Origin of the sequence: Halomonas sp. NPDC076908 (assembly GCF_050269715.1) — a bacterium.
GTDB lineage: Bacteria > Pseudomonadota > Gammaproteobacteria > Pseudomonadales > Halomonadaceae > Vreelandella.
Map to the genome: position 1 here is coordinate 1 of NZ_JBNNIW010000006.1, position 57,671 is coordinate 57,671.

Below are 57,671 nucleotides of genomic sequence, written 5' to 3' on the forward strand. Positions count from 1 at the left end.
CTTCCGCAGTTGCGCTTCGCTTCGTTCGCTGTGGCCAGCTTACGGGAGGACTTGCACCTCCAGGAGTGCGCCCGTGCCGGGCGCACAAAAAAACCGCCCACATTAAGTGGGCGGTTTCATACAACACCTTACGGTGATACTGCTAGCGCATTACGGCAATATTAGGCAATCGCAGCTTGGTAACGACGCTCAACGTCTTCCCAATTAACAACGTTAAAGAACGCTGCAATATAGTCAGGACGCTTATTTTGGTACTTCAGGTAGTAGGCGTGCTCCCAAACGTCCAGACCTAGCAGCGGCGTATTGCCGTGCATCAGCGGGCTGTCTTGGTTCAGCGTGTTTTCTACTACTAATTTTTTCTCAGGGGTAACGGAGAGCCATGCCCAGCCGCTACCGAAACGACCTACGGCCGCTTTTTTGAACTCTTCCTGGAAGGTCTCAAGACCGCCAAGCTCAGCGTCGATCGCTTTGGCAACATCGCCCTGAGGCTTACCGCCACCGTTTGGCGACATCATCTGCCAAAACATGGAGTGGTTGGCATGGCCGCCACCGTTATTAATAACGGCTTGACGCTTGGCTTCTGGAACACGATCCAGATTAGCGACCAGCTCTTCAATGGGAACATCTTCCAACCCAGTGCCTTCAAGCGTGGCGTTTAGGTTGTTGATATAGGTTTGATGGTGACGCGAGTGGTGAATTTCCATCGTCATCGCATCGATATTTGGCTCGAGAGCGTCATATGCGTACGGCAGTTCGGGTAATGTATGTGCCATATCATCATCTCCTTGAGTGGCTTTCGTTGCTTTCACTTACCTATGTGCGGTCAGTCCGCAGCTTTTTCAACTGTCAGGGTATTTTTTCTTACCCTTTGCCCCAGTACTTTAGTCAACTATTGCCAGTTTACCTAATACACAAGATACAAAAAAGCCGACTTCTGGTGAAGCCGGCTCATTAGTCACTGTATTACTTACAGCTTACTCTCAAGCTCTGGCAGGATCTCAAACAGATCGCCCACCAGCCCGTAATCAGCGATCTGGAAGATCGGCGCTTCGTCATCTTTGTTGATCGCGACGATCACCTTGGAGTCCTTCATGCCCGCCAGGTGCTGGATGGCACCGGAGATACCCACGGCGATATACAGATCCGGGGCGACGATCTTGCCGGTCTGGCCGACCTGCATATCGTTGGGAACAAAGCCTGCGTCTACCGCGGCGCGGGAGGCACCAATCGCCGCACCCAGCTTGTCGGCAATGCCGTCGAGCAGCTTGAAGTTTTCGCCGTTGCCCATGCCGCGGCCGCCGGAGATGACGACCTTGGCGCCGCCCAGTTCGGGACGATCCGACTTCGCCAGCTCTTCTTTGACAAAGCGGGACTGGCTGTTGTCGACGACGACATCGACGGCTTCTATCGCCGCGCTGCCATTTGAGCCTACCGCGTCAAACCCGGTGGTGCGGATGGTGATAACCTTGAGTGCATCGTCACTTTTTACCGTGGCAATGGCATTACCGGCGTAGATCGGGCGCAGGAAGGTGTCGGCGCTCTCGACGGCGATAACGTCTGACAGCTGACTGACGTCTTTCAGCGCTGCCAGGCGCGGCAGCACGTTTTTGCCGGTGGTGGAGGCGCTGGCGAGGACGTGGGTGTAGCCATCGGCTAGCGCCACCAGCAGCGCGCCCATGGGCTCGGCCAGTTGGTGGGCGTAAACGGCATTATCCGCAACGCGCACTTTGCTGACGCCGTCGAGTTTCGCAGCAGCGTCGGCCGCCGCTTGAACGCCTTCACCGGCAACGAGAACATCAATATCGCCACCGATGGCCTTCGCTGCCGCCACGACGTGGGCAGTGGCGCCGGCCAGTTGGCCTTCATGCAGATCGGCAAGTACCAAAATGCTCATAAAATCAGCTCCTTTCAAAGCGCATACTTAACGTACGGGGGTAAATAACCGACCTTAAAGAACTTTGGCTTCGTTTTTGAGTTTGTCGATCAGCTCGTCGACCGAGGCCACCTTGATACCGCCCTTACGCTCGGCGGGGGATTCGACTTTCAGTAGGCTCACCTTGGAGGCCACCTCGACGCCGTAATCGGCGGGGGTTTTGACATCCAGCGGCTTTTTCTTGGCCTTCATGATATCGGGGAGCTTGGCATAGCGTGGCTCGTTCAAGCGCAGGTCGGTGGTCACTATCGCGGGCAGTGTGAGGGCGATGGTTTGCAGACCGCCGTCGATTTCCCGTGTCACATGAACCTTGTCACCGTCGACCGCCACTTCGGAGGCAAAGGTGCCCTGGGGCAGGCCGGTGAGGGCCGCTAACATTTGGCCGGTCTGGTTGTTGTCGGTGTCGATGGCCTGCTTGCCCAGAATCACCAGGCCGGGCTGCTCTTCCTCGACCACGTTGGCCAGTAGTTTAGCGACGGCCAGGGATTCGGCGCGTTCGTCAGTTTCGATATGAATGGCGCGATCCGCGCCCAGCGCCAGCGCGGTACGCAGCTGCTCTTGGGCGGCTTTGGGGCCCACCGACACGGCGATGACTTCCGTCGCGACGCCCTTCTCTTTCAGGCGTACCGCCTCTTCCACGGCAATTTCGCAGAAGGGGTTCATGGCCATTTTGACGTTGGTGAGATCGACGTCCGAGTGATCCGCTTTAACACGGATTTTGACGTTGTAGTCGATGACGCGTTTAACCGCGACGAGTACTTTCATAGGTTCCTCGCTTAGCTGGTAGTAAAAGCCGTTAACCTGAGAGGGCACCCGCCCTGCGGATACCTACTGCTAAAAATTATTTAAAGATATGTTGAGCCTAAGAATTTTGAGCCTAGACATCGCCAGCACAATGGCGACGTACTAAATTCATGCAAGCGTTTGATAGGTACGCTATGGAAAAACCTTACTAATTTGCCACAGCTGGCCTACTGGCAACAATAGCGAGTGACTAAGGCCTTGGTCGTATCGCTAAACGCGACTCGCCTGAACCCTTCACCAAGGCGCCCCACCAACGCCCCACACCAAGAAATGCCTTGATTGCCATCGTAGGCGTGACCTGACACGGGTATTATGCCTATCATGGGACATAACCAGAAGCAAACGACCGTTTTAAATTAAGGCCCGCTTTTTATAAGCTAATGCTCATAACAAAGACGTAGACTAGCTTTTATAAATAGTGGCGCTTAAGAGAATAAGGAGAAACCGGGTGGAAACTGTTGAACGCGATGTAATGGACTTTGACGTGGTGATTGTCGGTGCGGGCCCATCCGGGCTTGCAGCTGCCTGCCGACTCATGCAGCAAGCGAATGAAGCCGAGCAGGAACTCACTGTATGCGTGGTTGAGAAAAGCTCGGAAGTGGGCGCGCATATTTTGTCAGGAGCGGTCTTTGAGACCCGTGCGCTGACTGAACTATTTCCCGATTGGCAGGAGCGCGGCGCACCGCTTAATACCCCGGCTATTCGCGACGACGTTTTTTTGCTTAAAGATGCCGAAAAGGCTCAGAAAGTACCTAACGCACTCGTGCCGAAAAGCATGCATAACACTGGTGGCGACCAGCAGCGTTACGTGATCAGCGCGGGCAATTTGTGCCGCTGGCTTGGCGAACAGGCTGAATCGCTGGGTGTGGAGATTTTCCCTGGCTTTGCGGCCCAGGAAGTTATCGTTGAAGATGGTGCTGTGCGCGGTATCTTAATCGGCGACATGGGCGTCGCTGCCGATGGCACGCCTAAAGACGGTTATATGCCAGGCATGGAGCTGCGCGCCAAGTACACACTGTTCGCAGAAGGCGCACGCGGGCATCTTGGCAAACGCTTGATTAAAGATTTTTCGCTGGATGCAGGTCGCGACCCTCAGCATTATGGCATCGGCCTAAAAGAACTTTGGGATGTACCCGCTGACAAGCATGAACCTGGGCTTGTAGTGCACGGCTCTGGTTGGCCGTTAGATAAAAATACCCATGGCGGCTGGTTTTTATACCATGCGGAAAACCAGCAGGTGGTGGTCGGTTTAATTATGGATCTTGGCTATCAGAATCCTTGGCTCTCGCCGTTCGATGAGTTTCAGCGCATGAAGCATCATCCGGTCATTAGTCAATACCTTGAAGGCGGCAAACGCGTTGCTTACGGCGCCCGGGCGATTACCAAGGGTGGCTTTAACTGCCTACCCAAAATGACCTTCCCTGGTGGCCTATTGATTGGCTGTGATGCGGGCACGCTCAACTTTTCCAAAATAAAGGGCCTGCATACCGCCATGAAGTCAGGCATGGTGGCCGCAGAGAGCGTGTTTGAAGCGATTAAAGGCGGTGATGAAGGCGCACAAGAGCTGACGAGTTTTACGCAAAAGTGGCAAGCGAGCTGGGCGTATCAAGAGCTTAAAGAGAGCGCAAGCTTCGGTCCTGCCATTCACAAATATGGCACTATTGGTGGCGGCGCATACAATTTTGCCCATCAGCTACTGGGCAACAAACTGCCCAATGTGCATGACACCACTACCGACCACGGCGCCCTTAAGCCTGCGGCTGAATTTGAAAGGATCACTTATCCCAAGCCAGACGGAAAACTCTCTTTCGATAAGCTCTCCTCAGTGTTTCTGTCTAACACCAACCATGAAGAGAACCAGCCTTGCCATCTGCGTTTGGAAGACCCTGAGCTGCCGATTCGCGAAAACCTGCCGAAGTACGCAGAACCCGCCCAGCGCTACTGCCCTGCAGGCGTCTACGAAGTGGTGGAAGATAGCGCGGGACAGCCACGCTTTCAGATCAACTTCCAGAACTGCGTGCACTGCAAAACCTGTGATATCAAAGACCCGGCACAAAATATCACTTGGGTAGCACCGGAAGGCGGCGGCGGGCCAACATACCCCAATATGTAATCAGCGAGAGGCTTTTAACACTTTTTAAAATGCTGCCTCGCTACCGATACGGCCAGCCAAAAGCAATATCTAGGCTGGCCGTTAGAGCGGCACTCGTTGAGCACTTTCCAGCACTTCAATGGGTGCTCGGCGAGCAATTAATCGCCTTCGCCCAGCTTGATCAAAACGCACATCGATGACCGGGTCGTTAGGATTTCCTTCGACTGCAGCCACTTCACCCTCACCAAACACCGCATGATGAAGCCGCTGCCCAGGGTAAAAGCGAGTATCTGATGCATAACCCGCTTTGCCCTCTTCAACTTGGGCTGCCGCAAGCACAATATCGTTGCGCCCTAGTCGCGCCAGATAACGCTCAACTAGACTGACCGACGTTACCTGAAGCGCAGCCGACGGGGCATTGCCACTCGACAAGCAAGAGGCCACGCGCATACTGTCTTGCCAAGCACTTTCAGCGATAAAGCGACTGGGTCGATGCACACCGCCATCATGAAGCACTAACAGCTGCTCCTGAGCACGCGTAATCGCCACGTAGAACAGCCGCCGCTCCTCCTCCAGACGGTCATCGCTAAGCGGGTTATCGCGGCTATAGTGGGGGAAATCTTCCTCATTAACCCCAGCGACCGCTACGAGCGGCCACTCAAGTCCTTTTGCACCGTGTACAGTACTGATCAGCACGCCACCTGCCTGGTTCTCGACCGGACGCTCAAGCAGTTCAATGAAGGCATCGGGATCTTGCACGCTCTGCGCTTGCTCGATCAGTACGTCGAGCAAACGAACGTCTTCTTCGCCTTTATCTCGCCTTGCGGCGGCGCGTTTGAGCGTCTTTTCCGCTTCAATGCTCTCTACCACATGGCGTAGCAGCTTGGCAGGTGGCCACGCACTTAACTGAGGTAGCTCGCAAAGCAGCACCCAGCGCTTTTTAAGCGTGCGCCGCTGAATCGGCTTTAGATCCGTTAACATAGGATCATGGCGCTCGGGCCACTGTTGCGTCGTGGCCAGCTGTTGCGCTAAACGCTGCAAACGCTCCCGGGCAACGAACGGTGTCGGCTGGGAAAGCAGCAGCAATAGCTGCTGCGGATCGCGCAGCAGGTCTGGTCGACGTGACAGCTTTAAATAGCCCGCCAAGGCCTGCACCAGCGGCAAACGAAAGACAAAACGGTCCTCCCGCTGCAGGCGGAACGGAATCCCCGCCTGCAACAGGGCCAGCTGGAACGGTACCGAGAGCGCCCAACTGCGTACCAGTAGACTAACCTCGTTAAACGCACGCCCCTGCGCCTGCCAATCCATTAATGCATCGAGTAGCAAGCGACTACCTTGCCCCACTGAAACACGGGTCTCGGGATTATTGGCCGCGGCCAAGCACAGCTGGTTGGGCCGCCGCTGGTTAGCGGCGATGGCATGATTAGCGGCGAGCGCCAACGCATGACCATGGCGGAAAGTCGTTGATAATGGGTAGTCGATCGCTTCGCCAAAGGTGGCGGTAAAATTTTCCAGCATGGTGTCAGGTTTGGCACCGCGCCACTCATAAATACATTGATTGGCATCGCCTACCGCCATCACCTCGGCACGGCTGCCCACCAGTACGGATAAAAGCCGCTGCTGAGCGGCATTGATATCCTGGTATTCATCGATAATGACATGGTCCAGAAAACCCTCTACCCTCTCTCTTAGGGCAGCATCCGCTTCTAGCGCCTGCAGCGGGCGATAAAGCAGATCGGCATAAGTCATCACCCCTTCCGCTTCCAACAACCGCTCTGCCTCGATAAACGCTGCGGGAAAATAGTCGGTATCAGGGTCGAAATTGAGCCGCTCGTAAAGCGCTGCAGGCGTAATCATTTCTGCTTTTACTAAGCCACAAAAATGGGCTAAGGTTTCAAGCCGATCAGCTTCCAGAGCCGCGTCTTTACGCTCAACCTTATCACGCAGCACATTGAGACTCGCCTGACGCAACAGCCGTTCTAGCTGCCAATCTGCTGACAGCAGGCGTCGTGGTGCAAGTGCTCCCCAGCGACAAAGACTCTGGGTTAACCGATGCCCAAGGGAGTGAAAAGTGCGTACATCGGGCAGTGCTTGACCGGCGGGTGCCATGATCATTAAGCGGCGTTGGAAATCATCCTTAGCCGAGCGGTTAAACATCAGCACTAAAATGCGCTTTGGCGGCACATCACTGGCCAGTAAGTGCAGTACACGCGCCGCCATAGTAGTGGTTTTGCCTGCCCCCGCCACCGCTGCTACCCGCGCATGCCCCTCGCGGTGATTAACAACAGCCTGCTGTTCAGCGGTTAACTTCACGGCGCCTCGCCCGAGAGTTCATCATCAAGCTTTCCTAGGGCAAACCACTGCCCGGCGCTCATTAGCCCGACCTCATTAGTGCCATCACCTAGATCCCGGCTTTCGCAAGCCTCAACCAACTGGTAATACACATTGCGATGCAGCCGTGCAGCCAAACCGAAACGCACCGGCAGTTGCGGCACCGCATCACCCTGAGGAGTTAACGTCACAGTGAGTGGATGCTCGGCATCTAGGCGCACAACGTTATCAAACTGGGTAGTGAACCACCATGCATCGTCACGGAAGTCGGCTTCTACTACGACCAGTGGCAGATCTTCAACCTGGATGCGCCAGCGCTCAACCGGGGTGACCAAACAGTAACCGTCAGCATCAAGGCGCAGCAGCGTTGCTAATAGTCGCGCCACCTTGGGGCGGGCAAAGGGCTTACCTTCGTGCCACCAATGACCGTCAGTATCAATATTGATATTGATATCGCCTGAAAGCGCAGGCTGCCACTCATCTAAGGGGGGGATAGCACTGGCGCTTTCTCCACCCTGATTATGTTGCTGTAGCAATCGATCAATATTCATCTCGCCCACCTCGCTTGGTCATTGGTCGCGTTGTCGGACTATAGCAGTCCGGACTGCGCCAATGCTTCCTTGACGTGTACCGGCGCCTCGGGAGCCGCTGCACGGAACAGTTGATAAAAGTTGGCCGTGGTTTGCATGGCCACTTCATCAACACTGATGCCCCGCTCATTGGCAATACACTCTGCTACTTTCACTACCCAGGCTGGTTCATTAGGCTTACCGCGATAAGGCACCGGCGCAAGATAGGGGCTGTCGGTCTCTATCAGCAGTCGATCTAACGGCAACTGACGGGCAAGTTCTCTGAGCGGTGCAGCATTACGAAACGTAATTATCCCCGATAGCGAGATATAAAAACCAAGCCTTACTGCTTCACGAGCCATCGCTAAGTCTTCAGTGAAACAGTGTAATACACCGCCCACGCGCGGGTCGCTGTATTCACGCAGCAGCGCCAGGGTCTCCTGTTTGGCTTCACGGGTATGAACAATGACCGGAAGCTCCAACTCCTGCGCTGCAATCAAATGCCGTTTAAACCGCTCATGCTGTACGTCGACAGGAACACTGTCGCGGTAGTGATAATCCAGGCCGGTTTCGCCAATTGCTACCGCGCCAAACTGTTCAGCGGCATCTTTGATATCGGCAACGCTTGGCTCGCTCTCGGCGCTATCTTTTTCTGCAGGGCTATGCAAAGGGTGCAAACCAGCGGAAATCACCACATCGTGATGCGCGCGGGCAATAGCTGCCAATTGCGGCATCTCATCCAAAGTGACCGCTACGGCAAGAAATTGGCTGACGTGGGCAGCGCGCGCAGCTGCCAGGGTGGCGGCGATATCGCCTCCATGGGTCTGCTCTGACAGGCGATCTAAATGACAGTGTGAATCAACAAACATATAAGTCTCGACAACAGGTAGGCCATCACCACGATGAGAATGGCACTCAAGACGTAAGCGACGGTTTAATTCAGAGCGTGAACGACGGGGCTGCTTTATCTAACTGACCGGCTAGCAGGGTCTCAATACGATCACGGACAGGATAATCTTGTTGGCTGAAATGCAGGCCAATGCCAGGCATACGCCTTCCACTAACACCTTCAGGAGATACCCACACGACGCTTCCAGAGATCGAAAGACGTTCGCTTTCACCGGGCAGGGTGAGCAGTAAAAAAACTTGCTGGCCAAGCGCATAGGCCGTGTTCGTAGGGATAAAAATACCTCCACGATCCAAGAAAGGCATATAGGCGGAAAGCAGCGTCGGCACGTCAGGTACGGTGAGAGAGAGCGCTTTTTGAGCGGCCATGACAACCTCGCTGCTGTGCCGTGGAATAAATAAGTAAACGTAACGAACTAGGTAATGCAATTACCTATAAAAACTTATGTCTATAAAACTTATGTCTATAAAGCTTAGAGCTAAACACCTAGCTATGAACGCAACAGTGCCGCCCAGCGGACTAACCAAGCCTCTAACACTAACTGAGGGTTTGGGTTCGCCCCTACCGCCAATAGACGCCGCTGTTCACGGGCATAGTCCAGCAGGCGAAACCAATCCTGCACGCGTCCGTTCTTAACCGCCTGGCGGTAAAGCGGTTCAAGATCGGGATTGTGCAGTACCGCGGCTTCACCGGATAAGCCCAGGCGGATAAGGTCTTCCAGCCAGGCGATACCGTACCACAAGATGGCATCTATCGCTTGGCGATCCAGGCGTGCAGCTTCTGATACAGGCTCAGCGCCACGTACCAGCTGTTCAAAGCTATCGTGGATCTGGTGGCGCAACGCACGCTCTTCTGGCGCGGCAAGCTCTACCGCGAGCAGTGGCAAGCCTCCCGCTACTTGCCACCAAAAATAGGCTTCTTCAACGCTGTTAAGCTGCTCAATTAACCAACCACGGCAGGCGTCAAAGGCAACGCTTGGCAGTGACCACTGCTGGCATCGAGAGCGAATCGTCGCCAACATGCGTGAAGGCACATCGGACAATAGAATAAACAGCGTTTTATCACCAGGCTCTTCGAGGCTTTTGAGCAACGCATTAGCGGCGGCAATATTCATCGCCTCTGCGGGTGAAATCACAATCACTCGGTAGCCGCCCTGCTGAGCCGTTTGCGAGACAAACCGATTAACCTCGCGAATCGGATCAATGCGTATCTGACGCTTACCCTCTTCTGGCGAAACGCGCAGCAAATCAGGATGATAGCCAGATGCCAGCATGACGCAGCTATGGCAGTGGCCACAGGCTTGATCTTGGGGGCTGGCACAAAGCGTTCGCGCAATTAAGGCCTCAGCCAGTTGCTGCTTACCTACACCATGGGCACCATGCATTAACAACGCATGGGGCATGCGTCCGCTGTCGGCCAAGCGGATTAAATGCTGCCAGGTAGCCTGGTGCCACGGCATGACGCCGGTTAATGCCATGCGGCTACTCGCATGGATAAGGCTTGCTCAATTTGGGCTTGTACATCGTTTAGCGAGTGCTGAGCATCGATCACCGCAAACCGTTCTGGCGCCTCTACCGCTCGCGCCAAATAAGCCTCGCGCACCGCCTGAAAGAAGTCGCCCTGCTCCTGCTCAAAGCGATCCCTTTGCTCTTGGCGATCGCTCAAGCGTGATTCTAAACGCTGGGAGGCAGCCTCTTTAGGCATATCAAGCAGTAACGTTAAGTCTGGTGTAAGCCCTTTTTGGACAAAATCTTCCAGTACGGCAATACGCTGCTTTGCAATACCACGCCCGCCGCCTTGATAGGCAAAGGTGGCATCGGTAAAGCGATCGCACACCACCCATGCCCCCCGCGCTAAGGCAGGTAGAATTTTCTCCGCCAAGTGCTGGGCACGTGCGGCAAACATGAGTAGCAGCTCAGCATCAACATGCAGCAGCTCTTGAGGCGCAGGATCCAACAGCAGCCCACGAATGGCTTCTCCACGGGCGGTGCCACCCGGTTCGCGAGTGCGCACTACTTCCAACCCCTGAGCTTCTAGCCACTCGGCGACAAAACCCACGTTAGTGGATTTTCCCACGCCTTCACCGCCTTCCAGCGTAATGAAGCGTCCACGCTTACTCATCATGCTCCCTTATTTTGATAATGGCTGACTTCGACAGTTAGCCATTGGTGATGGGCCATGCTTATTAATGATTACGAATTAACGATTACGAATATAGCGATTAACGGCATTATTGTGCTCGCGTAGGGTACGCGAAAAGTGATGCGTGCCATCGCCACGAGAAACGAAATAGAGCGTTTCCCCAGGCAGTGGATTCACTGCCGCTTCTAACGAAGCACGCCCTGGCATGGCAATCGGCGTAGGCGGCATTCCGTCAATCACATAGGTATTGTACGGTGTTGCCTCGCGTATATCGGCACGGGTAATCCGGCCCTCATAACGCTCACCCATACCATAAATAATCGTTGGGTCTGTTTGCAGGCGCATGCCTTGCTCCATACGCCGCTTAAACACCCCGGCAATTTCGCGCCGTTCCTCAGGGGCCCCGGTTTCACGCTCAATCAATGAAGCCATAATCAGTGCTTCATAGGGGGAGTCGATGGTTAAACCCTCTACTCGCCCCTCCCACACCTCTTCAAGAATACGCTCCATACGACTCAAGGATTGGCGCAGGATATCAACGTCGCTCATTCCCAAGTGATAGCGATAGGTATCGGGGAAAAACCAGCCTTCAGGAAAAGTCCCTTCCCGATCAAGCAGCGCCATTATTTCTTCATCGCTCATCTCAGCCGTGCGATTATCCAACTTGGGAGCGGCGTTTAAAAGCTCACGCATTTGCCGGAAGGACCACCCTTCTGGAATGGTCAACGGATAGGTGACTACCCGGTCACTGCCCAGCAGCGCCATCATCTCAAGGCCACTCATATCCGGCTGTAGCTGGTACTCGCCGGTGCGTAACCGAGGCACGCGTTCAGGCTCAACTCGGGCTAACAAGCGAAACGCCCAGGCATCCTTAACGACACCCTGGGCCTCCAACTGCGCCACGACTTGGTTGAACCCTGCACCGGAGGGAACCTGATAGAGCATTGGCTCATTCAGGGCAAGCGGCGCCTCAAGGCGACTCTGCCAATAGAAATAGCCACCTGCGGCACCTGCCGCCCCGACAACCACTAACACCAATAACGCGATGAATAAACGTTTCAACATGACACCTCGAATAATGTCGCAGCAATAGCTAACAAGCCGGCGGCTCATAGCCTAGTAATTGATGCGCAACGCGCTGCAGTGGATCCGTCGTACTGACCGGCCAGCGCCCGAGTTGCGAGCCATCGGCCGCGAGCAGTGTGGTCACAGGCCATATGCCCTGCACTGAATTCCCCACCCAGCACTGCGCTACACTGGCCAACTGACTCACAGGCAACGATGCCTGACGCACCAAGCCTTGGTCGATTAACGCAGCACGCAGCGTACCTGCGACGCCACACTGGTCAAGTAAAGGTGTAAACACCTCTCCTGCCTGCTGCCAAAATACATTCATACTGGTAGCTTCAATCACCAACCCCTCACTATCGGCCAGCACACCTTCGGCAATACTGGCGTCACTCCACTCTTGACGTGCCAGTACGTTTTCAAGCCGATTAAGGTGTTTAATGCCTGCCAAACGCGGCTGATGGCCAAGACGCAAGTTGCAAATGCGCACGGTAACGCCCTGCTGCCAGCGATGGATCAAGGGTTTAAAAGGTGTTCGTTGGCTAAGTAACCGGGGGTTCACTACTTCCGGCTGCGCGTAGCCTCGCCCCCCGCTACCCCGGGTAAGCAAGATTTTTAGTACTTCCAGATCGGCCGTAGGCTTACCTTGCCAAGTCGCCTCAAGGGATGCTTGGCAAGGTAATGGAATACCTAAACGCTGACAGCCCAGCAACAACCGCGCAGCGTGATAATGCCACAGCACTGGTGCGCCAGCGCGCAACAGAACGGTTTCAAACACACCATCACCATACGCTAGTCCGCGGTCATCAAATGGCACTTGATGCTCTGCAGACATTGAGGGCTGGGCCATCATCTGCGACTAGATCTTTTTAAACAGCAGCGAACCGTTAGTACCGCCAAAACCGAACGAGTTAGAAAGTGCCATCTCAATGCGCATATCACGCGCCGTGTGCGGCACATAATCTAGGTTGCAGCCTTCCTGGGGATTGTCCAGGTTAATCGTCGGTGGCGCTACTTGATCGCGAATCGCCAAGATGCAAAATACCGCTTCAACCGCGCCCGCTGCACCCAATAGATGACCAATCATCGACTTAGTAGAACTTACCGCGACGCTATTGGCAGCGTCACCCAACACGCTTTCAATAGCACGGCTTTCGGCTAAATCACCTGCTGCCGTTGAGGTTCCGTGGGCATTGATATAATGCACATCAGACGCCTCTATCTGGGCATCTTTAATCGCATTGCGCATAGAGAGCGCTGCACCACGCCCATCTTCTGGGGGCGAGGTCATATGGAAGGCATCATCACTCATGCCGAACCCTACTAATTCAGCATAGATGTTAGCGCCACGGGCTTTTGCATGCTCATACTCTTCAAGCACCAAAATGCCAGCACCGTCGGATAAAACGAAACCGTCACGGTCTACATCCCATGGACGACTTGCGGCCTGCGGGTCATCATTGCGGGTAGAGAGCGCGCGTGCTGCCGAAAAGCCCCCCAAGCCCAGTGGGGTAGTGGCCATCTCAGCACCGCCACAGATCATCACATCAGCGTCGCCATAGGCAATCGTGCGCGCGCTGTAGCCGATGTTGTGAGTACCCGACGTACAGGCGGTCGTAATCGCAATATTGGGCCCTCTGAAGCCATGCTGAATGGCCATATTGCCTGAAATCATATTGATAATAGAGCCAGGTACAAAGAAAGGTGACACCTTCCGTGCACCGCCTTTATTCAGCGCATTGTGGTTATGCTCAATCATAGGTAATCCACCAATGCCTGAGCCAATAGCCACACCGATGCGGTCTGCATTCTCTTCGGTACATTCAATACCGGAATCTTCTATCGCTTGGGCACCCGCAGCCATCCCGTATTGAATAAATAGATCCATCTTGCGGGCATCTTTTGGTTTCAAATAGGGGCTGATATCAAAGTTTTTAATCGAACCACCAAAGCGCGTATTGAAGCCGCTGGTGTCAAAATGTTCAATCGCCGTAATGCCGCTTTGGCCTGCAACAATATTTGCCCACGACTCATCAACTTTATTGCCCACTGGGGTCACCAGGCCTAACCCAGTTACCACTACCCTTTTCCGTGCCATCTGCTTTCCTCCAGGCATCCATGGTGACGCGACCCACTTGGGTCATCTGCTGCTTAAATTTGGTCAACAGTATAACGGAGATTGAACGTTATAAGCATTGTGGCAGCAAAGCAAAAAAGCCGCCCTAGGAAAGGGCGGCTCTTAAGGCGGGTGACTAGCACCCCACCTTGGTTCGATGCATCGAGTCAGCCCTTACTGGTGGGCGTTCACGTAATCGATGGCTTCTTGAACCGTGGTGATCTTCTCAGCTTCTTCATCAGGAATTTCTGTATCAAATTCCTCTTCCAAAGCCATTACCAACTCAACAGTGTCGAGCGAGTCCGCACCCAGATCTTCTGTAAAAGAAGAGCTGTTCTGGATGTCTTCTTCTTTAACGTTCAGGCGCTCTGCTACAACTTTCTTCACGCGCTCTTCAATAGTACTCATCAACGTACTCCAGTCGTTCACATTAGCCGTTTTTGATAACCAGCTATTTGGAAACCGCAAGCCAAAAGCTGCGGGGTAGTTTATAGACGCCCTTAGGTCGACGCAACCGCCAAACCTAAGGCCATCAACGCATATTCATGCCGCCGTTCACGTGGAGCGTCTCACCAGTGATGTATCCAGCTGCATCACTGGTTAAAAACCCGACGGCGGCCGCGATCTCTTCCGGTGCCCCTAAACGGGCCAGCGGAATTTGCTTAAGCAACATTTCATGCTGCGCTTCTGGTAGCCCTTGAGTCATATCGGTAGCGATAAAGCCCGGCGCTACCGCATTGACTGTTATAGCTCGCGAAGAGACCTCACGTGCCAATGCTCGGCTAAAGCCTTCCATGCCTGCTTTTGCCGCAGCGTAATTAGTTTGGCCCAGGTTGCCCATGGTTGCCACTACAGAACTAATCGACACGATACGCCCAAAGCGCGCCTTAGTCATACCACGCAAACATGCCTTGCTCACACGATAGACAGACTTTAAATTGGTATCCATAACGGAATCCCACTCATCTTCTTTCATGCGCATCAGCAAATTATCACGGGTGATACCGGCATTGTTAACCAAAATAGTCGGCGCACCGAAGCGCTCGGTGATACTTTTCAACACGTCATCGATACTGGCCTGGTCGGTCACATTAAGACATAAACCAGCGCCCTCAATACCGTTCTCTTTAAGATCGGCATCAATTTTTTCAGCGCCCGCTTCGCTTGTCGCCGTACCAATCACAATACGACCTTGGCGGCCTAACTCGCGAGCAATGGCCTGGCCAATACCACGACTAGCACCTGTTACCAATGCCACTCTACGTTCTTGAGTCATAACGTTCTGCCTTTAACCGTGTATTCAAGCAAGGATAGTGAAAGACAACCACCTATAATCATGCCTTGCCAGTCAACGTTTCACGCGCTAGCTCCAGCGCGGCATTAAGACTGTCAGGATCATTCACCGCCAGCCCCTTGCTGCCCTTCACGATACGCTTATTGAGGCCTGTCAGCACCTTCCCAGGCCCACATTCAATAAATACATTTACACCCTGAGCCGCCACTGCCTCCACGCACGCACTCCAGCGCACGGGCTGATAGAGCTGTTCAATTAAGCGTGTACGTAGGGTATCAATATCAGTATGGGCCTTCGCATCAACATTCTGAATAACCGTATAGCGTGGGGCACGAAGCTCAATTGCCTGCATAGCAGCCGCCAAACGCTCAGCGGCGGGACGCATTAATGCACAGTGCGAAGGGACTGAAACAGGCAGCGCCATAGCGCGCTTTGCACCGGCTTCTTGGCAAGCGACGATAGCTCGTTCAACAGCCGCCTTGGAACCCGCCACAACGACCTGACCAGGAGAATTGTAGTTGACTGCAGAAACCACATCGCCCTGCGCCGCCTTTTCACAGGCTGCTTCAACCGCATCATCCGCCAAACCCAGAATAGCGGCCATCCCACCTTCACCGGCAGGCACCGCTTCCTGCATGGCCTCGCCGCGCAGGCGCACCAAATTGACACCTTCGGCAAAGCCCATAACACCTGCACAGACCATAGCACTGTATTCGCCCAAGCTGTGGCCAGCCATCACACTAGGCCGCGGCCCTTCCAACTCCTGCCATACGCGCCAAATGGCGACGCTTGCCGAGAGTAGTGCAGGCTGGGTGCACGCAGTTGCATTAAGCGATGCTTCAGGCCCTTCTTGGACGACTTTCCACAAGTCGTAGCCTAAAGCATCTGACGCTTCCTCAAATGTCGTTCCCACAACACTATAGCGCTCGGCCAGCTCTCGCAGCATTCCAAGCTGCTGAGAGCCTTGCCCGGGAAAAATGAGGGCAAGGGGTTGAGACATGTCGTTCACCTTTGCTCTTGTAGGCATTTGCTCATATGAGCGATAGGCGAGATTATTGGCACATCCTGATGCCACCTATAATCCGCAAAAAAATAACTATTTATTATCTAATCATGGCTGACAGAACCACCACTTTGTACAGCTGGTGCTTGCCAGCGGCCTGCGATCCGCGCAGGTAAGTTATGCTCGACTTCCTTGAGAGCGCGCTGAATAGCGTAGTAAAACCCATCAGCATGGGTACTGCCGTGGCTTTTCACTACGATTCCGCGCAACCCCAACAAACTGGCCCCATTATAGCGCACAGGATCAAGCTCTTGCTTTAACCGCCTTAACACAGGCCTGGCCAGTAGACTTGCCAAACGACCGCTTAGGCGCGATTCAAACGCCATTTGTACACGCTCGACCAGCATACTCGTCAAACCTTCGCTTGCTTTAAGCACAGCGTTTCCTACAAAGCCATCACATACCACTACGTCGAGCTGACCTTTAAATAGATCCCCACCTTCGGCGTAGCCGCGGTAACTAAATGCATTTCCATCTGAATAGTCGCGCAGTTGACGATCAGCCTCACGGACACTGGCACTGCCTTTCGTTGCTTCCGCACCGACATTAAGCAACGCAACACGCGGCACAAGCGTGCCATCAACACACTGCGCCATCGCCGCTCCCATCAGTGCAAAATCGACTAACCGATGGGCGGGAGAATCCACATTAGCGCCTAAATCAAGCAAGTAGCAGCGCTGACCTTGGCGCGCTGGAATAGCAGTACTAATCGCCGGACGAGAAATACCCTCAATCATTCCCAGCTCACGCCTGGCCATAGCCACCAACGCCGCTGTATTGCCAGCGCTCACACCTGCCACAGCGTCTCCCTGTGCCACGCTACGCAGCATACACGCCATGCTAGTCGCCTGACCTCTACGCAATGCCCAGGCTGCCGTTGCATCCGCAGCAACGCTACTTGGCGCATCATAGGCCACCAAACGTGACGTTGCCGCAGCCAGAGGCTGCGGCAAGCGTGAAAGCTCAGCTAGAATCTGCTGACGCGGGCCAAACAGAATCAGTTCAAGGCTGGGGTGTTCCACCACTGCCCTAGCGGAGCCTGCGATAATAGCATGAGGGCCTTGGTCACCCCCCATAACATCAATCGCTAGGCGCATACCGCACCGAGTCCGTTTAGCCGCTTAGTAACGCAGTTGAGGCTTATACCTCAACTACTTTGCGCCCGCGGTAGAAACCGTCCGGGGAAACGTGGTGACGTAGGTGAGTCGTACCGGTTTCTTTGTCCTGAGACAGGGTCGGAGCGGTCAGCGCATCGTGGCTACGACGCATGCCGCGCTTGGAACGAGTTTTACGGTTCTGTTGAACTGCCATGGGTGTTTACTCCAAGGTATTTAGGGTAAAGGGTGCTATTTTTTGCCTTTTAAGACATTCAGCACCGCGAATGGATTCGTCGCTGGCGTTTCTTCCGGCGCCGCGCCTTCTGTTTTGCTGACCAGCTGCTCCGCCGAGACATGACATTCGGCTTCATCGTGATAGACCACCTGAGGCAAGCTGAGAATTAATTCATCCTCAACCACCGTGAGCAGGTCCAGCTGTTCCTTTTCCACCAGCACTGGTTCATGACTAGCAGGCAACTCGGCCGCTAAGGCTTCATCAGTGACCATTCCAAGCAAGAAGTCACTGCTAACCTCTTGAGGCAGCGGCACTAGGCAGCGTCGACAGGCAAGCGCCAACGACGCTTGCAAGTGGCCACGAATTTCACGACGACCTTGAGCATCGACACCAAACTCTAAGACGACATAACAGTCGCCGGTTTGGGTGCCCGCTTCTTCGGCAAGACGCGGCAGCTTATCAAGCGCTACCAAGCCTTCGATTCGTTCGTGGCGGGCTGCAAGCTTATAAGGCTCAACCCGACTGGGGAGTTGTGAGGTCAACATAGGCGCGCAATGATAGGCACTCCCCCTGCTGGTGTCAAAGCCGTCAGCACAATTCTTCATACTTTCCTCAATCAACTCACTTTTTAAGCCTTAATAAAAAACCACTTAAGCCTTAACAAATAACCTCTATAGGCACTCTTGCCTGCTTTCGCTACACTCTGCTTCTTTGTTTTTCATAAGTTCAACGCTGGTTTGGTCAACTTAATCACTTGCCGCCTGGAGATTTTTTGTGCCCACCTCCCCCATGAAAGAAGCATCGACGACGCCCCCTCTGGTGCTTGCCTCAAGCTCACGCTGGCGGCGCCAACTGCTAGATCGCCTTCAACTGCCCTATCAGTGCCACTCTCCGGATATTGATGAAACCCCTCACGCAGGTGAAACTCCTCAAGCGTTGGTACATCGGCTGGCACTAAGCAAAGCCAACGCTGTCGCGCCATACTTCCCTCACCACTGTATTATAGGTTCTGACCAGGTCGCGGTATTCGAAGGCGACATACTTGGCAAACCTCATACTATTGAAAAGGCTTGCGCCAACCTGGCACGTTTTTCCGGTCAGCGTGTCACTTTCCTGACGGGTTTAGCTTTATTGGATACTCGCAGCCAACGTCACCAAGTCCATGTCGAGCCATTTGAGGTGGTATTTCGCACTCTGAGCAGCCAAGAGATCGAAAACTATGTCGCGAAAGAGCAGCCGCTAGATAGCGCCGGAAGCTTTCGAATGGAAGGATTAGGTATTGCGCTGTTTGAAAAACTGGACGGCCGCGACCCTAATGCGCTCATCGGATTACCACTAATTGCACTGTGCGACATGCTGCGCCAAGCAGGACTTGACCCGCTTGGCGCCAGTTAAGCTTTTAAAATGGAACGACTGACCCTAAAAGCGTAGCGGCGTATTGGGCGCGTCAACGCCCAACACCTCAGCAACGACCTGGGTAAAACGCCGAGTCAAACGCTCAAAAGGGTCAAGATTGGGCGTATAATCTTCCCAGTGAGCACCGCCCACTTGGGCGCGCGCCACTTGCTCAAGGCTACCGAGTTGATCCACCAATCCCAATGCAACGCTCTGCTCACCGCTCCAGATCAGGCCTGAAAAAATATCCGGACTATCACTTAGCCGCTCGCCACGCCCAGCGCGCACATCATCCACAAACTGGCGGTGCGTTTGATTGAGCACGCTCTGCCAAAAATCTTCCGACGCTTCATCCATAGGCTGGAAGGGGTCTAAAAAGGCTTTATTCTCACCAGCTGTCAGCACCCGTCGCTCAACACCAATTCGCTCAATCGCCTCTTCAAAACCGAATCCTGCATAAATGACGCCGATTGAGCCCACCAAACTCACTGGCGAGGCAACAATTTCATCAGCCGCTGCAGCTATGTAATAAGCGCCGCTGGCACCGAGATCTTCAATGACCGCGATAATCGGCTTATCACCCTGCTCACGCAATCGCATGATTTCCGCATAGATACGCTGAGACTGCACAGGACTGCCACCGGGGCTATTGATATGCAGCACCACCGCAGCCGCACTCTCGGAATCCCAGGCCCGGTTCAAGCCCTTGATGATACGCTCCGCGTTGGCTGGCGAATCACTTGCAATCACACCATTGACTTCTACGATACCCAAGTGGCGCTGAGCGGGCATTGCCGTCCCTGAAGAGTCCCAAAAAAGGCTATACACAGAGGTAAATAACGTCACTAAAACAACCGTGAGTAGCATTAAACGGAAAAACAGCTTCCAGCGGCGTGCGCGGCGCTGCTCGGTTAATACGCCATCAATCCAACGGTCCATCATGCCCATTTGCGCTAGCCGCTGGCGCTCGCGTAGCGCTTCAGCACTATCACCCGGCGCGCCTGCCATTGCATCCGTTTTGCCTGATGCTACCTCTGGCCCTTCTGTCCAGCGATCGTCGCTCATAAACTATCCTTATGTAGACGCCTGATGCAGGCTCAGGTCGCTAACCGTGCAACCTATCGAAAAGCTCTTCTACGCTATGAGCGATCCACTTGGGACGGCTCAGTGCCAAACGTTCTGGCGTATGCACTCCATAGGTAACCCCCACGCGGTCCATGCCGATGGCTCGTGCCATTTCAAGATCGTATTCGGTATCGCCCACCATCACCGCCCGCTCCACCGGCACCTCAAGCTCTGCTAGCAGCTCTGACAGCATTTGCGGGTGCGGCTTTGATCGCGTTTCATCCGCTGTACGGCTGGCATGAAACCATGCTCCACTGCCTGTTTCAGCAAAAATTCGATCCAGACCACGGCGACTCTTGCCTGTAGCTACCGCCAAGCGTTGTTGTTCACGACCGTGTAGACGCGCGATATGCGCCTCTACGCCCGCAAAAAAAAGCATGGGTGTAGTATCTCTAGTGACAAAGTGGTGTGAGTAGCGCTCGCGAAGACACTCGGCTTGAACTGGCAAAATACCCGGGCACAGTTGTGCAATTGCCTCCGGCAGCCCCAGACCAATAATATCTTCAACTTCAGCCGCGGTAAGCTCTCCCCATTCAGCCTCCAACGCAGCGGCCTGCATGCACGATACAATACGCGGCACCGAGTCCATCAACGTGCCATCCCAATCAAAGATAATCAGCTCGTACTGCATTGCAGCTCCTCAGTGCAGGGCAAGTTAGCGAAAGCAAGTTAGTGAAAAGCAGTTTATTGACGGGCACGCTTTAACGTTTCTTCCAAGGTTTCAGGCAGCGGTGCTTTCACCGTGACCGGACGACCATTACCAGGTTCTGGAAACGTCAATGCACGGGCATGCAGAAAAAGTCGCCCTAAGCCTAACTGCTTGGTAAGCAGACCGCTTTCACGGGTCGCATATTTATCATCGCCGAGTAGCGCATGGCCCGCATGGGCTGCATGCACGCGAATTTGATGGGTGCGGCCCGTGACCGGTTCGGCCTCGATAAGGGTTACTTTTTCGAAGGTTTCGACGACTGAAAAATGGGTGCGCGATACTTTACCATTGGGATCCACCCGCACCCGGCGCTCGCCATTCCCCGCATCAAAGCGATCTAGCCGAGCACTCTCGTAAGTTTTACGCGCTGGCCAGCGACCGCTGACTAAGGCCAGATAACGCTTATCCATGCCATGTTTTTTCAGTGACTCGTTGAGCGTCACTAGCGCATCGCGAGATTTGGCAAGCAGCAAACAGCCTGACGTATCACGATCCAATCGGTGGACCAGCTCTAAAAAGCTTAAATCATCGCGCACCTGACGCAGTGCTTCGATCAAACCAATTTTAACGCCGCTGCCGCCATGGACAGCCAAGCCAGAGGGTTTATTAAGCACCATCCAGTCAGGGCCTTCCATGATAACGCTGCCCACTAGCAGGTCGCGTAGGTTATCGCTTACTTCCTTGACTGCTTCGCGAGGCGCTAAACGAAGTGGCGGAACGCGCACTAAATCACCCGCCTGTAAGCGGTAATCGACCTTTACGCGCTTTTTATTAACGCGCACTTCGCCTTTACGCACAATACGGTAGATAAGCGCACGAGGCGCTCCCTTCAGACGCGTCATGAGAAAATTATCAATTCGCTGCCCAGCCTGTTCCGGGGCGATATCCACCCACTGTACTTCACGCCCTTCGGACATTACCGCTTACTCCTGCTGGAATTCTATAACGTAAGGCTAAAAACGGCATTCTAACGTAGACCCAAGGGCATTGCGTCAATTGCTGGTCGTTCTCTTTACTGTTATATTCCAAATCGTTCACCAGCCGAGCGCAGAAGGCTTTCTCGTCTAGCACTAGCGACTAGCTATTCAATGGCTAATTAGTTAATAAATAGTTAATTGGCTAAATTGACTAGCAGAAAGCATCAAACGCCGAGCTTGGTTAATGCGCCTGCCCGACTAACACGCAGGCCTGAGCACAATAAACGGCACCAGTGTACGCATTGTCCGTTTTAGCGAATTAACATTAGACCTTAAAAATGCAGTAACTCTGTCGCCCGTTTTGATATCGGCAGAGGGAAATTAAGCCTTGCCTTCAACGGCAGGCAGTAACTAAAACGCCACGTTTTGAGCTGCCCCCTCCTTATTCGTCAAAAGGTGCTGGCTGACTCAGAACGACAAGTTCAACGCTGTGCCGGTGGCCGGCGTTGGTGAATCGATGAATGCCAGGTGTTGGCGGTGTCAGCAGGGCCGGATGGACGTGACAGCCACCGGAACACGTCCTGCCTCCGCCACGTACTCAACGCCCTATTGGCCGGGTCGGCGATGACGCCTTCCCGGCTTGACGCGTCAGCATAGCTATGCGCCGAGCACAAGCACGCAGCAACCAGCGGTTCGCCTACGTCACCCCATAGGCAGTTCGCCGGTACGCAACGCTATGCGAGACACTATGAAACGGATGCTTATTAATGCGACCCAGCCCGAAGAGCTGCGTGTCGCTTTAGTTGATGGACAACGTCTGTACGATCTGGATATCGAGTCAGGCGCTCGAGAACAGAAAAAAGCCAATATCTATCGCGGTAAAATTACCCGCGTAGAACCCTCCCTTGAAGCTGCTTTTGTCGACTATGGCGCAGACCGTCACGGCTTCCTGCCGCTTAAAGAGATTTCCCGTGAGTACTTTGTAAAAGATGTTTCGGGCCGCCCGAGCATTAAAGAAGTGCTTAAAGAGGGTCAGGAAGTCATCGTTCAGGTGGACAAAGAGGAGCGTGGCAATAAAGGCGCTGCGCTAACGACGTTTGTTAGCCTCGCTGGTCGCTTCTTGGTGCTAATGCCCAACAACCCGCGCGCGGGTGGCATTTCACGGCGCATTGAAGGTGACGAACGCAGCCAGTTGAAAGACGCCATGGGCCAGCTTACCGTGCCCGACAAAATGGGGCTGATCGTGCGCACTGCAGGCATTGGCCGCAATCCGGAAGAATTACAGTGGGATTTGGATTACCTGGTTCAAGTATGGGAGTCAATTACCACCGAAGCCGCCAAGCGCGCTGCACCGTTTTTGATCTACCGTGAATCTAACGTCATCATCCGCGCCATGCGCGATTACTTACGTCAGGACATCGGCGAAGTATTGATCGACAGCCCCGAGATTCATGCAGAAGCGCTGGGCTTTATTCGCCAGGTCATGCCCTCTTATCAGCAGAAGATCAAACTCTACGCGGATGAAGTACCGCTTTTCTCCCGCTTTCAGATCGAATCGCAAATCGAGACGGCCTATCAGCGCGAAGTGAAGCTGCCTTCGGGTGGGTCGATTGTTATCGATCACACCGAAGCACTGGTCTCAATCGATATCAACTCCGCCCGCGCTACCCGTGGTAGCGATATCGAAGAAACCGCCCTACAAACGAACTCTGAAGCCGCCGACGAAATTGCTCGTCAGCTACGCCTGCGCGACATTGGTGGCTTAGTGGTTATTGACTTTATCGACATGGGGCCTGCGCGCAACCAGCGTGAAGTTGAAAACCGCATGCGCGATGCCCTCAAGCTTGACCGCGCACGAGTGCAAATTGGCCGTATCTCTCGCTTTGGCCTGATGGAAATGTCACGCCAGCGCCTGCGCCCATCGCTGGGTGAAACCAGCGGCGTGGTATGCCCGCGCTGTAATGGTCAAGGCACCATTCGTGACGTGCGTTCGCTCTCGCTCTCCATCATGCGCCTGATTGAAGAAGAGGCGATGAAAGAGAATAGCGCGCAGATTCGCGCCATTCTGCCGGTGCCTGTCGCCACTTACCTGCTTAATGAAAAACGCAGCGTGCTGGCTGACCTTGAGTCCCGCCAGGGCGTACGCGTCGTCCTGCTGCCTAATCCCGATATGGATACGCCGCACTACGACGTTCAACGCCTGCGCGATGACCACTTAGATGAGGACGACACTCAAAGCCTCTCAAGCTTCGAGCTTTCCACCGATACTGAAGTCGGCAAAGAGCCGACGCCTAGCTTCGTGCCGCCCGCTCAACGCGCCGAAGCAGCGGTTAAAAGCGTTACCCACAACGCGCCCGCTCCCGCATCGTTACAAACCGAAGAGAAGGCGCCTGCCGCTTCTCCCGCGCCTGTAGCGAAATCAGCGCCAGCGTCCAGCGAGCAACCCAGCGTGATCGGTCGCTTTATGCGCGGCTTTGCTAAATTGCTGGGCGGCGACGACACCCCGGCTGAACCCACGCCTACGCCGAAAGCTGAAACCCCAGCACCGCGTAGACAGAGCGAGCGTAAATCTAATCAGCGCAGCAGCGAATCGCGGCAACGCTCCTCACGCCCCGAGCGTGGCGACAACGCTAGCCGAAACGAGCAGCGCAACGACAGCAATAACCGAACTGAGCAGAAAGCTGAGCAAAAAATCGAACAGCGCAGCAGCACGCCGCGCCCGGCCAGCGATGATAGTAATGATAAGCGCAGTGGCCCTAGCCGCACACGCAATCGTCGTCGTCATCCTCTGCAAGATGATAACAATGCTCAGGAAAACAACAACGCTGTAAAAGATACCAATAGCAACGAGAATGCTGGCAAAGCGGCACTGCAGAAAGAGCCTCGTCGTGACGCTGCGCGCGAAAATCAGCGCGAAGAAGCGGCCAAACAGCCTGTCGATGATGGCAAGCCGAAGCGTACGCGCAACAATCCGCGCAACCGCACACGCACCCAGGCGGTTAATCCTGAGGCAGAAGCTGAGCAGCTAAAACTGCAGGCAGAAGCGCCGAAGGAAACGCCAGCATTAGTAGAAACTTCAGAGTCCGTGGAAGCAGCGCTGCAAACAGCTGAAAATAAGCCTGCACCGGCGACAACTCAGCCCGTCGAAACGACTGAGCAAGCCGATAGTGAGACAACCGCTGATCATCCAGCGGTAGTGAATAGCAAGGCACGCAAATCAACGCATCAGCGTCGCCAACCCAAAGCTGCACCAGGGGCTCATGCTGACAGCGTTCAGGAAGAAACGCCTGCTCAGCAACAAGTGGCTGCTCAACCAGTAGAAGCCGAGGCGAAAACCAGCGATGAGGCGATGGCAACGCCATCTGTGGAAGCAACTGAGACTCAGAAAACTGAGACCGAGGTAACTGAGTTTAATAAGCTCGCAGAAAATGCGCTTAAGCCAGCGCCGACTGAGACTGTATCAACACAGACAGCACCTGAAGCCGCTGAACAGTCCCTAGCGGCTGAAGCTGATGCAGAGCCGACCGAAGCCAAGCAAGTGAGTGTAGACGTTGAAGCAGCAAGCTCAAGCGTTGCTGAGAGCGTCACCGAGACTCAACCTGCCCCGCCGATTGAAGAGCAGTCCAGTGACAAAATGCCGGGTGAAGAGCCTAATCGCGAAGAAGCTAATCACGAAGAGACTAGTCATGAAGAAGCTAAGCGTGAAGAGCTAATGCGCGAGCAACCACAGCCTAGCGAAGCGCCAGCAGTTGAAGCAAAACCTGAGTTGGCTGTAGAGCCTCAGCGCGCTCAGCCGATAGCAAGCGAAGCATCTGTTGAAGCTGCTCCAGAAGCGCTTACAGAAACGATTGCAGAAGCTACTACAGAAGCTCCTCAAGAAGCTGAAAATATGCCTAAACCACGCCGTCGCCGCACCCGTGCGCACAATGATCCGCGTGAAAAGCGCAAGCAAGCACAACAAGACACTCACTCCGAATAAAACGGTTGCGTGTTGTAGTAACAAAAACCCCGCCTAGGCGGGGTTTTTGTCTTTTATAATATGGTGGTAGATTCTATGAATTTATAAGTCGTGGCTCTGGCTCTAACCGCACCCCAAAGCGCGCCTCGACTTTATCGGCGATTGCACTGGCCGTTTTAATTAGCCCCTGACGATCTCCACCACCAAAATGCACCAGTACCAGCGCTTGATGCTGATGCACGCCGAAAGCACCATCTCGCATGCCTTTTAAGCCACACTGGTCAATGAGCCAACCTGCCGCCAATTTGGTTTGGCCTTCCTGTTGTGGAAAATGGGGCATGATGGGGTATATTTTTAGTAGCTGCGCCACCCATTGATCACTGACGAGTGGGTTTTTAAAAAAACTTCCTGCATTAGCCAGCACCTGGGGGTCGGGCAGTTTCTCACGCCGAATGGCACACACCGCTTCAGCCACCTCAAGCGGCGTGGGTGGCTGAGGTAATCGTGCAGCAAGATCGCCATAATTAAGTCGCGGCGTTGGCTGGCGTGATAAACGCAAGACAAGCTGGGTAATCACTACTTTATTGGCCAGAGCGCCTTTAAATACACTGTCACGATAACCAAAGGCGCACTCTTTTGCGCTCAGCCAATACGTATGGCCCGTGGCAAACTCCATCACCTGTACAGCTTGCAGGGTGTCGGCAAGCTCAACGCCATAGGCGCCAATATTTTGCACCGGCGCCGCTCCACAGCAGCCGGGAATTAACGCCAAATTTTCAATTCCCCACAGGCCGCGCTGGACAGTTGCCATCACTAAGTCATGCCAATTAACCCCGGCCCCTACATGGGCATACACACTCCCCTGCTGCCGAGTAAGCCACCACTGCTGCAGAGCGGGCCTCACGACCAAACCCGGCAACTTTTCAGGCAGCAGTACATTGCTACCACCCCCTAACAGGGTCACTGGCCAACCTTTGTGGCGAGCATGGGCAAGCGTAGCGCGCAGTGCAGACAGCGTGCTAGGTGCGACAAAGTACTCTGCTCGGCAAGGTAGCTTCAGCGTATTGGCGGAGGTTAATTCAACGCCTCTATCAATGTTCATGTGTTCAGCCACATCATCAGTCACATTACCGCTCACGCTGAAGATGTTGAATAAGCCCATTTGATGCGGCTTCAATCATATTAATAACGTTTTCAAACCCTTCCTCACCACCATAGTAAGGATCTGGCACTTCAACGCCGGGCGTACCAGCAAAGTCCAAAAACAGGCCAATATACGCCCTGCTATTAGCAGGCTTCAGCTCACGCATGGCGCGTAAATTATCCTGACCCATACCCAGCACATAGTCGAACTCAGTAAAATCCTGCTCACTGAGCTGGCGGGCACGCAGGCCGCTTAAATCAACACCACGCCGCTTTGCTGCCTGCTGGGCGCGCTGATCCGGCGCTTTGCCCACATGCCAATTACCCACGCCACAGGAATCTACTTCCACCTCATTGATCATCCTGGCTCTTTCAAGGGCACGGCGAAAAACACCTTCAGCAGTGGGCGAGCGGCAAATATTTCCCAAACACACAAATAGCACTTTCACTGCAGCGCTCCTCACTTACTGATTAACAATTTGACTGAGCAATTAGCGCCCGAACACGCGCCAGATCTTCAGCCGTATCCACACCCGTCGGGTTTACCTCACAAGCCAACGCCACCTGGATCAAATGGCCATTCTGCAGTGCGCGCAGCTGCTCAAGCTGCTCTAGCTGTTCAAGGCTTGAGGCTGGCCAATCGCGGTAAGCGGCTAAAAAACCGGCGCGGTAAGCATATAAACCAATATGGCGCAGCCAGGCATCCGTTGCCAGCAGCGCGGGCGGTGCTTTGAACTGCTCACGATCCCAGGGAATTGGCGCCCGGGAAAAATAGAGCGCCCGGCCTTGAAGCGTACGCACCACTTTAACCACATTGGGGTTAAACAGGGTGGCGACATCATTGATAGGCTCCGCTAGCGTTGCTATCGACGCCTCAGCGTCATCGGCTAAACGCAGCGCCACCTGATTAATCAATGCGGGGGGAATTAGCGGCTCATCGCCCTGTACATTCACCAATAGTGCGTCACTCGCCAACCCCAGCACATCCGCCACTTCCGCCAAGCGGTCAGTGCCTGAAGGATGATCATCGCGGGTCATAATAACTTCGGCACCATACGACAGCATAGCATCACGAATACGGCTATCATCCGTTGCCACCACGACTCTGCCAGCGTGGCTTTGGCAGGCACGGCGCCATACATGAGCAACCATCGGCTCACCGGCAATATCTAAGAGCGGCTTGCCTGGTAACCGAGTGGAGCCATAACGTGCAGGCACAACGACTGTAAAATCAGGGAAAGCCATCAAGCGCCTCCTGAACGTCCTGGTGAGCGCCCTGGTGAAGTGTGTAGCTTTTCATCGGCATCCATGATGCGTGCTTCTTCCGGCAACATCACCGGAATACCCTCTTGGATAGGATAGGCTAAGCCATCGTAATGACAGCGCAGCTCTTGGGCTTCGCGATCATATTTAAGTTTACCGTTACACAATGGGCAAACTAGCATTGCCAGCAGTTCCTTATCCATACACATATCTCCTTTAGGAAAGTGCTGACAGTCGCGCTGTCAGCCAGTGTTCAAACTCAAGTGGAAGCGTTGCCTCTACATCTAATACCCAGCTATTGGGTGGCGCGAAGTCGTAACACTTCACGGCGTCTTTGGCGGTCATGATAAGCGGGCGAGACTCCGCAAAGTTAAGCGCTTCAGTGCTAAAGCGCTGGTGATCTGCCAATGGGTGCCAATCGCCCGTCACGCCCAGCGCCGTTAACGTGCGAAAGAATCGTTCGGGATGACCAATTCCTGCTACGGCGTGCACCGGCAGGCTAAACGGCAAGGGAGTTAACGGAAATTTTTTGCCGTCTTCCAGGCGGCGCCAGCAGAGCGGCGCTAATTGCATAGTAGTGACAGAGTCAATGGGTAATGGTTGTTGTACGGGCCCATTGACGATCACTGCGTCCACACGCTGTAACCGACTAGGCGACTCGCGCAGCGGCCCGGCAGGCAGGCAGCGGCCATTACCCAGCCCACGGGCACCGTCGATCACTAACAGTTCGACATCCCGAGCCAATGCCAAATGTTGCAAGCCGTCATCACTCAAGATGATATCGCACCCCGCTTCCACCAGCGCCTGAACACCTCGCGCACGCTTAGGATCCGCCACCACTGGCAGTCTGGTTTGTTGCGCCAGCATAAGAGGCTCATCGCCGCTTTCAGCGACGTTAGTGCTGGCAGTTACCATGAGTGGGTATTGCAACGCTTTACCACCGTAACCACGGGTAACAATGCCCGGCGACCACCCTTGCGCCACCAACCTGCGTGCCAACCACGCCACCAGCGGTGATTTCCCAGTCCCGCCTAAGGTTATATTGCCTACTACGATAACCGGCACTGGGGCTTGCCATGAAGCTTTTCTACCGCTTAGGTAGGCCTGCTCACGGCGCGCCATGCCCCACTGATAAAGCGCGCCCAAGGGCACCAACGGCCAGAGCCATTGACTACCTTGATAGGCCCCTCGCAGCCAGCGCTCTGCCAATTTCATTGCACTTCTTGAAACTGTAGCTGATGCAGTGCCGCATAGGCACCATTAGCATCCAGTAGCGCTTGATGGGGCCCCTCTTCAATAATGCGCCCCTGATCCATCACAATAATCCTGTCTGCCCGCTCAATCGTAGATAAGCGGTGCGCAATCACTAAGGTAGTTCGCCCTTCACAAACACGCTCTAGGGCTTTTTGGATATAGCGTTCAGACTCGGTGTCCAGCGCTGAGGTGGCTTCATCAAGCACCAACAGCGGCGCGTCTTTATAGATCGCTCTAGCAATCGCTAACCGTTGACGTTGGCCGCCGGAAAGCATCACACCGTTTTCACCGACAATGGTGGCATAACCATTTGGGAGCTTTTCAATAAATTCATGGGCATAGGCAGCTTCAGCAGCAGCCTTAACGGCGTCGAGATCAGGATTTTCCACTCCGTAGGCGATATTATCGGCAATAGAGGCGTTAAATAGCGTTACCTGTTGAGAGACTAACGCAATCTGCTGACGCAGCGGGCCCAAGGCGTACTCATCAATATCAATACCATCGATCCGGATACTGCCTTCACTGAGACGATAAAAGCGCGGCAACAGGCTAACTAGCGTTGACTTACCGCTCCCAGAGCGGCCCACGATGGCGACGAGCTCCCCGGGCGCCAAGCGAAGATTAATATTGTGTAGCACGTTGGGCTGATCAGCGTCGTAGCGAAAACTGACATTATCGATTTCTACGTCACCGCTTAAACGGTGCGTGATACGCTTACCCTCATCAGGCTCGGGTGCCATATCCAGTAGCCCAAAGAGTTCAGATGCCGCTGCAATTCCTTTTTGGATTTCACCATTAATCTCTGTTAACTGGCGCACGGGTTTAATCATTAACGCGGCGGCGGTAATAAAGGCAACGAACTCTCCTGGGGTCATGTTCGCCATGAGTGAAGGCGCCATCGCCAGCCAGACCAGCATTGCCATTGAGATAGCCACCAGCATCAGTATCACGGGTGAACTGACTGCGCGGGTCATGGCTTCTTTCATACTTTGGCGACGATTCTCTTCACTGACTCGCTCAAAGCGCTGCTTCTCATACGCTTCTGCACCGTGTGTACGCACGACCCGGTAACCGGATAGCGCTTCTGAGGCGATATGCGTTACATCCCCCATGGAGTGCTGAATGCGCTTTGAAATACGTCTAAAGCGTTTACTAACGTAGTTGACCACTAAGGCAATAATCGGTGTCACGCCCAAAAACAGCAGCGTAAGCATCCAATTAGTCCATAGTAGATAGAGGATCAAGCCAACCACAAAGAGGCCTTCGCGAAGAATAATCGTGACCGCCTGAGTGGCGGCCCCGGCGACCTGTTCAACGTGGTAGGTAACCCGCGAGACTAATTGACCGCTTGAGTGGTGGTCAAAAAACCAGCCGGGCAGATGGAGCAGATGGGCAAAAACATCACAACGCAGGGTGTGTATCACGTAACGGCCTACGTAGGACATAAAATAGGTGCTTAAAAAAGTACCTACCCCCCTGGCAGAGAACATAATGATCACAAAGAGTGGCAGAAATAGCCTGAACGCAGCATCGGGGTTTTGTATGCCATCAATCAGGCGCTTCATCATCTCCGCCAGCGCAGTACTCGACGCGGCATAAATGACAAACCCCACCAGCGCCAGCGCAAACGCTCGCCAATGTGGTTTTACGTAACTCAATAACCGTTTATAGATACCCCAGCTTGACTCAGTCACACGCGCTCCTGGCAATAGTGTGCAATGCGGAGGATTCTACCTTATGCCAGCGAGCTTCAACACCGGTTACGTCGACCCGGCAGTGGACGCGTCGTCTGGATCTGAACAGGCTGCTCTGCCTCTAGCCAAAAACGTAGTGCCCCATCATGAGCGGTATTCCATAGACAGCTCTCCTGCTGGCGAAAACGACGCACTACCGGGTCAACCGGATGTTGAAAAGGATTCTCCCGCCCTGCGCTAAAAATGACATGCTCAGGCGCCGCATGGCGCACAAACTGAATCCCCGAACTGGTGGCACTGCCATGGTGCCCTGCTACTAGAACACTTAACGGCGGCTCGACCGCTAATAAAAAGCGGCGCTCAATCTCGGTACTTACGTCGCCGGTAATGAGTAATCGCTGCTGACCAGTGCTTACCTCTAACACACATGAACGATCATTGGCTGAAAACGCATTGGCGCCAGCAGGCGGCCACAGGATGCGGTAATTAACCCCATCACGCTGCCATGCTTGACCGCGCTGGCAGGGGGTAGCGGTGAGAGGCAATTGCTCGCCCAATGGCAACATCCACTGATCGACCTGATGATCAGCCAACAAAGCGCTTACACCCCCCGCATGATCATTATCCGCGTGGCTGACAATCACTTGATCAAACTGTTGGCCCGGTGACCAGAGTGTTTCCAGCGGCATAAAACCGCCACGAAAGCGCGGCCCAGTATCGTAGAGAAGACGATAATTTTCACTACGCAATTCGATCAACTGCCCTTGCCCTACATCGTACACGCTAACGCTTACCGCCCCTTGGGGAGAGTCCTCAGACAACGACCACCAAGGAAGCGTGACGACTAACGTGGCAGAGGCCACCCGCAACCCAGGTAACACGGCAGGCAGCCCCCAGCACAGCGACATCAACAGCAAGGCGAACGCCAATGGGTAGGTGAGTAGTCGGTCTGGCTCCCACAACGGCCACTGTTTCACAGATACCGTTAGCAAGAAGTGGAAAACGCCAAGAGCAACCTCAAACAGCCACCACAACCCATGGCTCAACCACGGTACAGGTGATAACAACCACCCCAGTAGCGCTGTCGGCACCATGATAGAACTCACCCACGGCACGGCTATTAAGTTAATTAACGGTGCGGCGGGGGCCACCCTGCCAAAAGCTATTAGTACCGCGGCAGCCATCAACGGTGCTAACAGCAACTGCGTTCTAACCAGCGCCCAACACCAACCTTTAACTCCCCTTGGGCGCTGGCGCCCTTGCCAGATAATGATTAACCACGCCACCGCCACAAATGATAACCACATGCCAGGACGCCATAAGGCCAAGGGATCAACGATAAGCACCAGACCGAGGGCTAACCACCACCCCTGCCAAGGGCTTGGCGCATGACGCCCACTAAGTACCCAAAGGCCAATCAGCGTCATCACCATCGCCCGCATGGCTGGCGGTGCCATACCGGCAAGCGTGGCATAGCCAACGCAAGCCACCGCAGCACTCCACCATGGCCAAGTTCGCATTCGCCAGTTGGTAGGCGTGGCAAAGCGCGCCGCTAGCTTCGCTAGCAATAGCACGAACGAGGCCACCAGCCCTACATGCAGACCAGAAATCACCACCAAGTGGGTAGTGCCTGTTGCGTTTAATAGCGACCAGTCATCTTGGGTCAACTGTTCGCTATCGCCCAGGGTAAGCGCCGCTAACCAACGTTTCGTGCGCTCGCTAAGCGACTGTTGAGCTAGAAAGTCGAGCGCAAACTGACGTAATGAAGGGGCAGTGGCTGCCATGCGAACAGGTGGTGGCTCTTGTCGCAAATAACCGGTGGCGTGAATACCTTCGCGCCACAGCCACTGTTCAAAGTTGAAGCTACTCGGATTGGCAAAACCACTAGGCGGGCGTAAGCGTAGCGTCATTCGCCACTGCTCACCGGGCTTAAACACGGCATCGCTGTAAGCCGTTACTCGCACCTTGGAAAGCGCTGAACAAGAGGGGCGCTGTGCAGGCCCCGTGCACTTATTGACGTGCAGCAACAAGCGCGTTGCATCGCCCACTGGCTGGGCTGTTAAAACCTTCACTTCGACGGCGAGATCCACGCCGCTTACCCCCGCAGGTAAACGGCTAGTCCATTCGCGCTGCACCCCAACAAATACCCACACTGCAATAAGCAACCAAACCACATGCCGCGGGCACCACACTACTACCAGTAAAAAAGCGACCAAAACACAGCCAAGAAGGAGGTGCGATGTGGTATACGAGATGACGCTATTCCAAGCAAAAACACCCCCAAGTAGAGCCGCTATGGCGGTGGGTATGGCAATACCTAACCGCATACAGCCCTCCTTAGCGACAGTTGATTGCTTGACTAGCATAGCCGAAGGGCAATGCTATATGGATAATAGGCAAAATTGATAAGTAAGAGTATCTGTCATGCCGCGCCGGTTCCTGCAGCGCTACATGCCCAAACCCGACACTATCAGGAAACAGCGCTCGCTGCGTTTTATGGCACCGCTGATTGCAGATCCGGGCTTGTGGCTTTTAACTCGCCGAAGCGTTGCGAATGCGTTTAGCGTGGGCGTCTTTTGCGCCATGCTGCCAATCCCCTTCCAAATGGTGGTAGCAGCCCTGGGCGCGCGTTTAACGCGCTGTAACTTAGCGCTATCGATTGGCTTGGTGTGGATTACCAACCCGTTGACCATGCCGCTGATTTTTTACGGTAATTATCGCATCGGTACGTTCATACTAGGCGCGCCAGTACGGGAAGCACCCTCGCGTATTTCCACGCGCTGGATTGCCGAGCAGATGCACGACATTATGCCGCCATTAATTGTCGGCTCACTGGTCACAGCGATCATTTTAGCCATCGTCGTCAATATAGGTATCCGTCTGATCTGGCGCTGGCACGTCTCCCATAACTGGAAGCGCCGCCGCCTAAAGAGAAGGCAGCGGCGCGCGCGAATTGAAGCAGAGTTTGATGATTGAACTTGATGACTGAGTTAGATGACTGAGCTTGACGATTAGGATTAATGACCAGGCTTGATCATCAGCCTAAATCACTAACGCCCAGGCGTCTGCTCAATCAATTTACCCGCATCCAGCTTCAGGATACGGTCTTGGTGAGCGGCAAGCCCCACGTCATGGGTAACGATCACAAACGCACAGGCACTCTCTTTTGCCAGTTCATCCATGAGCGCCAATATGGTCGCCGCCGTGGTCTGGTCAAGATTACCCGTGGGCTCATCCATCAATACCAAGCTTGGGTCAGTCACCAATGCCCGAGCGATTGCCACCCGCTGACGCTCACCGCCTGAAAGCTCACCCGGCTTATGGTTTGCACGTGGCCCCATGCCTACCCGCTCGAGTATCTGCATGGCGCGCTGCTCGGCCGTTTTTTTCGACTGGCCGCGAATAATCAACGGCAAAGCCGCATTTTCGACCGCAGTAAACTCCGCCAGCAAATGGTGGAATTGGTACACAAAACCAATATAGCGGTTTCTAAAACGACCCAGCGCTGCTTCATTCAAGCCTGACAGCGGCTCACCAGCAATCACCACACTGCCGTTGCTCGGGCGATCAAGACCGCCCAACAGGTTAAGCAGTGTGGTCTTGCCTGAACCAGAACTGCCGACGATGGCAACCCGTTCACCGGCACGCACCTGCAAATTTAACCCATCCAACACCGTTAGGTCTTGGGGGCCTTCGCTGTAAGTTCTGGTCAGCCCCTGGCAGTCAAGCATAATGGCGGCTTCTTGAGGTGTTTCCATGGGCATACTCATTTCTGCATTCTCATGTCGAAAACCGTTATTCATAGCGCAACACATCCGCTGGCTGAACCCTTGCCGCTCGCCAGGCAGGATAAAGCGTTGACAGGAACGTCAGTCCAAACGCTGCTAATACGATGCGAGTAACATCATCCCAGTGCAGGCGAGAAGGCAGGTCACTAATGAAGTAGACACCCGCATCCAGGAACTGAATGCCCAGCACGCTCTCTACCCAGCCGATTAGGTCAGCAATCGTCAGTGCCAACAACACACCGACCGCCACGCCTATCGCTATGCCAATTATCCCGATGGCCATGCCTTGAACAATAAAAATGCCCATAATCGAACGGGGTGTTGCGCCAATGGTACGCAAAATCGCGATATCAGCGCGCTTATCGGTGACTACCATGACCAGCGTAGAGACGATATTAAACGCAGCAACCGCGATAATGACGGTTAACAACAGCGCAATCATGCGCTTTTCCATCTGTATTGCTTGGAATAAATTGCCGTGGGAGAACGTCCAGTCGCTGCCGCTATAACCTGGGCCAAGCTCATTAAGAATCGCTTGGGTTTCACTTCCGGCTACAAATAGATCATCCAGCTCCAGACGTAAGCCACCTACCGTATCGCCCATGCGCGCCAGGGTTTGCATATCTTCAATATTGGCGTAGGCCAAATTGGCATCTAAATCAGCGCCAACGCTGAAAATACCGCTAACGGTAAAACGTTTTAAACGCGGAAATACGCCGGCTGGTGTAATCGAAGCTTCCGGCACCAGTAGCGTCACACGATCACCCACACCGACACCTAAGCTTCGCGCCAGCATTGAACCCAGTACAACGTTCCATTCACCAGGAACAAGGTCTGCAAGCTCGCCTTGACGCATATGCCGACCAATGATCGACACGCGATCCTCCCAATCCGGGTTAATGCCATTCACCATCGCCCCTTGATTGCGCCCAGAAGCGGAGAACATACCCTGCTGCTCAACAAAGGGCGCCGCGCCGATCACTCGCTCGCGCTGCATCAGCTCCTCAGCCAAGGCCTGCCACTCGACCATGCCCTCGCGGGACTCAATTTTGGTGTGCGGCACCATGCCTAAAATGCGCGTGCGTAGCTCATGGTCAAAGCCATTCATCACCGACAACACCAGGATCAGTACAGCGACCCCCAGCATTAACCCCAGCATTGAGGTAAGCGAAATAAACGAAATAAAGTGGTTCCGGCGTTTAGCGCGCACGTAGCGCAGCCCCACCAGAAAAGGCAAACGATCAAGCATGGCGTCATTCCTTATCAATAAGCGCTCATGGTACGGTTTTTTTAGTGTCTCTGCATGTTCAAACGGCCATTAGAGCTACCAGCCTTGTGAGCGTTCAGATTAAAACGTTACGCTTGCAACTTGCCCCGCCACCGCCTACATTGCGCCGATTTACGGCTGCCTCTGGGGCAACCCTCTTTTCCAACTCGACAAAGGCACTCATGACGTTGGCGACTATGACTTATCGTTTGCTCCCCGAATGGTATCCCCAGGATGGCATTCAACTGACTTGGCCGCGCCACGACGGCGACTGGGCACCTCTATTGTCGCGCATTGAAGCCACGCTGGAGCGTATTGTCATTGCCACTGCGCACTATCAGCGTGTGCTTATTTGCGTACCTGATGAGCTTACAAAAGCGCGCTTAGCCGCCACCTTTGATGCCTATGGGGTACCCGCTGAGCAGCTGCTGCTAATTGTCGCACCCACGGATGACACTTGGGCTCGTGACCATGGGCCGATCAGCGTTGTTGATACACAAGGCCAACGGTTAATGCTGGATTACACGTTCACCGGCTGGGGAGGGAAATTTCCCGCTGAGCGCGATAACCAGCTAACTCAGTGGCTTGCCGATGCTGGCATATGGTCCTGCCCGGTGGAGTCGCGCGATTTAGTGCTGGAAGGGGGTGGTATCGAAACCGACGGTGAAGGTACCCTGCTCACCACTCAAGCGTGCCTACTTAACCCTAACCGCAACCCCTCACTTTCCCGTGAACAGGTAGAGTCACAGCTTGCTCAAGATTTTGGCGTTGACCGAGTACTGTGGCTGGCTAATGGCCATTTAGAGGGCGATGACACCGACAGCCACATTGATACGCTGGCGCGCTTTTGTGACCCTGCGACGATTGCCTACGTGCGCTGCGATGATCCTAGCGATCCACACTATCCGGCGTTAGTAGCCATGGAGCAGGAGCTACAGGCTTTCCGGCAGCGTAACGGTGCACCGTATCGGCTTATCGCGCTGCCTTGGCCACAGGCCTGTTTCGACCCTGAAGATGGCCATCGCCTGCCCGCCACCTACGCAAATTTCTTAATCATTAACCAGGCAGTATTGGTGCCTACTTATGGCGACCCTGCGGATGTAACGGCACTGCAAGCACTCGCTGACGCCTTTCCAAACCACACGCTCATTCCAATCGATTGCACCAGTGTGATTCGCCAACACGGCAGCCTGCATTGCCTCACCATGCAGTTGCCTCAGGGTACGCTAGCCCAGGGCACGCTTGCCGCGACCGCTACTTGTTAAGGAGCCTCCATGTCAAAGACACTCACCGTCGGGGTTGTGCAGCAGCCCGCTTGGCCTGATAAAGCCCAAAGCCTAGCAGCGAGTGAAGAAGGCATTCGCAACGCCGTTAAACAGGGCGCTCAACTGGTACTGCTGCAAGAGCTGCACGCCACCCACTACTTCTGCCAATTTGAAGACCCGACAATCTTTGACCTAGCAGAGCCGCTTGATGGGCCTACCGGGCAGCGCCTTGCCGCGCTCGCCAAAGAGCTGGATATTGTGCTGGTCGGGTCGCTGTTTGAACGCCGCGCACCGGGGCTATATCACAATACCGCGGTGGTTTATGACCGCGCGAAAGGCCGCGTCGGGCAGTATCGCAAAATGCATATTCCCGATGACCCAGGGTTTTATGAGAAGTTTTACTTCACGCCGGGTGACCATGATAGCGCCCGCAAAGAAGGCTTTACGCCCATTGAAACCTCGTTAGGCCGCCTGGGTGTGCTGGTCTGCTGGGACCAGTGGTACCCTGAAGCCGCACGGCTAATGGCCTTGGCAGGCGCTGATTTACTGCTCTACCCCACGGCAATCGGCTGGGATCCCAACGATGACAAGGCTGAAAAAAATCGGCAAAAAGATGCCTGGACGGTGATTCAGCGCGCCCATGGGGTGGCCAATGGTTTACCGGTATTAGTCGCCAATCGGGTGGGCTTTGAGGCAGATCACTCCGGCGTCGGCGATGGCATTCAGTTCTGGGGCGGTAGTTTTGTCTGTGGCCCTCAGGGTGAGCTATTGGCCCATGCGGGGGAAGAAACCGAGCAGTTAGTCGTGACACTCGATATGGCACGTAGTGAGAACACGCGGCGTATTTGGCCCTATCTACGTGACCGTCGAGTGGATGCTTATGGTGATCTGACCCGCCGCTACAGGGATTAGGCTTGGCTGAGCTTGCAACACTAGCAGAAAAACAAAACACCTGCCTTGGGTAACCCGAGGCAGGCGTTTTTTAGCAACACACGGCTAGCTACTTCCAGAAATCGCGGATGGAAGCGATACCCTGAGCACCCACGGCGCGGGCGTGGTTGGCATCAAAGCGCGTCATGCCACCCAATGCGAACACCGGCATACCCGCGCGCTCGACCAACTGTTGGAAATCATGCCAACCAAGCGGTGCCACCTCAGGGTGGGACGGGGTGGTTCGCAGCGGCGAAAGGCTAACAAAATCACAGCCTACCACCGCCGCCTGAGTAAGCTGCATCTGGTTATGAGTCGACGCTGACAACCATTTATTTTCAGCAATTGGGCGGCGCTCAAGCTGCATCAAGCGCTCGCTGGTCAGGTGAATACCGTCCGCATCAAGGTGATCAAGCAACGTTGGCTCCCCATTGAGCAGCAACCGCGCACCGTGCTCACGGCATAACGCAAGGGCTCGCTGGGCACGCGCAAGATATGCAGTTTCGTCCAACTGCTTAGCACGTAATTGCACCAAGCGAACGCTGTCTTCACTCAGTGCACGCTCTAGAAATGCATCGAAGCGTGCTTCATCAGGCTCTTCACCGGTTATCAAATATTCGGTGGGCAGCCTAACCGCGCGTAGAATCGGCAAATTTGCCGCTGGAAAAGGATAGTTAGACAGCTCACTCATCGGTACCCAGCGCACCGCCTGCCCTTCGCGACCAAAGGGCTCACCAGCAAACTCATGCACCTGCCATACATCAAGCAAAATGTGCTTGTCGGGGTACTCGTGATGGACGCGAATCAGTGGCTGAGCACAAACGATTTCAATGCCCAGCTCTTCGTGTAGCTCACGCTTCAAGCCTTCAAGGCCAGTTTCATAAGGCGCCAATTTGCCGCCCGGAAATTCCCATAGCCCGCCATGATCAACGTTTGATGGCCGCCGAGCGATCAACACTTGCTTTTGATCGGCGCTGATAATCGCAGCTGCCGCGACGTGAACCCGCCGTTTTACCTTTACGCTCATATACTCGTTACGCCTTTATCTACTGCGCGCACCAACATCAATAGCGTCGGTGCTATCTGCTACGTTTGCCCATCACCACTGCCAGCTAATACTTTCCTAGCGGTTATAATAGCTAACTGCGGTAATCCGCGTTGATAGACACATAGTCATGGGAGAGGTCTGAAGTCCATACCGTGGCACTCTCGTCGCCGCGCCCCAAGTTAATGCGAATAGTAATTTCTGACTGCGCCATTTCGGCACTTCCAGCGGCTTCGGTATAGCCTGCGGCGCGGCCGCCGTGCTCCACTAAGCGCACCTCACCTAAATCAATCACCACTCGGTTCACATCAAAGTCATTCACAGGGGCGCGACCAACGGCGGCCAAAATACGCCCCCAGTTAGCATCTGATGCATAAAGTGCTGTTTTGACAAGCGGTGAGTGGGCGACGGTGAAAGCCACATCAAGCGCCTCTTCACGGCTTTTGGCCTCACCTACTTGAAGAGTAACGAATTTGGTCGCGCCTTCAGCATCACGAATAATCGCCTGCGCCAGCTCGGTCATTACGCGCTGCAAGGCATTGCGGAACACAGCCACCTGCCCTTCATCGGCTATGCGAGCGCCTGTGCCGGTCGCTGCTAACATACAAGCATCATTGGTCGAGGTATCACTGTCCACGGTAATGCAGTTGAACGAGCGATCGACGGTCTCACGCAGCAGACTATCCAGTAGCGGCGCTTCAATAGCGGCATCGGTCACCACAAAACCCAGCATGGTAGCCATATTGGGCTTGATCATGCCCGAGCCCTTGGTGATACCGTTAATTGTTACCGTCTGCTCACCAATTTGCAGCGTAACGGTCGCGCCTTTAGCACGCGTATCAGTGGTGAGAATGCCCTGGCCTGCCTGCTCCCAGGCAGCACTGTCGCTTGAGAGTGACTCAAGCGCGGGTGCCAGTCCTGCTAAAAGACGCTCCATTGGCAGCGGCTCACCAATCACGCCAGTTGAAAATGGCAATACATCGACCTCAGATACACCGAGCTGCTGGGCAAGTGCTGCGCAGCTAGCGCGTGCGTCACGCAGGCCTGTTTCACCGGTACCCGCGTTGGCATTGCCTGTGTTGATTAGCCAGTAGCGCGGTGAACGCCCCTGCTCGCGACACTGCTCAATATGCTGTTTGGCCACCACAACGGGCGCGGCACAAAAGGCATTACGGGTAAATACGCCAGAAACGGTTGCCGTTTCAGGTAACTCAATCACCACTAAATCACGGCGATTCGGCTTTTTAATACCCGCCATTGCAACCCCCAGGCGCACCCCATCAAGGGGGGCTAACGCTGGAAAAGGAATGCTTCCTACCGCCATGATTATCTCCTTTAAACAAGCGCTGAGTTAGGCACTGTCTCAAACAATGCTTCAAACAGGGTCTTAAACATTATCGCCGTTAGCTTAGTTTTCCACAGCACTGCTTATATTTCTTACCCGAGCCACAAAAGCAGGGATCATTACGGCCGACTTTCGGCCCTTCACGGCGTACCGGGCGGCCATCAACAGCAGGTGGCTCTTGTGAGGCCGCTGAGGCTGACTGCTCATTGGTCGGGTCGTCATGCCGGGTGGCCGCAGAAGCCGTTTCACGCTCAAGCGCTTCTCGACGCTGACGTTCAAGGGCATCAACTTCCTCAGGCTGGCGAACCTGAACATGGCTAAGAATCCGCGTAACGTCTGCCTTAATATTCGTTAGCAGATGTTGGAAGAGCTCAAATGATTCACGCTTATACTCTTGCTTAGGATTCTTCTGGGCATAGCCGCGCAGATGGATACCGCGACGCAGGTGATCCATCGACTGAAGGTGCTCTTTCCAACGGGTATCAAGCACTTGCAGCATGACCTGCTTCTCAAAGCGACGAATAAGCTTTTCACCCGCCGCCGCAATCTTGGCTGCATAGGCTTCGCGATGCATGGTTTGCAGTCGTTCGCGCAACTGCTCTTCGCTGAAGCGCTCATCCTCCGCTGCCCACTTAACCACGGGAGCATCAAGATTAAATTCTGTCTTGAGATGCGCTTCCAGGCCAGGCAAATCCCACTGTTCTGGCAGGCTTTGAGGTGGCACATAGTCACTGATCGACGCTTCCATTACCTCTTCACGTATACCAATCACCGCGTCCGCGACATCGTCTGCGGCAAGGATTTCATTACGCTGTTCATAGATTACGCGGCGTTGATCGTTGGCGACATCATCGTACTCAAGCAATTGCTTACGAATATCGAAGTTACGTCCTTCCACTTTCTTCTGGGCACGCTCAACGGCATTGGAAACCATTTTATGTTCGATAGCTTCACCGCGTTCAAGGCCTAGCGCCTGCATTAGGCGCTTGACGCGGTCAGAGCCGAATAGGCGCATCAGGCTGTCTTCTAGGGACAAGAAGAAGCGCGTCGATCCTGGGTCACCCTGACGCCCTGCACGGCCACGCAGCTGATTATCAATACGGCGTGATTCATGACGCTCAGAACCTACTACGTGCAAGCCACCTGCAGCCAGTACACCGTCATGGCGCGCCTGCCATTCAGCCTTAAGCGCATCAATCTGCTCTTGACTGGGGTTCTGCAGCTTGGCGGCTTCGGCCTCCCAGTTCCCCCCCAGCATAATATCGGTACCACGACCGGCCATATTGGTGGCAATGGTAATCGCCCCTGGGCGGCCCGCTTGGGCAATGATCTCGGCTTCACTCTGGTGCTGCTTGGCGTTAAGCACGCTAAATTGAAGCCCAGCCTCACGCATCAGATTGGCGAGATACTCGGATGTTTCGATAGAGGCGGTACCTACTAATACAGGTCGTCCAGCTTCCGTCTCCGCTTTTACATCTTTGATAATCGCTTCATACTTCTCTTCTGCGCTCAGATAGACCAAATCGTTAAGGTCTTTACGAGCCAGCGGACGGTTGGTAGGAATAACCACTACGTCCAGGCCGTAGATCTGGCGGAACTCAAAGGCTTCCGTATCGGCCGTACCGGTCATCCCCGCCAGCTTTTCATACAGACGGAAGTAATTCTGAAAGGTGGTCGAGGCTAGCGTTTGGCTTTCGCGCTGCACCGTGACACCCTCTTTGGCCTCTACGGCTTGATGTAAACCTTCCGACCAACGGCGCCCCGGCATTGAGCGTCCGGTATGCTCGTCAACGATCACCACCTGGCCTTCGGAGACGATATAGTCGACATCGCGGTTATAGAGATAACGGGCACGTAAGGCCGAGTGCATATGTTGAAGCAGGTTAAGGTTTTGCGCCGCGTAGAGGGAGTCATCCGCACCTAGTAAGCCTTCGGCGCGCATCAGCTCTTCAACTTTATTATGGCCCTGCTCTGTCAGCTCGACCTGCTTCTGCTTCTCATCAACCAAGAAGTCACCGACGACTGCAGCTTCTTCATCCTCGATCTCTTCACCCTTTTCAAGCTGCTGGGCTAGTCCATCAACGATTTTATAAAGATCGGTATTTTCATCGACTGCCCCGGAAATAATCAGCGGGGTACGTGCTTCATCAATAAGAATCGAGTCGACTTCATCGACAATCGCAAAATGGAGTCCACGTTGCACTTTATCTTCTAACGAGAACGCCATGTTGTCGCGCAGATAATCGAAGCCAAACTCGTTATTGGTGCCGTAGGTAATATCGCACTGGTAAGCGTGACGCTTCTCTTCGCCGGTTTGACCCGAGAAGATGACACCGATGGTTAGGCCTAAAAACTCATACAACGGACGCATCCACTCAGCATCTCGGCGTGCCAAGTAATCGTTCACCGTGACAACATGCACGCCCTTACTCGTCAACGCATTAAGGTAAACAGCAAGCGTGGCAACAAGGGTTTTACCCTCACCGGTTTTCATTTCAGCAATACGGCCACGGTGCAGGGTCATGCCCCCCACCATCTGTACATCAAAGTGGCGCATGTTCATAACGCGCTTACTGGCTTCACGTACGATGGCAAACGCAGGCGCCAGAAGGCTATCAAGTGACTCACCGGCATCTAAACGCTGACGCAGCTCAGCCGTTTTCCCCTGTAGTTCAGCATCACTCAGCGCCTCAAACTCCGCTTCTAGCGAATTGATTTGCGGCACATTTTTGTGCATGCGCTTTACTTCGCGGTCATTTTTAGAGCCAACGACTTTACGTAATAAATTATTAAGCATGAAATATCCAAGTATTCACGAGCGACCCATCGGGACACGCCCTGTTTCGAGAAAGTGAGTGTGTTATCGACTAACTCGATAGGAAGGTGGACCACGTTGAGTCAAAACATCGTGAGCCGCGACCAGCATGACCATTGGGGGCAGCCAATTAAATAAGTGCCGAACAGGAGCAAAGCACTTAGGATGCTGGAACCAGCGGCGCAAAGCGCGGCGTTTTTTGGCGATCCAATGAGATTGGGCACGTAAAATAGCAGGCACCCAAAAACAGATCGTAACGCTGCGCTCACCGCTACGAAAAGCATCGGCGTGACCTAAGCTAGCAGGTAAGAGGCAGCTCACTAGCAGGCCAGCCAGCCACCAACGCGCTATACCATAACGGCGTTGACGCCGTGGTATAGCAGACTGAGTTTCATGCGTTGGTGACATGCTGTAGACCGGCTCCTGAGCGTGGTAAAATCGGCTAATTGGTCATCGGCCAGGATTGCCGACATCCTCATTAGCGGTACCCTAAGATATCGGTACCCTAGGAATTAAGCGTATGAGTATAAAGGTTAAGCGTTCTCACGCACAGCCCATTGCCCGCTTGCTCTCAAAGTCCGGCGATATTAGTCAGTTAATGCGCCTATCTCGCTTGATCGATCAGGCGCAGCGGCATTTGCGTGCGCATTTACCCGAAGAAATGCGCGAGCATATTTTTGTTGGTGGATTTCGCGAAGGACGCTTAACACTAATTAGCGGCCAAGCCAGCTGGTTAACCTGGTTGCGTTTTGAACAGCGTCGCTTATTAGAGCTGCTTCACCAGCTACCTGGGTTTGAAGGTGTTAATGGCTTCACTTTCAAGGTGCGGCCTGTGCGCCCTATTGTGGCCCCGGCGCGAAATACTCGCAGCCTATCAGCTGATGCGGGTAAAACATTAGCTGAGTGTGCAGAGGACACTACCAATCCTGCGCTTAAACGGGCGCTTGAGCGGCTTGCCTCTCATGCGCAGCCGATTAAATAGCAAACTAAAGAAGCTGATTTTTTAAATATGCTTTCTATCTAACAGCCTCAGAATACATAAAGCACCGCATTGGCGGTGCTTTATGAAATTAAGCAGAATGGCTCAGTAACTTTCAAAAGTGCTTCTAGCGAGGTTTAAGCTCATGCCATTGCGGGTGCTGCATAAGAGATGGGGGCAACGGCCTTTTCATCTTCAAAGGTGACGATTTCATAGGCATCAGGCTGTGCCATAAGCTCACGGCAAAGCTGATTATTCAGTGCATGGCCGGATTTCACACCCCGGAATTCACCAATCAGGCTATAACCCAGCTGGTATAAATCACCAATGGCATCCAACACTTTATGCTTAACAAACTCATCTTCGTAGCGCAGACCGCCTTCGTTAACGATACGATAATCGTCGACCACGATGGCATTATCTAAACTGCCGCCAAGCGCTAAATTGTTTGAACGTAAAAACTCTAAGTCACGCATAAAGCCAAAGGTTCGCGCGCGCGATACTTCTTTAACGAATGACGTGGTTGAAAAATCAATCAGTGCCGTCTGCTTCTGCTGCTCAAAAACAGGATGGTCAAAATCAATCGCAAAAGAGACCTTAAAGCCCTGGTGAGGCAGGAAAACAGCTTCTTTATCGCCATCGGTTACGGCAACACGATGCTTTATGCGTATAAACTTCTTCGCGGCATCCTGTTCTAAAATACCCGCAGACTGAATCAAGAATACAAACGGGCTAGCGCTACCATCCATAATGGGCACTTCAGGCTCACTAACATCTACGTAAGCATTATCAATGCCTAGTCCGGCAAATGCTGACATTAAATGCTCAACCGTTGCCACTTTAACCCCGTTATAGGAAAGCGCCGTGCACAACTTGGTATCTTCAACCAACTCAGCGCGTGCAGGCACATGAGCCACGGGTTCCAGATCGGTTCTAACAAACACAATCCCTGTATTAGCTGGCGCCGGACGCAAAGCCAAATGAACTTTTTTACCAGAATGCAAACCCACTCCGGTAGCGCGAATGACGTTTTGAAGGGTGCGTTGTCTGATCATGGGCAGTGGGCTAACTCTAAAGACGGTGATTACCGCGAGGAAAAAAGTTATCAAACAGTGTTCACTTTAACAGCTAGCGAGCGTTTTAGCCAATAAAACGCTCGCTAGCTATTGCAATGAGCCTGATAAAGAGGGTCAATCCGCCTGACGGCGTAGAAACGCGGGGATATCCAAATAGTCGTCGGCTTCAGTAGTGCGACGTTTTTCAGGACGTGGCTTGGCAGCCGCTTCTGGTGCTTCAGAGCGCGCGATTGCCTGCTGACGCATGACTGTAGGCTGCTGCAGCTTGCGATAATCAGAGGACGATTCCGCCGCCGAACGGCGTGCAGGTTCTCGTGCAGTGGTTTTAGGTTTGTGGCCATCCAAACCAGCGGCTACAACCGTTACCCGCAACTCATCTGACATTTCCATATCAATGGATGTACCCACGACGATAGTGGCATCCGGAGAAGCGAACTCCTGCACTGTGGCACCAACATCATTGAATTCGCCAATCGACAAATCGGGACCAGCAGTGATATTGACCAAAATACCGCGCGCACCATGAAGATCGATATCTTCCAAAAGCGGACTACGGATCGCTTTCTCAGCGGCTTCACGTGCACGATTTTCGCCCGTTGCACCGCCAGTACCCATCATTGCCATGCCCATTTCGGACATAACCGTGCGTACATCGGCAAAGTCGACGTTAATAATACCTGGGCTGGTAATCAACTCTGCAATGCCTTGAACGGCGCCTAACAGCACATCGTTAGCGGCACTAAAAGCGGTAAGCAGCGTGGCATTCTTACCTAGTACTGAAAGCAGCTTTTCATTCGGAATAGTGATTAACGAATCTACATGCTCGGAAAGCTCTTTCATGCCCTCTTCAGCGGCACGCATGCGCTTTGGCCCTTCAAACGGGAAGGGACGCGTCACAACAGCAACGGTAAGAATACCCAGTTCTTTAGCAACCTGAGCAACCACCGGCGCACCACCTGTACCAGTGCCCCCGCCCATACCGGCCGTGATAAACACCATATCAGCGCCTGCTAGCAGCTCAGCAATGCGCTCACGATCTTCCATTGCAGCTTGACGTCCCACGTCAGGATTGGCACCTGCGCCTAAACCTTTAGTGATTTCGCTACCCAGTTGCAATACGGTTTTGGCTGCACATCGCTTAAGCGCCTGAGCATCCGTGTTAGCGCAAATAAACTCTACGCCTTCAATATTGCTTTCGACCATGTGATTAACAGCATTGCCACCGCCACCGCCAACGCCAACCACTTTGATGACCGCACTGCTCGAGGGTGCGTTATCTACCAATTCGAACATAAGCCCCGTCTCCTGAACCGCGCTTGCGGCCCTGTCAGAAATTTCCTTTGAACCAGCCTTTAATTCTTGCCAGCGCCGAATGGTCTTCCTTGATATCACGCCGGGCAAGCTCGTTGCGACCCTTATGGGCCGCAACAACTCCCCCGTGGCTTTTTAGGCCTTGCCCATGACGCGTTTCCTGCAAGGCATAATGCAGCAGACCAACGCCCGTCGCATAAATCGGGTTACGAACGACATCCGCCAAACCTCTTACATTCTGCGGACATGCGATGCGAACAGGCATGTGGAAAATCTCTTCCGCCAACTCGCTAACACCTTCCATACGCGAGGTACCGCCGGTAAGCACTATTCCGGCGGCCACCATGTCTTCATAGCCACTACGGCGTAATTCATCTCTTACTAGCGTAAACAACTCTTCGTAGCGCGGCTCTACCACTTCGGCTAATGCCTGCCGTGATAAATCTCGCGCTGGACGGTCACCTACGCTAGGAACTTTAATCATTTCATCGCTTGCCGCTAAATGCGTTAACGCACAAGCGTACTTAACTTTTATCTCTTCAGCATGCTGCGTAGGCGTTCGCAATGCCATCGCAATATCATTGGTCACTTGGTCGCCAGCGATAGGAATAACCGCTGTATGACGAATGGCTCCTTCAGTAAAGATAGCCATATCCGTGGTGCCGCCACCGATATCCACCATACATACGCCAAGCTCACGCTCATCTTCAGTCAGCACGGCCATACTTGAAGCGAGTTGCTCCAAAATAATAGCATCAACCTCTAAACCACAGCGTCGAACACACTTCTCTATGTTTTGGACTGCGTTTAATGCAGCCGTTACCAAATGCACCTGAGCTTCTAAGCGGACGCCTGACATACCTAAAGGCTCACGAATGCCGCCTTGGGCATCAATTGAAAACTCTTGAGGCAGCACGTGCAGCACACGTTGGCCTTCTGAAATAGCACGCGCACGAGCAGAATCAATAACACGTTCAATATCGGAAGGGGTCACTTCACGCTCTTTAATAGCGACAACGCCATCAGAGTTCATTGAACTAATATGACTACCCGCTACGCCAACATATACCGAGTGAATATCACAGCCAGCCATTAGTTCAGCTTCTTCAACCGCGCGCTGAATAGACTGCACCGTCGATTCAATATTGATCACAACACCACGCTTCATGCCACGCGAAGGGTGCGAGCCAATACCGGCAATTTCAATTCCGCCGTCATCGGTAGGTTGACCGACTATCGCGACGACCTTGGACGTTCCAATGTCCAGCCCGACCACCATATTGGATGCGTTGGGTGAGCCTGCCATGAGTCGGGAAATCTCCTTACGTCATTTTATAAAGTAAATAGTTAGGGAAGCGCTTAATCGAATGTTTAACAATGAAGGCGCGGAACCCGAAATAATCAGTAGTATTTTTCAGACACTTGCTAAGCACAAATAGTCGAATTAAAAAATCACTTAACCTTTGTATGGCCCATAGTATAGAAACAATAGTCGGAATACGACTAGTCCTAACCTACAATATTAGGCTTTGAACGCAAATTAAAGCCGATTATTGGCTTTTTCATTGAGGGCGACCACTTACTTTTACTCCTTATTTGCATCAAGTAATACAACTGTTACTCATCTTGCACATCAAATTCACTTTCTCCATGCCAAGCGACAGCAACGCCGTTAGGATAACGCAGATCAATATAGCGAATCTGCTCTCCAAGACGATACAGCTCCCTTTGCCATGAAGCCGATAAGCGCGCCAAACGGACTTCATGCTGACGCCGCCCCAGCATTACCCAAGCGCCATCATTGAGCTGCAGCCGCCAAGCCCCGCGTGGTTCTAAGCGCAGTTGGGTAAGTTGCAGCGAAAGCTGCTCAAAGTGAGGGCCAAGGCGGTGATAGTAGCGCAGAACTTCTTCACTGCTGCCCACCGGTCCTGCCAAGTCTGGAAGGCCTGATGGTGGCGTAAGCGGCGCGAAAGCAAAAGGCTCACCTTGAGGATTAAGCAAAAAGTCATCATTCCAGCGTGCCACGGGCTCTTGTTCAATTAATTCGAATACCAGTGCATTAGGCCATTCGCGCGAAATACGTACTTCATGTAGCCAGCCAATCTGCAGTGCACGACCGCGCAGTTCACCGAGGTCTGCTGATAACCATGTAGCATCAACCACTAATGGTGCAAGCTGAGTACGCAAATAATCGGCGCTTACATACTCCCACTCACCACGAATGGAGACCCGCTCAATCGGGCGATCCAACCAAAGCCAAAGCGCACGGCCACCCGCACCCATCAGCAATGCCAGTAAGATGAACCCCAGCCAAGCGTTACGCTTTTTCATGCGGTGAACTGCTCGCCTGCGGAGGTGAGTATTTGAATCACGAGATCATCAAAACCAATGCCTGCATGTGCAGCGGCCTGGGGCACCAGGCTATGATCGGTCATACCAGGAACGGTATTGACTTCTATCAGCCAAAATTGCCCCTCGTTATCACGCATCACATCAACGCGCCCCCATCCTACCCCACCAACAGCTGCAAACGCCTGTTGGCAAAGCAGTGCAAGTTCAGCCTCTTGATCGCTGGGCAAACCACAGGGCAAATGATACTGGGTGGTATTGGCAATATATTTAGCTTCGTAGTCGTAGAACCCACCGGGCACCTCCACGCGAATAGCCGGTAAGACCTGGCGGCCTAATAAAGCAACGGTATACTCCTCGCCTACCACAAAGCGCTCCGCCATTACCCGCGCATCAAACTGTGCCGCTTCATAATACGCCGACTCAAGCGCAGCCTGACTTTTAACGATACTGATACCCAGCGTGGAGCCCTCGTGAACAGGCTTAACAATTAACGGCAACCCCAGCTGTGCCGCCACCGCTGACCAGTCTGCGTCAGCATCCAACATAATGCTTTCTGGGGTAGGCAGCCCGGCGGCGCTCCATACCTGTTTGGTACGCTGCTTATCCATCCCCAGCGCAGAGGCCAGCACGCCACTACCCGTATAAGGAATATTAAGTAGTTCTAATGCACCCTGCAGTGCTCCATCTTCACCACCGCGGCCGTGTAGAGCAATAAACACGATAGCGGGATTCAACTGTTCTAAACCAACTAAACCATTATCACGTGGATCATAGCCACAGGCATCCACGCCCTTACGCTGAAGCGCCTCAAGCACCGCCGCACCGCTTTTAAGCGACACCTCACGCTCTGCGGAGGTACCACCGTAGACAACAACGACTTTCCCGAACTGCTGGGCTTGGGCCATTTCTGTGCTCATAGCTCCACCTCTTTCATTGCTAATTGCGCCTGAGCCAAACGGAGGGAAATACCACCAACATCGCCAGCACCCTGAGTAATTAAAATATCACCAGGCCTTAACACATTGGCTAACAAGGTAGGTAGCTCTTGCTTATGCTCGACAAACAACGGGTCTACTTCACCGCGCTGACGGATAGAGCCTGCCAGCGTTTTACCTTCGGCACCTGGAATAACCGCTTCACCGGCACTATAAACATCGAGCAATACCAGCGTATCGACTTGCGAAAGCACCCGCACGAAATCTTCGTATAAATCGCGAGTGCGGCTATACCGATGGGGCTGATAGAGCATGACTAAGCGACGCTCAGGCCAACCGGCACGAACTGCCTGGATAACCATATCGACCTCACGCGGGTGGTGGCCATAGTCATCCACCAGCATGATGTCGCCGCCACCTTGGGGTGCGGGAAAGTTACCATGCACTTGGAAGCGGCGCCCCACTCCGGCAAAGCCAGCCAGCCCACTCAAAATGGCGGCATCGCCCACACCCGCGTCGGTCGCCACGACAATCGCTGCCATTGCATTTAACGCGTTGTGGCGACCCGGCATTGCCAAGCGCACATTTAACGGCGCTACTTTGCCAGGACGCAGAGCGGTAAATGAAACCTCTCCTTCCTGCTGAGCAAAATCCACAATCCGATAATCAGCATCGCTATCAAAGCCATAAGTCACAAACTGACGTTTAACCTGCTCACACAGCACCCGCACATGCGGGTCATCAATGCACAGCACGGCTAGCCCATAGAACGGCAAATTGTGCAGGAACTCAATGAAGGTGCTTTTTAAGCGCTCAAAATCACCGCCGTAGGTCGCCATATGGTCAGCGTCAATATTGGTAACAATTGACACCATTGGCTGTAAATGCAGAAAAGAGGCGTCAGACTCATCGGCTTCGGCAACTAAATAGTCACCCTCCCCCAAACGGGCATTAGCACCGGCGCTGGTTAATTTCCCGCCAATTACAAACGTAGGATCAAGCCCACCTTCAGCCAGCAGCGTAGCTGTTAAGCTGGTGGTGGTAGTCTTACCATGGGTACCGGCCACGGCAATACCATGCCGAAAACGCATTAGCTCAGCGAGCATTTCCGCGCGACGGACCACCGGAACACGATGCTCGTGCGCCCAGCGAATTTCAGGGTTAGTTTCGTCAATGGCGCTAGAAACCACCACCACATCGGCACCTTCCACATTGTCCTCGGTATGACCGATGGCCACACATACGCCACACTGGCGCAACCGCTCTACCACCGATGAGGACTTCATATCGCTACCGCTAACGGTATAACCTTGATTAGCCAGCACTTCCGCAATACCGCACATCCCTGCGCCACCAATACCGACAAAATGAATGCGTCGAATACGGCGCATACCAGGGCCTATGCTGCAGCCACGTGGGGGCGTCAAGGTTTGGTTTGAATCGATCACGCAGTATCTCCTAACGGCACCATCGCCAAACACCCCTCAGCTAAGCGCGTCGTAGCATCTAAATGCGCGGCTTGGCGTGCATTCGCTGCCATCGCTGCCAGGGTGCCAGGGACGAGCAATTCATTTAAAAAATCGGTTAAACGCTCAATGGTTAGTTCAGATTGAACAACGCACTTGGCGGCACCTGCCTTAACCAAAACCTGTGCATTGAGCCGCTGATGATCGTCTACCGCAAATGGGAAAGGAACCAGCAGTGAGGGCTTGGCAGCCGCCGCCAGTTCAGCCACAGTCAGCGCACCAGCGCGACACACGACAAGATCTGCCCACTGGTAAGCAGCAGCCATATCTTCAATAAATGGGCTCACTTCAGCCTCTACACCGTACTGTTGATAATTCGCGGTGGTAGCGACTTCGCGATCTTTGCCCGCTTGGTGACGCACCGCTGGACGCTGCTCAACAGGCAGTGCTGCAAGCGCTGGCGGCAAGCGCTCATTAAGCGCAACCGCACCTAGTGAACCGCCCACTACTAGCATCCGAAGGGGGCGAGCAGCGAGCGTGTCTGCATCGCGGGGGGTACTGCCTAGTATGGCAATATCGTTACGCACGGGGTTACCAATCACCTCCGCTCGCGAACCAAATGCCTCAGGAAATGCTGCATAGGTGCGCTTGGCGAGTTTTGACAACACACGATTAGTGAGGCCTGCTACGGCATTCTGCTCATGAATAACCAAAGGAATACGTGATAACCACGCCGCCAAGCCACCGGGACCACTGGCAAAGCCACCTAAACCAACCACCACATGGGGGTTGAAATCACGAATAACAGCACGCGCCTGTAAGATCGCGCGCGAAAGATTTAGCGGCGTCTTCAACCACCCCGCCACGCCGTTACCACGCAGCCCACTTACCGCAATGGTGTGCAGCGTAATACCCGCCTCGGGTACTAGGCGATTTTCAATTCCTCTGGGGCTGCCTAGCCACTCAATATCTACCTGCTGAGCTTGCAACGCCCTGGCAAGTGAAAGCGCTGGAAACACATGGCCACCGGTGCCTCCCGCCATAATAAGAACCCGTCGGCGTGCGTTCGTTGTCACAATAAACTCCTGAAAATAGCACTAAGACAAACGCGGCTCATGACGCGATTTATAGGGGGTGGACGCACGACGAGGGCGATGTCGCGTTTCGGCATCCGTGCGTAGCAGCAACCCGATCATAATACCCGTTACCAACAAACTAGAGCCGCCATAGCTCATTAGCGGCAGTGTTAGGCCTTTAGTGGGCAGTAGCCCGGAGCTGACAGCCATGTTAATGAAGGCCTGCGCGGCAACAATAAAGCCAATGCCATAGCTCACGTAAGCGCCAAAAAGATGCCCTGCAAGCTCGGCACGCCGTCCCACCCACATTGCGCGAGCAATAAAAATGGTGAACAACAGCACGACAATAATCGCGCCGATCATGCCGAGCTCTTCGGCGATGACTGCAAAAATAAAGTCGGTATGCGCTTCAGGCAGGTAGTGTAATTTCTGTACGCTATTACCCAATCCAGTGCCTGTCACATGCCCTCGCCCAAAGGCAATCAATGCTTGCGTTAACTGATACCCCGTAGCGAACTGATCCGCCCATGGATCTAGAAAGCTCGTCCAGCGTGCTAAGCGATAAGGCTCAATCACCACCATCATCACCGCACCCGTGCCCAGCACCGCGCCGCTACCCAACAGCAGCACTAATGACGCACCACTCATCATTAGCATGCCAATAACACAAACGGTAAAGACCACCATGCCGCCGAAATCAGGGGCTAAAAAGAGCAGCCCTGCAGGTAAGGCCAGCACGGCCAGTGGGCGCCACATGCTAAACGCACGACGGCGCAAATCGTAAGCGAATCGCGACATAAATGCCGCCATATAAAATATCAGCCCAATTTTGGCAAACTCTGACACCTGCAAACTTGGCAATGGCCCAGGCAACGCAATCCAGCGCTTACTGCCATTCACCTCTTGGCCAATCACCAGTACCAAAAAAAGCATAAAAATACTGGCAAGCAGAATCAACGCAGCGTTTTGCCGCCACGCTTCAAGCGGTACACAGAGCATAAATAGGCATGCCATAATGGCAAGCACAAGAAAAACACCGTGTTGGCGGGAGTAGTGGTAAGTATCTTCCAGCAGTCCTATTGAGGCAGAGCTAACCATCACCCACCCTAAGCCTGCTAACGCAACTGATGCCATGACAAGCCATATATCGCACGGCATATTACGTGTGGTGAGCCCTTCGCGAAGGCGCTGAAGTCGGCTCATAGTGCTGCTCCTGCTGTCTGCTGTGCCATTTTCTGCACCCAACGGCGAAACACTTCACCGCGCTCTTGGTAATTGGCAAACTGATCTAGGCTTGCGCAGGCTGGTGATAGCAGCACACAGTCACCCGGCTGGGCGAGTTTAAAGGCGACTTGCATCGCCTGGGTCAAGTCCTCCACCTGCTGAATGCTCACATGTTCAATTAATGCGTCGGCTAGCCGTGGCGCGTCCAAGCCAAATAGCAGTACATGGCGGGCACACTGGGAAAGCGGCTGCGCTAGGGGCGAAAAATCGGCGCCTTTGCCGAGACCACCGGCCAATAAAATCAGGCGCCCTTCCAGGGTAGCGCCAATGCCATTAATCGCGGCCAGCGTAGCCCCAACATTCGTCCCCTTAGTGTCATTAACCCAGGTAACGCTATTAATGCTGGCAATGACTTCGCTGCGGTGTATTAGGCCTTTAAATTCGCGCAGTACATTACACATCGGTGCATCAGCGAAACCCAGCGCTTGGCCCATCGCCAACGCGGCTAACGCATTTAAATAATTGTGCTGCCCAGCCATCTTAAGCTCATCGATAGCAAGCCAAGGCTGAGCACCCTGCATAAGTGTTAGCTTATCGTGATAAAGCGCCAGTCCCCACTCGTTCTCAGAGGTAGGGACTTTAGAGGAGAATTTCGCAATCTGCGCAACAGTTTGCTCAGGCCATGTAGAGGCGTCATCGGCATTAACAACGGCGCTCTGCGCGCCGTTAAAAATCTGCTGTTTGGCAGCCCGATAGCCGTGCATATCGCCATGTCGATCAAGGTGGTCTTCGCTTAAGTTCAAGAACGCCACACAGGCTGCCCCCAAGCTAGGGGTTGTCTCAAGCTGAAAGCTGGAAAGCTCAAGAATATAAAGCTCAGCATCAGGTTGATCTGCTAACAAATCCAGCGCTGGCGTACCTAAATTTCCACCAACAGCCGCGCGAACGCCTGCCGCAGCAGCCATTTCGCCAAGCAGCGTTGTGACCGTAGACTTGGCATTTGAACCGGTAATAGCCGCGATGGGGGCCTTGGCAGCGCGAGCAAACAGGGCAATCTCACCTACCACCATCGGCTCTCCCGTATGAACGTTGACCCTATCGGCTAAGCCTTCTAACCCTGCCATACGAGGATCAAGCCCTGGGCTGATAACAACCTCTCTGATATCAGTAAGATCCAGTGACGTTAATGAGCCACAGTGAATTTCAACGCCTGGATGAGCAGCACGAAAGTCTTCCAGTCCGGGTGGTACGGCACGCGTATCCGCCACCATATAGGGCACATTTAAACGGCTTAAATGGCGACAGATCGCGCGACCAGACAAACCCAGCCCCACTACCAGCGTTAAACCTTTAGCTACTCGAACCATGACAGGCTCCTTATCGCATCACGCCACGGCTAACGAAGCGCACTCACGGCCATGTGCATTAACGAATTTTGAGCGTCGCAAGGCCGAGCAGCACCAGTACTACGGTAATGATCCAAAAGCGCACGATAACCCGCGGCTCAGGCCAGCCTTTTAATTCATAGTGGTGATGTAAGGGCGCCATACGGAAGATGCGACGACCAGTGAGCTTGTATGAGCCCACTTGCAGGATCACGGAGACCGTTTCCAGAACAAAAATACCGCCCATAATAAACAGCACGATCTCTTGGCGAACAATCACTGCGACCACGCCTAACGCTGCGCCTAACGCAAGCGCCCCCACATCGCCCATAAAGACTTGCGCCGGATAAGTGTTAAACCATAAGAAGCCCAGCCCCGCGCCAGCGATGGTGGCACAGAAAATAGCTAACTCGCCCGTGCCAGCAATAAACGGGATATGCAGGTATTCAGCAAAAACGATATTGCCGCTAGCATAAGCAAATACTGACAACCCCATGGCCACTAGTACGGTGGGCATAATCGCCAGGCCATCAAGACCATCGGTTAAATTAACCGCATTTGAGCTACCCACGATCACAAAGTAGGTAAGTACGATATAAAAGACGCCAAGAGGTAGCGCAATATCCTTGAACAAGGGCACCAACAAACTGGTTTCAACCGGCGTGGAGGCTGTTAAATAGAGCAATAGAGCGGCACCTAGACCCACCACTGATTGCCAAAAATATTTCCATCTGGCAGGTAAGCCGCGGGGATTTTTCTCGACCACTTTACGGTAGTCATCAACCCAGCCAATCGCGCCAAAGCCCAGCGTGACACCAAGCACAATCCATATATAAAGATTGGTTAAATCTCCCCATAGCAACGTACTAATGGCAATCGCCAGCAGTATCATTGCCCCGCCCATGGTGGGAGTGCCCGCTTTAGAAAGGTGGGACTGAGGGCCGTCATCGCGCACAGCTTGACCGATTTGACCTTCAACCAAGCGCCTGATCATCCATGGCCCCAACCAAAGACAGAGCATTAACGAAGTCAGTGCACCTAAAATCACGCGAAGCGTTAAGTAATTAACAACCTGAAAAGCAGATTGGTACTGCGACAGAAAATTCGCCAAGTGAAGTAACATGAACGGCGTTTACCTTATTTCATCCGAACGCAACGCATTGACAAGATGTTCCATGCCAGCGCTGCGCGATCCTTTCACCAGCAGAGTGGTGTTAGGCGGCAAAGTATTAGTGACATGACGCGTTAGCGCCTCGTGATCGTTAAAATGCAGCCCACGACCAAAGGCCTCGCTGGCAGCGCGTGCGGCGTCTCCCAGCGTCAAAAATTCATCTATTCCAAGCGCTGCGGCATAGCGGCCAATTTCAGCATGCAGGGCTGCCGAGTCGCTTCCCAGCTCCCCCATCGCGCCTAATGCACACCAGCGCGGTGCCGGAAAGCTCACCAAGGTATCTAGGGCGGCTTTGACCGCGCCAGGGTTAGCATTATAGGTATCATCAAGTACGTTGGCCCCACGCAAGCCTGGCACCACTGTTAACCTGCCTGCCAACATTTTCAGCGATTGCAGACCGGTAATGACCTGTTCAGCACAGACACCTAGGGCAAGCGCTGCCGCAGCTGCGGCCAGCGCATTGCAAACGTTATGCTTACCTAGCAGCGGCAAACGTACATGGCCTAACGCCTGGCCATGCTGCAGTAGGGTGAAAGCATAACGCCCTTGATGATCACAGGAAAGCGCTGACGCGCTCACATCCGCCATGGGATGCAAACCAAAGCTAACAATGCGATGTTGTCCCGCAAAGGCGGCCCAAAAAGAGAAGTAATGATCATCGCGGTTCAGTATGGCCGTACCACCCTCACCAAGCCCTGCTAGTATTTCACTTTTTGCCTGGGCGATTTGTCCCATACCGCCAAACTCACCGACATGGGCACCGGTCACGTTGGTGATAATGGCAATATCGGGTTTAGCCAAGTGGGTCGTCCAGGCAATCTCACCTAAATGATTCGCCCCTAGCTCTACCACAGCGGCTTGATGGTGTTGCCTCAACCCCAGTAACGTAAGCGGTGCGCCAATATCATTGTTTAAATTATCCTGGGTGGCTAACACATTGCCCAAAGGTGCCAGCAGAGCGGCGCACATCTCCTTAACCGTAGTTTTACCGCTATTGCCTGTGACTGCGACGACTGGGCCTGCCCACCTATGGCGCTGCGCGCCTGACAACAGGCCCAGGGCAAGGCGAGTATCGGGGCAGATCAACTGTGGCAAACAGCACTCTTCAGCTGTCTCGACTAGCGCCGCCGCT

The 57,671-nt window shown here is 53.8% G+C and carries 51 protein-coding genes (1 of these 51 running past the window's edge); 7 read left to right on the forward strand and 44 right to left on the reverse strand.

The window, feature by feature from the left end; all coding sequences use genetic code 11:
* Positions 1–161: 161 nt before the first annotated feature.
* The 3 genes from ACQKE4_RS04840 to ACQKE4_RS04850 all read right to left on the reverse strand — a co-directional run bounded on the left by ACQKE4_RS04840 (position 162) and on the right by ACQKE4_RS04850 (position 2,698).
* On the reverse strand, positions 162–773 hold the full coding sequence (locus ACQKE4_RS04840; protein ID WP_427387157.1) for a superoxide dismutase: 612 nt from the start codon (positions 771–773) through the stop codon (positions 162–164).
* A gap of 194 nt (positions 774–967) precedes the next feature.
* Positions 968–1,894 (reverse strand): electron transfer flavoprotein subunit alpha/FixB family protein, encoded by a 927-nt coding sequence (locus ACQKE4_RS04845; RefSeq protein WP_427387158.1) that lies wholly within the window; start codon positions 1,892–1,894, stop codon positions 968–970.
* 54 nt (positions 1,895–1,948) lie between these two features.
* Positions 1,949–2,698 carry an electron transfer flavoprotein subunit beta/FixA family protein gene (locus ACQKE4_RS04850; RefSeq protein WP_427387283.1) on the reverse strand — a complete coding sequence of 250 codons (750 nt, stop codon included), beginning with the start codon at positions 2,696–2,698 and terminating at the stop codon, positions 1,949–1,951.
* A gap of 487 nt (positions 2,699–3,185) precedes the next feature.
* Here ACQKE4_RS04850 and ACQKE4_RS04855 point away from each other — a divergent pair, with 487 nt between their 5' ends.
* Complete coding sequence (locus ACQKE4_RS04855; RefSeq protein ID WP_427387159.1) at positions 3,186–4,850, forward strand: electron transfer flavoprotein-ubiquinone oxidoreductase; 1,665 nt, start codon at positions 3,186–3,188, stop codon at positions 4,848–4,850.
* 81 nt (positions 4,851–4,931) lie between these two features.
* On the opposite strand, the gene ACQKE4_RS04860 is transcribed toward ACQKE4_RS04855, so the two are convergent.
* From ACQKE4_RS04860 to ACQKE4_RS04930, 15 genes are all read right to left on the reverse strand, one after another.
* The gene (locus ACQKE4_RS04860) at positions 4,932–7,142 is read right to left on the reverse strand and encodes an ATP-dependent helicase (protein WP_427387160.1); all 2,211 of its coding nucleotides are present in this window, start codon (positions 7,140–7,142) and stop codon (positions 4,932–4,934) included.
* The gene (locus tag ACQKE4_RS04865; RefSeq protein WP_427387161.1) at positions 7,139–7,711 is read right to left on the reverse strand and encodes a DUF1285 domain-containing protein; all 573 of its coding nucleotides are present in this window, start codon (positions 7,709–7,711) and stop codon (positions 7,139–7,141) included. The genes ACQKE4_RS04860 and ACQKE4_RS04865 overlap by 4 nt, the downstream gene beginning before the upstream one ends.
* A gap of 38 nt (positions 7,712–7,749) precedes the next feature.
* Entirely contained in the window at positions 7,750–8,598 is an 849-nt protein-coding gene (locus tag ACQKE4_RS04870; RefSeq protein WP_427387162.1) for a TatD family hydrolase, read from the reverse strand.
* Positions 8,599–8,668: 70 nt separating this feature from the next.
* Positions 8,669–9,004: a PilZ domain-containing protein gene (locus ACQKE4_RS04875; protein WP_427387163.1), complete on the reverse strand. Its 336-nt coding sequence runs from the start codon at positions 9,002–9,004 to the stop codon at positions 8,669–8,671.
* 122 nt (positions 9,005–9,126) lie between these two features.
* Positions 9,127–10,113 (reverse strand): DNA polymerase III subunit delta', encoded by a 987-nt coding sequence (locus tag ACQKE4_RS04880; protein ID WP_427387164.1) that lies wholly within the window; start codon positions 10,111–10,113, stop codon positions 9,127–9,129.
* The gene (tmk, locus tag ACQKE4_RS04885) at positions 10,104–10,757 is read right to left on the reverse strand and encodes a dTMP kinase (RefSeq protein WP_427387284.1); all 654 of its coding nucleotides are present in this window, start codon (positions 10,755–10,757) and stop codon (positions 10,104–10,106) included. The genes ACQKE4_RS04880 and tmk overlap by 10 nt, the downstream gene beginning before the upstream one ends.
* A 78-nt stretch (positions 10,758–10,835) precedes the next feature.
* Positions 10,836–11,843 (reverse strand): endolytic transglycosylase MltG, encoded by a 1,008-nt coding sequence (gene mltG / locus ACQKE4_RS04890; RefSeq protein WP_427387165.1) that lies wholly within the window; start codon positions 11,841–11,843, stop codon positions 10,836–10,838.
* Positions 11,844–11,871: 28 nt separating this feature from the next.
* A complete protein-coding gene (gene pabC, locus ACQKE4_RS04895) occupies positions 11,872–12,696 on the reverse strand; it encodes an aminodeoxychorismate lyase (protein ID WP_427387285.1) in 825 nt (274 codons plus the stop codon).
* A 9-nt stretch (positions 12,697–12,705) separates the two neighbouring features.
* On the reverse strand, positions 12,706–13,944 hold the full coding sequence (gene fabF, locus ACQKE4_RS04900; RefSeq protein ID WP_427387166.1) for a beta-ketoacyl-ACP synthase II: 1,239 nt from the start codon (positions 13,942–13,944) through the stop codon (positions 12,706–12,708).
* A 192-nt stretch (positions 13,945–14,136) separates the two neighbouring features.
* Positions 14,137–14,370, reverse strand: coding sequence for an acyl carrier protein (gene acpP / locus ACQKE4_RS04905; protein ID WP_008956801.1), 234 nt, complete (start codon positions 14,368–14,370; stop codon positions 14,137–14,139).
* A 124-nt stretch (positions 14,371–14,494) separates the two neighbouring features.
* The gene (gene fabG, locus ACQKE4_RS04910; RefSeq protein ID WP_427387167.1) at positions 14,495–15,238 is read right to left on the reverse strand and encodes a 3-oxoacyl-ACP reductase FabG; all 744 of its coding nucleotides are present in this window, start codon (positions 15,236–15,238) and stop codon (positions 14,495–14,497) included.
* Positions 15,239–15,296: 58 nt separating this feature from the next.
* Positions 15,297–16,256 (reverse strand): ACP S-malonyltransferase, encoded by a 960-nt coding sequence (fabD, locus tag ACQKE4_RS04915; protein WP_427387168.1) that lies wholly within the window; start codon positions 16,254–16,256, stop codon positions 15,297–15,299.
* A 107-nt stretch (positions 16,257–16,363) separates the two neighbouring features.
* Positions 16,364–17,416: a phosphate acyltransferase PlsX gene (plsX, locus tag ACQKE4_RS04920; RefSeq protein WP_427387169.1), complete on the reverse strand. Its 1,053-nt coding sequence runs from the start codon at positions 17,414–17,416 to the stop codon at positions 16,364–16,366.
* A gap of 43 nt (positions 17,417–17,459) precedes the next feature.
* Positions 17,460–17,630 (reverse strand): 50S ribosomal protein L32, encoded by a 171-nt coding sequence (rpmF, locus tag ACQKE4_RS04925; RefSeq protein ID WP_007114757.1) that lies wholly within the window; start codon positions 17,628–17,630, stop codon positions 17,460–17,462.
* Between the two features lie 35 nt (positions 17,631–17,665).
* A complete protein-coding gene (locus ACQKE4_RS04930) occupies positions 17,666–18,196 on the reverse strand; it encodes a YceD family protein (RefSeq protein ID WP_427387170.1) in 531 nt (176 codons plus the stop codon).
* A gap of 244 nt (positions 18,197–18,440) precedes the next feature.
* Here ACQKE4_RS04930 and ACQKE4_RS04935 point away from each other — a divergent pair, with 244 nt between their 5' ends.
* Positions 18,441–19,046 (forward strand): Maf family protein, encoded by a 606-nt coding sequence (locus tag ACQKE4_RS04935; protein WP_427387286.1) that lies wholly within the window; start codon positions 18,441–18,443, stop codon positions 19,044–19,046.
* 24 nt (positions 19,047–19,070) lie between these two features.
* On the opposite strand, the gene sppA is transcribed toward ACQKE4_RS04935, so the two are convergent.
* Genes sppA through ACQKE4_RS04950 form a run of 3 tightly spaced genes read right to left on the reverse strand, consistent with a single transcriptional unit; the run spans position 19,071 to position 21,797 of the window.
* Positions 19,071–20,111 carry a signal peptide peptidase SppA gene (sppA, locus tag ACQKE4_RS04940; RefSeq protein WP_427387171.1) on the reverse strand — a complete coding sequence of 347 codons (1,041 nt, stop codon included), beginning with the start codon at positions 20,109–20,111 and terminating at the stop codon, positions 19,071–19,073.
* Positions 20,112–20,151: 40 nt separating this feature from the next.
* Positions 20,152–20,802 (reverse strand): HAD family hydrolase, encoded by a 651-nt coding sequence (locus ACQKE4_RS04945; protein WP_427387172.1) that lies wholly within the window; start codon positions 20,800–20,802, stop codon positions 20,152–20,154.
* A 53-nt stretch (positions 20,803–20,855) separates the two neighbouring features.
* Complete coding sequence (locus tag ACQKE4_RS04950; protein ID WP_427387173.1) at positions 20,856–21,797, reverse strand: RluA family pseudouridine synthase; 942 nt, start codon at positions 21,795–21,797, stop codon at positions 20,856–20,858.
* A gap of 748 nt (positions 21,798–22,545) precedes the next feature.
* Between ACQKE4_RS04950 and rne the strand changes: the two genes are divergently transcribed.
* Positions 22,546–25,776, forward strand: a complete 3,231-nt coding sequence (rne, locus tag ACQKE4_RS04955; RefSeq protein WP_427387174.1) for a ribonuclease E — start codon at positions 22,546–22,548, stop codon at positions 25,774–25,776.
* Positions 25,777–25,849: 73 nt separating this feature from the next.
* Here the strand turns inward: rne and murB are convergent, their stop codons facing one another.
* Genes murB through ACQKE4_RS04990 form a run of 7 tightly spaced genes read right to left on the reverse strand, consistent with a single transcriptional unit; the run spans position 25,850 to position 33,436 of the window.
* Positions 25,850–26,869, reverse strand: a complete 1,020-nt coding sequence (gene murB, locus ACQKE4_RS04960) for a UDP-N-acetylmuramate dehydrogenase (RefSeq protein WP_427387287.1) — start codon at positions 26,867–26,869, stop codon at positions 25,850–25,852.
* Between the two features lie 13 nt (positions 26,870–26,882).
* Positions 26,883–27,347: a low molecular weight protein-tyrosine-phosphatase gene (locus tag ACQKE4_RS04965; RefSeq protein ID WP_427387175.1), complete on the reverse strand. Its 465-nt coding sequence runs from the start codon at positions 27,345–27,347 to the stop codon at positions 26,883–26,885.
* 22 nt (positions 27,348–27,369) lie between these two features.
* A complete protein-coding gene (gene kdsB / locus ACQKE4_RS04970) occupies positions 27,370–28,143 on the reverse strand; it encodes a 3-deoxy-manno-octulosonate cytidylyltransferase (RefSeq protein WP_427387176.1) in 774 nt (257 codons plus the stop codon).
* A complete protein-coding gene (locus ACQKE4_RS04975) occupies positions 28,143–28,364 on the reverse strand; it encodes a Trm112 family protein (RefSeq protein ID WP_427387177.1) in 222 nt (73 codons plus the stop codon). The genes kdsB and ACQKE4_RS04975 overlap by 1 nt, the downstream gene beginning before the upstream one ends.
* 13 nt (positions 28,365–28,377) lie before the next feature.
* On the reverse strand, positions 28,378–29,376 hold the full coding sequence (gene lpxK / locus ACQKE4_RS04980) for a tetraacyldisaccharide 4'-kinase (RefSeq protein WP_427387178.1): 999 nt from the start codon (positions 29,374–29,376) through the stop codon (positions 28,378–28,380).
* Entirely contained in the window at positions 29,373–31,109 is a 1,737-nt protein-coding gene (msbA, locus tag ACQKE4_RS04985) for a lipid A export permease/ATP-binding protein MsbA (RefSeq protein WP_427387179.1), read from the reverse strand. The genes lpxK and msbA overlap by 4 nt, the downstream gene beginning before the upstream one ends.
* Before the next feature lie 56 nt (positions 31,110–31,165).
* Positions 31,166–33,436, reverse strand: a complete 2,271-nt coding sequence (locus ACQKE4_RS04990) for a DNA internalization-related competence protein ComEC/Rec2 (protein WP_427387180.1) — start codon at positions 33,434–33,436, stop codon at positions 31,166–31,168.
* 97 nt (positions 33,437–33,533) lie between these two features.
* Here ACQKE4_RS04990 and ACQKE4_RS04995 point away from each other — a divergent pair, with 97 nt between their 5' ends.
* The gene (locus tag ACQKE4_RS04995) at positions 33,534–34,085 is read left to right on the forward strand and encodes a DUF2062 domain-containing protein (protein WP_427387181.1); all 552 of its coding nucleotides are present in this window, start codon (positions 33,534–33,536) and stop codon (positions 34,083–34,085) included.
* A gap of 74 nt (positions 34,086–34,159) precedes the next feature.
* Here the strand turns inward: ACQKE4_RS04995 and ACQKE4_RS05000 are convergent, their stop codons facing one another.
* Both ACQKE4_RS05000 and ACQKE4_RS05005 read right to left on the reverse strand, forming a co-directional pair.
* On the reverse strand, positions 34,160–34,867 hold the full coding sequence (locus tag ACQKE4_RS05000) for an ABC transporter ATP-binding protein (protein WP_427387182.1): 708 nt from the start codon (positions 34,865–34,867) through the stop codon (positions 34,160–34,162).
* Between the two features lie 37 nt (positions 34,868–34,904).
* Positions 34,905–36,146, reverse strand: a complete 1,242-nt coding sequence (locus ACQKE4_RS05005) for a lipoprotein-releasing ABC transporter permease subunit (RefSeq protein WP_427387183.1) — start codon at positions 36,144–36,146, stop codon at positions 34,905–34,907.
* Positions 36,147–36,361: 215 nt separating this feature from the next.
* On the opposite strand from ACQKE4_RS05005, the gene ACQKE4_RS05010 reads away from it, so the two are divergent.
* Positions 36,362–37,429 (forward strand): agmatine deiminase family protein, encoded by a 1,068-nt coding sequence (locus tag ACQKE4_RS05010; RefSeq protein WP_427387288.1) that lies wholly within the window; start codon positions 36,362–36,364, stop codon positions 37,427–37,429.
* 9 nt (positions 37,430–37,438) lie between these two features.
* Positions 37,439–38,341, forward strand: a complete 903-nt coding sequence (locus ACQKE4_RS05015) for a carbon-nitrogen hydrolase (RefSeq protein ID WP_427387184.1) — start codon at positions 37,439–37,441, stop codon at positions 38,339–38,341.
* An 88-nt stretch (positions 38,342–38,429) separates the two neighbouring features.
* Here ACQKE4_RS05015 and ACQKE4_RS05020 read toward each other — a convergent pair whose 3' ends face one another.
* From ACQKE4_RS05020 to secA, 3 genes are all read right to left on the reverse strand, one after another.
* Complete coding sequence (locus ACQKE4_RS05020) at positions 38,430–39,386, reverse strand: Nudix family hydrolase (protein ID WP_427387185.1); 957 nt, start codon at positions 39,384–39,386, stop codon at positions 38,430–38,432.
* A gap of 112 nt (positions 39,387–39,498) precedes the next feature.
* Complete coding sequence (gene argJ, locus ACQKE4_RS05025; RefSeq protein ID WP_427387186.1) at positions 39,499–40,728, reverse strand: bifunctional glutamate N-acetyltransferase/amino-acid acetyltransferase ArgJ; 1,230 nt, start codon at positions 40,726–40,728, stop codon at positions 39,499–39,501.
* Positions 40,729–40,807: 79 nt separating this feature from the next.
* Entirely contained in the window at positions 40,808–43,546 is a 2,739-nt protein-coding gene (secA, locus tag ACQKE4_RS05030; RefSeq protein WP_427387187.1) for a preprotein translocase subunit SecA, read from the reverse strand.
* A 538-nt stretch (positions 43,547–44,084) separates the two neighbouring features.
* Here secA and ACQKE4_RS05035 point away from each other — a divergent pair.
* Positions 44,085–44,546, forward strand: coding sequence for a DUF721 domain-containing protein (locus tag ACQKE4_RS05035; protein ID WP_427387188.1), 462 nt, complete (start codon positions 44,085–44,087; stop codon positions 44,544–44,546).
* 140 nt (positions 44,547–44,686) lie between these two features.
* Here the strand turns inward: ACQKE4_RS05035 and lpxC are convergent, their stop codons facing one another.
* The 11 genes from lpxC to ACQKE4_RS05090 all read right to left on the reverse strand — a co-directional run.
* Positions 44,687–45,598: a UDP-3-O-acyl-N-acetylglucosamine deacetylase gene (lpxC, locus tag ACQKE4_RS05040; RefSeq protein WP_290837338.1), complete on the reverse strand. Its 912-nt coding sequence runs from the start codon at positions 45,596–45,598 to the stop codon at positions 44,687–44,689.
* A 135-nt stretch (positions 45,599–45,733) separates the two neighbouring features.
* Positions 45,734–46,912, reverse strand: a complete 1,179-nt coding sequence (gene ftsZ / locus ACQKE4_RS05045; RefSeq protein WP_427387189.1) for a cell division protein FtsZ — start codon at positions 46,910–46,912, stop codon at positions 45,734–45,736.
* A 34-nt stretch (positions 46,913–46,946) separates the two neighbouring features.
* Complete coding sequence (gene ftsA, locus ACQKE4_RS05050; RefSeq protein ID WP_427387190.1) at positions 46,947–48,236, reverse strand: cell division protein FtsA; 1,290 nt, start codon at positions 48,234–48,236, stop codon at positions 46,947–46,949.
* Positions 48,237–48,547: 311 nt separating this feature from the next.
* Positions 48,548–49,261 (reverse strand): cell division protein FtsQ/DivIB, encoded by a 714-nt coding sequence (locus tag ACQKE4_RS05055; protein WP_427387191.1) that lies wholly within the window; start codon positions 49,259–49,261, stop codon positions 48,548–48,550.
* Positions 49,258–50,199 carry a D-alanine--D-alanine ligase gene (locus tag ACQKE4_RS05060; RefSeq protein ID WP_427387192.1) on the reverse strand — a complete coding sequence of 314 codons (942 nt, stop codon included), beginning with the start codon at positions 50,197–50,199 and terminating at the stop codon, positions 49,258–49,260. The genes ACQKE4_RS05055 and ACQKE4_RS05060 overlap by 4 nt, the downstream gene beginning before the upstream one ends.
* The gene (gene murC, locus ACQKE4_RS05065; RefSeq protein WP_427387289.1) at positions 50,196–51,608 is read right to left on the reverse strand and encodes a UDP-N-acetylmuramate--L-alanine ligase; all 1,413 of its coding nucleotides are present in this window, start codon (positions 51,606–51,608) and stop codon (positions 50,196–50,198) included. The genes ACQKE4_RS05060 and murC overlap by 4 nt, the downstream gene beginning before the upstream one ends.
* 53 nt (positions 51,609–51,661) lie before the next feature.
* Positions 51,662–52,759 (reverse strand): undecaprenyldiphospho-muramoylpentapeptide beta-N-acetylglucosaminyltransferase, encoded by a 1,098-nt coding sequence (gene murG, locus ACQKE4_RS05070; protein ID WP_427387193.1) that lies wholly within the window; start codon positions 52,757–52,759, stop codon positions 51,662–51,664.
* 21 nt (positions 52,760–52,780) lie between these two features.
* The gene (gene ftsW, locus ACQKE4_RS05075) at positions 52,781–53,962 is read right to left on the reverse strand and encodes a putative lipid II flippase FtsW (RefSeq protein ID WP_427387194.1); all 1,182 of its coding nucleotides are present in this window, start codon (positions 53,960–53,962) and stop codon (positions 52,781–52,783) included.
* Complete coding sequence (murD, locus tag ACQKE4_RS05080) at positions 53,959–55,350, reverse strand: UDP-N-acetylmuramoyl-L-alanine--D-glutamate ligase (protein WP_427387195.1); 1,392 nt, start codon at positions 55,348–55,350, stop codon at positions 53,959–53,961. The genes ftsW and murD overlap by 4 nt, the downstream gene beginning before the upstream one ends.
* 58 nt (positions 55,351–55,408) lie before the next feature.
* Positions 55,409–56,491, reverse strand: coding sequence for a phospho-N-acetylmuramoyl-pentapeptide-transferase (mraY, locus tag ACQKE4_RS05085; RefSeq protein ID WP_427387196.1), 1,083 nt, complete (start codon positions 56,489–56,491; stop codon positions 55,409–55,411).
* A 9-nt stretch (positions 56,492–56,500) separates the two neighbouring features.
* Positions 56,501–57,671, reverse strand: partial view of a UDP-N-acetylmuramoyl-tripeptide--D-alanyl-D-alanine ligase gene (locus ACQKE4_RS05090; RefSeq protein WP_427387197.1) — the 3' portion only. It continues 188 nt past the right edge of the window; 1,171 of the gene's 1,359 nt are visible here — the last part of the coding sequence; its start codon lies off the right edge, out of view; the stop codon is at positions 56,501–56,503.

What these genes read in the sequence shown, in the direction of transcription:
- ACQKE4_RS04840 (WP_427387157.1), bottom strand. Translation starts at nt 773, where the DNA reads ATGGCACATACATTACCCGAACTGCCGTACGCATATGACGCTCTCGAG.
- ACQKE4_RS04845 (WP_427387158.1), bottom strand. Translation starts at nt 1,894, where the DNA reads ATGAGCATTTTGGTACTTGCCGATCTGCATGAAGGCCAACTGGCCGGC.
- ACQKE4_RS04850 (WP_427387283.1), bottom strand. Translation starts at nt 2,698, where the DNA reads ATGAAAGTACTCGTCGCGGTTAAACGCGTCATCGACTACAACGTCAAA.
- ACQKE4_RS04865 (WP_427387161.1), bottom strand. Translation starts at nt 7,711, where the DNA reads ATGAATATTGATCGATTGCTACAGCAACATAATCAGGGTGGAGAAAGC.
- ACQKE4_RS04870 (WP_427387162.1), bottom strand. Translation starts at nt 8,598, where the DNA reads ATGTTTGTTGATTCACACTGTCATTTAGATCGCCTGTCAGAGCAGACC.
- ACQKE4_RS04875 (WP_427387163.1), bottom strand. Translation starts at nt 9,004, where the DNA reads ATGGCCGCTCAAAAAGCGCTCTCTCTCACCGTACCTGACGTGCCGACG.
- ACQKE4_RS04880 (WP_427387164.1), bottom strand. Translation starts at nt 10,113, where the DNA reads ATGGCATTAACCGGCGTCATGCCGTGGCACCAGGCTACCTGGCAGCAT.
- tmk (WP_427387284.1), bottom strand. Translation starts at nt 10,757, where the DNA reads ATGAGTAAGCGTGGACGCTTCATTACGCTGGAAGGCGGTGAAGGCGTG.
- mltG (WP_427387165.1), bottom strand. Translation starts at nt 11,843, where the DNA reads ATGTTGAAACGTTTATTCATCGCGTTATTGGTGTTAGTGGTTGTCGGG.
- pabC (WP_427387285.1), bottom strand. Translation starts at nt 12,696, where the DNA reads ATGGCCCAGCCCTCAATGTCTGCAGAGCATCAAGTGCCATTTGATGAC.
- fabF (WP_427387166.1), bottom strand. Translation starts at nt 13,944, where the DNA reads ATGGCACGGAAAAGGGTAGTGGTAACTGGGTTAGGCCTGGTGACCCCA.
- acpP (WP_008956801.1), bottom strand. Translation starts at nt 14,370, where the DNA reads ATGAGTACTATTGAAGAGCGCGTGAAGAAAGTTGTAGCAGAGCGCCTG.
- fabG (WP_427387167.1), bottom strand. Translation starts at nt 15,238, where the DNA reads ATGACTCAAGAACGTAGAGTGGCATTGGTAACAGGTGCTAGTCGTGGT.
- fabD (WP_427387168.1), bottom strand. Translation starts at nt 16,256, where the DNA reads ATGTCTCAACCCCTTGCCCTCATTTTTCCCGGGCAAGGCTCTCAGCAG.
- plsX (WP_427387169.1), bottom strand. Translation starts at nt 17,416, where the DNA reads ATGCGCCTAGCGATTGATGTTATGGGGGGTGACCAAGGCCCTCATGCT.
- rpmF (WP_007114757.1), bottom strand. Translation starts at nt 17,630, where the DNA reads ATGGCAGTTCAACAGAACCGTAAAACTCGTTCCAAGCGCGGCATGCGT.
- ACQKE4_RS04930 (WP_427387170.1), bottom strand. Translation starts at nt 18,196, where the DNA reads ATGTTGACCTCACAACTCCCCAGTCGGGTTGAGCCTTATAAGCTTGCA.
- ACQKE4_RS04935 (WP_427387286.1), top strand. Translation starts at nt 18,441, where the DNA reads ATGAAAGAAGCATCGACGACGCCCCCTCTGGTGCTTGCCTCAAGCTCA.
- sppA (WP_427387171.1), bottom strand. Translation starts at nt 20,111, where the DNA reads ATGAGCGACGATCGCTGGACAGAAGGGCCAGAGGTAGCATCAGGCAAA.
- ACQKE4_RS04945 (WP_427387172.1), bottom strand. Translation starts at nt 20,802, where the DNA reads ATGCAGTACGAGCTGATTATCTTTGATTGGGATGGCACGTTGATGGAC.
- ACQKE4_RS04950 (WP_427387173.1), bottom strand. Translation starts at nt 21,797, where the DNA reads ATGTCCGAAGGGCGTGAAGTACAGTGGGTGGATATCGCCCCGGAACAG.
- rne (WP_427387174.1), top strand. Translation starts at nt 22,546, where the DNA reads ATGAAACGGATGCTTATTAATGCGACCCAGCCCGAAGAGCTGCGTGTC.
- kdsB (WP_427387176.1), bottom strand. Translation starts at nt 28,143, where the DNA reads ATGGCTTTCCCTGATTTTACAGTCGTTGTGCCTGCACGTTATGGCTCC.
- ACQKE4_RS04975 (WP_427387177.1), bottom strand. Translation starts at nt 28,364, where the DNA reads ATGGATAAGGAACTGCTGGCAATGCTAGTTTGCCCATTGTGTAACGGT.
- lpxK (WP_427387178.1), bottom strand. Translation starts at nt 29,376, where the DNA reads ATGAAATTGGCAGAGCGCTGGCTGCGAGGGGCCTATCAAGGTAGTCAA.
- ACQKE4_RS04990 (WP_427387180.1), bottom strand. Translation starts at nt 33,436, where the DNA reads ATGCGGTTAGGTATTGCCATACCCACCGCCATAGCGGCTCTACTTGGG.
- ACQKE4_RS04995 (WP_427387181.1), top strand. Translation starts at nt 33,534, where the DNA reads ATGCCGCGCCGGTTCCTGCAGCGCTACATGCCCAAACCCGACACTATC.
- ACQKE4_RS05000 (WP_427387182.1), bottom strand. Translation starts at nt 34,867, where the DNA reads ATGGAAACACCTCAAGAAGCCGCCATTATGCTTGACTGCCAGGGGCTG.
- ACQKE4_RS05005 (WP_427387183.1), bottom strand. Translation starts at nt 36,146, where the DNA reads ATGCTTGATCGTTTGCCTTTTCTGGTGGGGCTGCGCTACGTGCGCGCT.
- ACQKE4_RS05010 (WP_427387288.1), top strand. Translation starts at nt 36,362, where the DNA reads ATGACTTATCGTTTGCTCCCCGAATGGTATCCCCAGGATGGCATTCAA.
- ACQKE4_RS05015 (WP_427387184.1), top strand. Translation starts at nt 37,439, where the DNA reads ATGTCAAAGACACTCACCGTCGGGGTTGTGCAGCAGCCCGCTTGGCCT.
- ACQKE4_RS05020 (WP_427387185.1), bottom strand. Translation starts at nt 39,386, where the DNA reads ATGAGCGTAAAGGTAAAACGGCGGGTTCACGTCGCGGCAGCTGCGATT.
- argJ (WP_427387186.1), bottom strand. Translation starts at nt 40,728, where the DNA reads ATGGCGGTAGGAAGCATTCCTTTTCCAGCGTTAGCCCCCCTTGATGGG.
- secA (WP_427387187.1), bottom strand. Translation starts at nt 43,546, where the DNA reads ATGCTTAATAATTTATTACGTAAAGTCGTTGGCTCTAAAAATGACCGC.
- ACQKE4_RS05035 (WP_427387188.1), top strand. Translation starts at nt 44,085, where the DNA reads ATGAGTATAAAGGTTAAGCGTTCTCACGCACAGCCCATTGCCCGCTTG.
- lpxC (WP_290837338.1), bottom strand. Translation starts at nt 45,598, where the DNA reads ATGATCAGACAACGCACCCTTCAAAACGTCATTCGCGCTACCGGAGTG.
- ftsZ (WP_427387189.1), bottom strand. Translation starts at nt 46,912, where the DNA reads ATGTTCGAATTGGTAGATAACGCACCCTCGAGCAGTGCGGTCATCAAA.
- ftsA (WP_427387190.1), bottom strand. Translation starts at nt 48,236, where the DNA reads ATGGCAGGCTCACCCAACGCATCCAATATGGTGGTCGGGCTGGACATT.
- ACQKE4_RS05055 (WP_427387191.1), bottom strand. Translation starts at nt 49,261, where the DNA reads ATGAAAAAGCGTAACGCTTGGCTGGGGTTCATCTTACTGGCATTGCTG.
- ACQKE4_RS05060 (WP_427387192.1), bottom strand. Translation starts at nt 50,199, where the DNA reads ATGAGCACAGAAATGGCCCAAGCCCAGCAGTTCGGGAAAGTCGTTGTT.
- murC (WP_427387289.1), bottom strand. Translation starts at nt 51,608, where the DNA reads ATGCGCCGTATTCGACGCATTCATTTTGTCGGTATTGGTGGCGCAGGG.
- ftsW (WP_427387194.1), bottom strand. Translation starts at nt 53,962, where the DNA reads ATGAGCCGACTTCAGCGCCTTCGCGAAGGGCTCACCACACGTAATATG.
- murD (WP_427387195.1), bottom strand. Translation starts at nt 55,350, where the DNA reads ATGGTTCGAGTAGCTAAAGGTTTAACGCTGGTAGTGGGGCTGGGTTTG.
- mraY (WP_427387196.1), bottom strand. Translation starts at nt 56,491, where the DNA reads ATGTTACTTCACTTGGCGAATTTTCTGTCGCAGTACCAATCTGCTTTT.